This window comes from Nocardia brevicatena NBRC 12119, assembly GCF_000308495.1.
Classification (GTDB): domain Bacteria; phylum Actinomycetota; class Actinomycetes; order Mycobacteriales; family Mycobacteriaceae; genus Nocardia; species Nocardia brevicatena.
Genome location: NZ_BAFU01000044.1, coordinates 1 through 57671 on the forward strand (window position 1 = coordinate 1; position 57671 = coordinate 57671).

The window sequence follows — 57671 nt, forward strand, 5'->3', positions numbered from 1 at the left end:
CACAACCTGTTGCAGCGGCCCCGCGATGTGCCGGTGCGCACGGCGATCGGCGTCATGGCGATCACGTTCTACCTGGTGTTGACCCTGTCGTGTGTCAACGACATCATCGCGTTGAAGTTCCATATCTCGTTGAACGCGACGACCTGGATCGGTCGTATCGGTCTGCTGCTCGCGCCGCCCATCGCGTACTTCCTGGCCTACCGGTTCTGCATCGCCCTCCAGCGCAGTGACCGCACGGTACTCGAGCACGGGATCGAGACGGGTGTGATCAAGCGGCTGCCGCACGGTGAGTACATCGAGGTGCATCAGCCGCTGGGTCCGGTGGACGAGCACGGTCACCCGGTGCCGCTGGGTTATCAGGGCGCGACCGTGCCGAAGAAGATGAACAAGCTCGGCTCGGCCGGTCAGCCGGGTACCGGCAGCTTCCTGCGGGCGGACCCGCCGGAGGAGATCGAGGCCCACTTCGCCGCCGAACTCGAGGAAGAACACCGGCAGCTCGCGGTACTGAAGCGGGTCCAGGAGAAGACATCGTCCAACGGACACGGACACTGACGGGTTCGGACGGTCGACGATCAGGCCCCCGGGTTTCGACCCGGGGGCCTGATCTGTGTCATGCCCGGATAGTCGGTGGGTGAGTGCCGGGCCGGCAGAGTTGGCGGAGGGTGCCCAGGAGGTGTCGCCGCGCCGCTCATCCGCCGCCGAGACGGCGCGCCGCTTCGATCGCCTCGTATTTGGCGAGATTGTGGCGGGCGTCGGCGAGCGCGTCGTGCGCATCGGCGGGAACCGGGGGTAGTCCGGGCCGACCGTGTGCCTCCCAATGCTGACGCAGTTCGTTCGTATAGCGGGGGAGCGTGTTCGGCAGATCGATCATGGACCCCCACAGTTGGCACAGCGCCACATGATCGTAGGCCCCCACCCAGGCCCAGAGCTCCGGTTGCACGGTCGGGCGCGGCACCAGGAACTTGTACAGCTCGTCGCGGATCTGCTCCCGAGTGCGCCACAGCGGTGACGACGGATCCGGCAGTTTCGGCAGGACATGTCTGCGCACCCACGGCCCGGCCCGCTCGGGATCGAACTCGGAGGAGACCGCATAGTATTCGCGCCCGTCCTCACAGACCACACCGATCGAGATCAGGTCGATGACCCGGCCGTCCTCGATGAATTCGGAATCATAGAAATACTTCAAGTAGCAATCTCCTAGACAAGCGCACCGACGGCCCGAGGGTACGGGCTCAACCGAACCACTCGGTACGCCGGGCTGTGTTCAATGGCGTCGCCTCCGGCGGCGCGGTGTCACCAGGGGGCCCGGCCATCGGGGTGAGGAGTCCGAGGGGGTGTCGGCCAGGCCGGGAGGGGGCCGACCCACAGGGTGGGCGCTTGCGGAGGGGCGAGTGGATTGATCAGCCGGTTTTCTTGCTCCGTTTTCGTACGGTCGTAGCGGCGGAGCCATCGGCACGGCCGTATTCTGGACCCGTGAACTGGACCGTCGACGTACCCATCGATCGTTTGCCCGAACTGCCCCCGTTGCCTGTCGAGCTGCGCGAACGCCTCGATGAGGCGCTGGCCCGTCCTGCGCTGCAGCAGCCGTCCTGGGATAGCGACGAAGCGGCGAAAATGCGCACGGTCCTGGAGAGCGTGCCGCCCATCTGTGTACCGGCCGAAGTGGACGAGTTGCGCGAGCAGCTGGCCGAGGTCGCCCGCGGCGAGGCATTCCTGATGCAGGGCGGTGACTGCGCGGAGACCTTCGCCGACAACACCGAACCGCATATCCGCGGCAATATCCGCACCCTGCTGCAGATGGCGGTCGTGCTCACCTACGGCGCCAGTCTGCCGGTGGTGAAGGTCGCCCGGATCGCCGGCCAGTACGCGAAACCACGCTCTGCGGATACCGACGCGCTCGGCCTCAAGTCCTATCGCGGTGACATGATCAACTCCCTGGTGGCCGATGCGGGAATGCGCGCACACGACCCCTCCCGACTGGTGCGCGCCTACGCCAACGCCAGCGCCGCCATGAACTTGGTGCGGGCGTTGACCGATGCCGGAATGGCCGACCTGCACCGGGTGCACGACTGGAACCGGGATTTCGTCGCACAATCTCCCGCCGGTGCCCGATACGAGGCACTCGCCGCGGAGATCGACAAGGGCCTGCGTTTCATGCAGGCGTGCCGGGTCCACGACCCCAGCCTGCAGAGCGCGCGGATCTACGCCAGTCACGAAGCGCTGGTCCTCGACTACGAACGGGCACTGCTGCGCCTCGCGAAGGGCCCCATGGGGCAGCCGTTGCTCTACGACCTGTCGGCGCACTTCCTGTGGATCGGCGAACGGACCCGGCAGCTGGACGGCGCGCATATCGCCTTCGCCGAACTGCTGGCGAACCCGATCGGTCTGAAGATCGGGCCGGGCACCACCCCGGATCAGGCGGTGGAATACGTGGAGCGACTGGACCCCAACAACGAACCGGGCCGACTGACGCTGGTGTCGCGGATGGGACATGCCAAGGTGCGCGACGTGCTGCCCCCGATCGTGGAGAAGGTGCAGTCCACGGGTCACCAGGTGATCTGGCAGTGCGACCCGATGCACGGGAACACCCACGAATCGTCCACCGGCTACAAGACCCGGCACTTCGACCGGATCGTGGACGAGGTGCAGGGCTTCTTCGAGGTGCACCACGCGCTCGGTACACATCCGGGCGGGCTGCACATCGAGCTCACCGGCGAGGATGTGACGGAGTGTCTGGGTGGGGCGCAGGACATCTCCGATCTGGACCTGTCCGGGCGGTACGAGACGGCGTGTGACCCGCGACTGAATACACAACAGTCGTTGGAGTTGTCGTTCCTCGTTGCCGAGATGTTGCGGTAGGGGCTGTGTTTGCTGGCGCCGCCTGCGGCGGCGCGAATCGGGGCCCTCGTGGCCCTGGGTCTTCCCTCCCTCCGCGAATCCGTTGACGCGAATTCGCTTCGGTCGATCTCAGACCCGGGGCGGGCCCCGACCATGGGGTGATGTGCTTCCTGACGGTTGTGTCGGTTTGGTGTCCTCCGTGGCCGGGTTTGCTCTTCCTGCGTGGATCCGCCGGTGCGGATTCGCTTCGGTCGGGCCGGAGCCGAGACTGCCCCACCTGCAAGAGGCGGGGCAGTCGGGGAGGTGGTGACTCGCCGGGTCAGGGGATGGCGACGATTGTTACGGTGCCGCCCTTCTCCACGTTGGCGTTGGCGGCGGGGGTCTGGGAGACCACCACCGACGAATTCAGTGGGGCGAACTGGCGGACCTGGACCTGAAGGCCGAGGCCTTCCAGGGTGGCGCGGGCGTCGGCGACCGAGCGGCCCAGTACCTCGGGCATCGTGACGGCGTCGCTGACCAGGAGAGTGACGGCGGAGCCGGCGGCGACGGTGGTGCCGGTCGTCGGATCGGTGCCGACGACCCGGCCGACCTCGACCCGATTGTCGTACTGGGGCCGGGTACCGGACACGGTGAGGCCGAGGTCCCGGAGGGCGGCCGTGGCCTCTTCCGGGGTCTTGGCACGCAGGTTCGGCAGCTGCACCGGCTTGGAGCCGCTGCTGGTGAACACCTGTACGTGGGCGCCTGCGGGCAGTACGGTGCCGGGACCGGGCTCCAGTCGGGCCAGGGTGCCCTCCGGGGCGGTACTGGCGACTTCGCCCGCCTTCACCGGCTGTAGGCCCTGATCGCGCAGTAGTTGGTCGACCGTGTCGATATCGGTGCCGGGGGCGGCATCGGGAACCCTGGGTTTACCGCTGGAGATCAGGATCGCGACGGTGGAACCCTTGGTGATCTTGGCCCCCGCGCCCGGATCGCTGCCCACCACATTGCCGACCGGGATGGTATCGGATGCCTTCTGCCGGGTCGTGGTGTCGAACCCGGCCGCCTGTAGTTCGGCGGTGGCGTTGTCGACGTCCAGGCCCGCGATCGGCGGAACCGACGCGAACCTGCCCACGCCGAGCCACCAGCCGCCGATACCGACGAGCAGGGTGAGTACGGCGACGATCGCCACCCACAGCATGGCGGTGCGGCGGGATCGGGCGCGGTTATCGGCGTAGGCCGCCGTCGGATGGGACATGAACGAGTGCGGTGGTGCCGCCTGGTAGGTGGCCGCCGGTTGGTCCGACCGGTCCCGGGCCATGGTCACCACCCTGGTGGGCTGGGGCCCCGGCGCCGGCCCGGGCCGGGGGCCGGGATGCGGTGCGGGGCTCGGCGGTGCGGGTGGAGGCAGCTGGTGGGCGTCGGGGGAGACCACCGGAAAGCGCGCGCTGAGATGCTCGGCCGAGTCCTTGGGGGCGGGCACACGGTAGTCCGGCAGGTCCAAGGCGGCGGCGATGGCACGCAGCTCGGCGGCCATGGCGCCCGCGTCGGCGAAGCGGTGTCCCGGTTCGCGGGCGGTGGCGCGGGCGACCAGCCGGTCGAACTCCGACGGCACGCCGGGAATGGACGCGCTCGGGCTCGGCACGTCGTTCTCCACCCGCTGATAGGCCACCGACAGCGAGTTGTCGCCGGTGAACGGCACCTCGCCGGTGAGCAGTTCGTAGATCAGGATCCCGAACGCGTACACATCGCTGCGCGCGTCGGAGGTGCCGGAGGTGACCTGTTCGGGCGACAGATACGCGGCGGTGCCCAGGATGACGCTGGCGGAGGTGGTCTTGGCCGCCGCTACCGCCCGAACCAGACCGAAATCGGCGATCTTCACCTCGCCGCCGTCGGAGATGAGCACGTTCTCCGGTTTGACATCGCGGTGGACCAGGCCGGCCTTGTGCGCCACCCCGATGGCCTCCAGGACCGGTTCGGCGACCGCACGCACCGCATGCGGCGGCATCGGGCCGCGTTCGCGCAGCAACTCCCGCAGGGTGCCGCCCTGCACCAGTTCCATGATCAGGAACGGGTGCTCACCGTCCACGCCCTGGTCGTACACCTCCACCAGCGACGGATGCCTGAGTTTGGCAACGGCGCGGGCCTCGAACTCGAATCGGGTCAAAAACTGCGGGTCACCGGCGAATTTGGGGTCCATCACCTTGATCGCCACCGGACGATCCAGGCGGGTGTCCTCCCCCCGGAACACCATCGACATCCCACCCCGGGCGATCGGCGCGTCGATGCGATAGCGCCCTTCCAGCATCTCGCCGATCAAATGATGTCTTCCGGCTGTCACAAACCTCTCCACCCTCGGTACGTGCCAGGGCACGTCTGGGCCGCACCCTGCGGCTCCCCCGATCGTAATCGGAGGCTCGAGTCCGGGTGTCGCGCCACAGTCTCGCGGGCAGCGTCTACCGTTATCGCCGTGAGTGCCTTTCCTTGCAGTTCCGATGTCCTGCCCCCCTCGGTCACCCTGTTGACACTCCCCGAGGTCGCGGACCGGCTCGGAATCGTGGTCACCCGAGTCCATCAGATGCTGCGCGACAACCAGCTGCTCGCCATCCGTCGCGGCGGGGTGGTCGGCGTCCCGGAAGTCTTCTTCGACGAGACCGGTGCGGTGGTGAAACCGCTGCCCGGGCTGATCACCGTGATGCGCGACGCGAAATACACCGACGAGGAGATCCTCGAATGGATCTTCGCCGATGACGATTCGCTTCCCGGGAAACCGGTGGAGGCATTGCACGGTCCGCTGGCCCGGGAGGTGCTACGCCGCGCCGCCGCGGAACCCTTCTGACGCCGACGCCGGGCGCGCTGTCACCGGCCCGTGGTGACCGCGGTGAGAACCATCCGCAGCCGCCGACGGGTGGGGACGACGGCGCGCCCGGCGAAAACGGCGTAATCGCTCGACTCGATTTGGTCGAGGATCCCCGAATACAGGGCGCGGGCCGCGCGGATCGCCGGACGAGCCCGCGGCTCGAGCATGTCCACGCCCGGGTCGGCGGTGCGGTAGAGTGCGCGGTTCACCGCGATGAAATGTGCCAGCGCCCGTCGCACCCGGCGATCGGTACGGCCGGTGGCACGGCAGTGGGCGAGCAGGTCGGCATCCACGCCGAAGGCGGCCAGTTCTTCGCCCGGCAGGTAGATACGGTCGCGGTCCAGGTCCTCGCCGATATCGCGGAGGAAATTGGTGAGCTGGAAGGCGTCGCCCAGCGCGGCGGCCGCCGGTTCGGCCTCCGCGGCCGGGACGACGGTGCCGAGTACCGGCAGCAGCTGCAGTCCGATGGCGGCCGCCGAACCGCGCATGTATTCGTCGAGCTCGGCCAGGGTGGCGTAGCGGTTGCGGAACAGGGGTGAGCCGGGTACGTCCATGCGCATGGAATCGAGGAACACCCCGAAATGTCGCCGGTCGATACCGTATCGGCGGACGGTATCGACCAGTGCGGGCAGGACGGGGGTGAGCGGATCGTTCGGGCGGCTCGCGGCGTGGATGCCGTACTCGAAGGCGAGCTGTAGTCGCCGCTGCGTTTCGTCCAGTGCCGTCGGCGCGGGGAGGACGGGGGCGGGATCCCATGGGGCGCCCGGTGTCGCGGCCGAATGCCGCACCGGGTCGTCGACGATATCGTCGACGACCCGAGCGAAGGCATACAGGGCGTGTACGGCCGGGCGGCGTCCGGCCGGTAGCAGCCGGGTCGCCAGGTAGTAGGAGCGGCCGTGAGTGCCGGCGATTCGGCGGCAGTGGCGGTAGGAGCGTGCCGGTTCCGCCGGATGGTTTTCGCACCCGGTCCAGGCCTTCCCCCCGTCGACGGAGGGCCGGGTCATGCCCGGCCGGCGACGACGGGGGGTTCGATCACCGGCGGCGGTGTGTTACGCAGCCGGAGCGGGTCGACGGTACGCAGCGAGACCGCCGCCACCACGGACACGAAAGTGGCCGCGGCGACATGCCAGAAATTGTACAGCCCGATGGAACCGTCCGGGTTGAACACCAGCATCAGCCAGGTACACACGCCCACCAGCCACATGAGCGTCCCGGTGGACAACGCGAACCCGGCGGCCAGTGCCAGCGGCCACGAGTAGTACCAGGGCAGCGCCGCGGGCGACAGGATGACGATCGCGACGAAGGCGATGAGGATGCCGAACACGGCATCGCGCTCACCGTGTTTGAACCGCCACCAGGTCCAGGCCAGCAGACCCACCAGGGTGAGCATGCACAGTAGCCGGGTCACCTCGAGCGCCGGATCGAGGGTGAAGGGGGTGACCCAGGTCGTCATATGGGCCAGGACCGTCGGCAGCGACAGCCAGTTGATGATCTTCTTCGAGCCCGACAGCGCGGTCAGCCAGCCGATCCCTACCCCCGCGATGGCCGAGGCCGCCGCGAACACCACCGCGAAGACGGTGAGCCCCAGACCGGCGATCTTGGCGAACATCATCGCCGGATGCGGCAGCACCTCCCGGTCGCTGTTGTCGGTGCCGGTCCGCTGCGCGTTCTCTGCCCGCCGGTCGCGTTCGTGCAGCATCCAGATCCACACCAGGAAGGGCAGTGCGACACCCGCGGTCGCCTTGATCGCGACGCCGATCGCGACCACCACGATGCCCGCCACATGATGGCGTTCCAGCACCAGCGCGATACCGGCGCACATCAGGCCGACCATCAGCATCTCGTTGTGGACGCCGCCGATCAGATGGATCAGCACCAGCGGGTTGAGGACCGCCAGCCACAGCGCGACGGTCGGTTTGCCGCCGAGGTGTTTGGTGAGATACGGCACCGCCCACATCATCAGCACCAGACCGGGCAGCATCACCAGCCGCAGCGCTATGGTGCCCGCCACCACGCTGTCCCCGGTAACGGTGGTGATGGCCCGCCCGAGCAGGAGGAACACCGGGCCGTAGGGGGCGGTGGTGGTGGTCCAGACGGTGCTGACGTTGTCCAGCAGCACGCCCGGGTTGGCGACCGGCCCCACCTGATACGGGTCGAAGCCGTCCCGCAGCAGGGCGCCCTGCGCCAGATAGGAGTAGGCGTCGCGACTGAACATCGGCACCGCGACCAGCAGCGGGGCGATCCAGATCCCGACGATGGCGCGTAGTTCGTTCAACCGGACCCCGTCGCTGTCACTGTGACCGAGGGTGGCACGGCCCAGCCGGACCCAGGCGGTGATCATCATGAGCACGCCCGCCCAGACGCAGATCGTCGACAGCGCGTAGCCGTGTCCGAAGCGCAGCCAGGACAGGTGCATCGCTTCCAGGAGCGGATCGCGTTTGCGGACCCCGCCGGCGCCGAACCCGCCGAAGGCGATCATGATCGCGCCGAAGAACCCGAGCAGTGCCGCCTTGCCCTCCGGGCTGCGGAGAAAGACCGCGCAGAACCGCAGCCACGCCCACAGGCCCTGACCGGAGTCGGTTCCCCGGCCCGTATCCGCGGTGTTCCGCCCGGTCTCCGGGGCGCGGGCGGGCGTGGTACGCGCGGACGTGGTGGTGACTGTGGCGCTCATATCGGGGGGTGGCATCTGGTGTCGGTCCCCCCGGGATTCTGTCGGCGGTCGCAACCGCGGGCGAATAGGTCGGCGCTTAGTCTACGGCGTCGGCGCCGGAGGCCATCCGGATGGTGCGGCGCCGGCCGGTGCGATTTTTCCCCACAATGCGCTGGGCCGCGAGTTTTCCGGACAGCAGCACCGTGGGCACACCGACCCCCGGCGTGGTGCCACAGCCGGCGAGGATCACGTTCTCGCTGGTCCAGGGGAAGTTGTTCGTTCGGAAGGGGCCGGTCTGCCGGAATACGTGTGCCGCCGAGAACGGGGTGCCGGCGAGCATGCCACGGTGTTGCCATGTCCGGGGAGTATCCAGGCGGTCCACCGTGAACGCGGTGCCGATATCACGGTAGCCGCGACGTTCCAACCCCTCGAGCAGTTCCCGCAGGTAGGCCGGGCCGAGCCGGTCCCAGTCCAGCGGTGCCGAATCCAGGTTGGGGCACGGCACCAACAGGGAGAACGGTTCGTAACGGCCGTCGGGGCGGCCTATGTAGAGACCGGGGTCGCTCAGTGCGGGGCGGGTCAGCAGCAGTGACGGGTCGCTCATCGGCCGCCCACCGCGGCGGGGGGTGATCTCGGCGAAGGTGGTGTCCCAGGCGGCGCCGAATTCGATGCTGTGATGCGCCTGCACCGGCCAGGTCTCGGCGACCGACACCGGAACGGTGCCGTGCGCCACCACCGCCGACGGCGCCGCGCGCAGCCACCGCCGGCGTCGCAGCCCGAAACGGTCGAGCGACCCCAGATCCGCGGTGAGCACCACCGCTTCACAGGGCAGTTTCCGCCCGTCGGCCAGCAGAACGCTCCGCGCGCGGCCGCGCCCCCATCCCAGTGGCCGGGTCGACGGGCCGTAGTCGATGCCGGTGACCTCCGCCCCCAACTCCAGTCGCCCGCCCGCATCGGTGAATGCCTGCGCCATGGCCTCGGCGATCGCGCGCATACCGCCACGCGGGAAGTAGACGCCCAGGGCGGTGTCCATATACGGGATCGCGCCGTATACCGCGAGCGCCTCGGCAGGTGCCATTCCCGCGTAGAGCGCCTGAAAGGTGAACAGCCGGACCAGTCGCGGGTCGCGCAGGAACCGCCGCACCCGTGGGCCGAGCCTGCCGAAACCGCCGAGCCGGACGAGTTCACCCAGGGCGGCCCGCTTCTGCCGATGCCACACCATATCCAGTGGCGAATCGAAGTTGGTGTCCATGAATTCGCCGAATTCGGCGCGGTAGATCCGGCCCAGCCAGTCGCGCAGCCGCCGGTAGCGTTTGGCCTCGGCCGGTCCGCAGACGCGGGCCACCTCCGCGCTCATCAGGTCCACATCGGTGAAGACCCGGATATCGGATCCGTCGGCGAACCGCGCGTGGTACGCCGGGGCCAGTTGCCGGATCCGCAGCGGTGGCACGAGCGAGGCGCGGTCGGTGCCTACCGCTGCGAGAGCGTCGTCGATCAATCCGGGCAGTGTGAGCACCGTCGCCCCGGAATCGATCTCGTAGTCGGCGAACCGGTACCTGCCGACCCGCCCGCCGACATGGCCGTCACGCTCCACTACGGTCACCGTGCGCCCGGCCCCCGTCAGGTACAGCGCCGCCGTGAGCCCCGCCAGCCCGCCGCCGATCACCACGACATGATCGGCGGGTCCGCTCACGGTGCGCATAGAGAACTCCTGGTCCGGTCGGTGAATCGGGTCGAGGTCAACGGTGGATCGCCGGACCGGCCGGCCTGTGGGCGCCCGTAATGGCGCTTCGTCCATATCTCGTATACCAGGGCCCGGCACCGCGGCCGGTCCCGGGGCGGCGTCGGGCCGGTCCCGGCCTTGTCCACCGTCCACGGACACTGCTGCGCCGCAGGCCGGCGATCTCGATGAAGGTCCCCGTGACCGTCCACCGGTGCGGGAGGGACACCGTCGGCCGACCCGCGCGCCGGTAACCGTTCACGGCGACGGACCGGGGCAGGAGAGCATCGCTGGTGTGCGCCCCGGCGGGCCCATCGGCACGATCCTCAGACGCTGCGCCGGGTGGCCGCCAGTGCCATGACACGGAGCCGTTCCTTCGCATCCGGTGTAGTGGAGCTTTCCTCGATCGCGGCCAGGGCCCGCTCGGTGAGCTCGGTGATACGGGCCTCCACCGCGTCGACAGCGCCGAGCTCGGTGAACAGTGCGCGCAGCCGGTCGACCTGGTCGGCGCTCAGGTCGGTGCCGATTTCGGCGCGGATACGGGTGGCGGCGCTCGGATCGTCGCGTTCGGCCCGTTGCAGCGCCTCGGCCAGCAGAACGGTGCGTTTGCCCTCGCGCAGATCATCACCGGACGGTTTACCGGTGACGGCGGGATCGCCGAAGACGCCGAGTAGATCGTCGCGGAGTTGGAAAGCGATGCCGATATCGGTGCCGAAGGCACGGTAGGCGGCGATCAGTTCCGGGTCGGCGTCGGCGAGGGCGGCGCCCAGGTGCAGGGGGCGTTCCACGGTGTAGGCGGCGGTTTTGTACCGGTTGATGCGCAGCGCGGCCGATACGGAGTCGTCGCCGCCGGCCTCGCCGTGGATATCCAGCAGTTGTCCGCCCAGCACCTCGGTGCGCATCAGCGCCCACACCGGTGCGAACCGGGCGCGCGCGGCGCTGTTCAGTCCGGCCGCCTGCACCATATCGTCGGCCCAGGCCAGCGCGAGGTCGCCGAGCAGAATCGCCACCGATTCACCGAAACGGGCGGAGTCGCCGGCCCAGCCGCGGTCGCGGTGGCGTTGTTCGAACTCGACGTGCACGGTGGGGAAGCGGCGGCGGGTGCGCGAGGAATCGATGATGTCGTCGTGGATCAGTGCGCACGCCTGGATCAGCTCGAGGGCGGCGCAGGTGGTGAGTATGGCGTCGGCGTCGGCGCCTTGGGGGTCGCCGCCCGCGCCGAGCCAGCCCGTCCAGGCGAAGCCGGGGCGGGTGCGTTTACCGCCGCGCAGCACGAATGACTCCAGCGCCGCGACGGCGTCGACGAAGACGGGTCCGAGCGCGACCACGCTTTCCCGGCGGGTGGTGAAGAAGGCGGTCAGCGCCTGTTCCACGGCGGTGGTGAAGGCCTGCGTCCCTGGTGCGGCCGAGGTGAGGCCCGGCCTGGTCGGGGTACCTGGTCCGACGGACAGGGTGACCTCCCGGATCGTTGCGGTGGTGAGGAGCGGCGATATACCGCCGCCGATGACGCGGCCGTGGGTACCGGGAGCCGATACGGGCGGGCCGTGTTCCGAAGGATACGCGTCCGACGGGGGCGAGGGCGCGCAACGGGTGTACCGTCCGCCACGCGATATCACATTCGGCGACGTAAGCGGCCTGTCGCGGGCCGCGGCCCCTTAGACTGGGCGAGTGACTTTCGACAACGCGCGGGGACTCCCGACTCCAGGCCGGCCGTCTTCCACGTCACCGATCGTCTCCACGACGCCGTCGGTTGTGCAGAGTTTGCGCCAGTATTCCGGTACGGGAGTACCATTTTCGGTGGAATTCTCCCCACCCCGCGACGCCGAGGGTGAACAGCGGTTGTGGCGCGCGGTGCGCACCTTCGAACGGATGCACCCCGCCTTCGTCTCGATGACCTACGGGGCCGGCGGCACCACCCGCGACAACACCGTGCGGGTAACCGGGCGGCTCGCCGAGGACACCACCCTGCTGCCGGTGGCGCACCTGACCGCCGTCGGCCACAGTGTCGCCGAGCTGCGATCCATCGTCGGCGCGTACGCCGATTCCGGGATCCGCAATATTTTGGTGCTGCGCGGCGACCCGCCGGGTGATCCGCTGGCGGAATGGTGTAAACACCCCGACGGGGTCGAATACGCCGAGGAACTGGTGCGAATCGTCCGCGACCTGGGCGACTTCCACGTCGGTGTGGCGTCCTTCCCGCAGGGTCACCACCGTTCGCCGGACCTGGACACCGATACCGTGCATTTGGCGGCGAAACTCCGTGCGGGTGCGGAGTACTCGATCACGCAGATGTTCTTCGAGGTCGACGACTATCTGCGGCTGCGTGACCGACTCGCCGGCCACGACCCGGTCGAGGGTGCCAAACCGATCATTCCCGAACTGATGCCGATCACCTCGCTGCGCAATGTGGCCCGCGCCGAACAGCTGTGCGGGCGCCCCCTGCCGGAAGGAGTGATGCGGCGGTTGCACCGGGCGGCAGGCGACGGCCCGGAACCCGACAACGCCGCCGTCCGCGAGGTCGGTATCGAGATCGCCACCGAGATGGGCCGCCGACTCATCGAAGAGGGCGCCCCCTGTCTGCACTTCATCACCCTGAACTTCGCCAAGGCCACCAGCGAGGTGTTGGTCAACCTCGGATACGGAAAAGCGGTACCGATCAGCGCCTGAGCCCCGGCGGCCGGGCGGGACGCGGTGGCAGACCGCGACCCTTCCAGCTCAGCGTGCCACGGCGCCGGGCCCGATGCGATCGTGCCCACAGCAGCAGGTATACGGCGATGGACACCGGATGTGCCGATCCGGCCGCGATATCGGCACCGCGGGGTCGACCGCCGGTATCGATGGACACCGCCAGTAGCCGCCCCACGACGGCCGCCGCGTAGCCCAGCAGCCCGATCCGCCGGAGACGCCCGTGCCCGAATACGGCCGCCGCCGGCGGCAGCCAATACGCCACCGCGGCAACCACGGCCACCGCCGCCCCACCCGCCGGCGAGCCGCCGTAGGCGGACCACAGCCACCGCGTGTACCCCGCCTCGACCTCGGCCGCCCCGCGGTACATCCGGGTCGCGGCCTGCCCGCCCGCGGCCGCCAGCGCGGTGCGGTATCCGGCGCGGCGCAGGTCGCGGGCGATACCGAGATCCTCGGTGACACTGTCCGCCACCGTCGCGTGTCCCCCGATGGAGCGGTAGGCGGCGGTATCGATGACCAGGAATTGACCGCAGGCCACCGCCGTCGACGGCCGCAGCCCGCGATCGGTGCACGCCACCGGCAGGGTGGAGGCCCACGACCAGCACAACAGCGGTTGGACGAGCCGTTCGGCCGGCGACTCGGCCCGCTGTCGGGGCCACGCCGACAGCAGCGCCACGTTTCGTCTGCGCAGTTCCCCGACCGCCGCGGCCACGGCCGTCGGGGCGAGCCGCACATCGGCGTCCACGAAGACCAGGACGGAGGGTTCGGGTTGCGCGGCGGTGGCCCGGGCGGCGAGAGTCGCGCAGGCGGCGGACTTGCCCGTCCATCCGGTCGGCGGCGCGGCGGTGCCGCGAAGGAGGACACAGCGCGAGTCGTCGTCCATGGCGGCCGTCGCCGCCGCGAACGTCCCGTCCGTGGAGTCGTCGTCCAGGATCAGGACGCTCAGTCGGGGTAATCCGGTCTGGGCACGCAGGTCTCGGATCAGCCGGGGCAGGCGGTCGGCTTCGTCGCGGGCGGGGACACAGACCGTCACCGGTTCGACGACCGGGGCCGGGTCGCGTGGCAGCCGGGGCAGTGTCAGCCTGTTCCAGGCGGTGAGGGCACAGCCCAGCAAGGCGATACCGGTCCCGCAGGCGACCGGACGTGTCATGGCGGGTGCTCGGAATCCTCGGCCGCCCGCCGCGGGGGACATCGACCGCCTACTCGGGACTGCGGACCAGCTCCCACCAGCGGCGCAGCGAGACCCCCTGGGGCGCACCCGGTGCCGGCGGGTTGCGGTCGAGATAGGCCAGTGCGGCGATCAGCGCCGCGACGGCCAGGGTGACACCCCCGACGATGCCCGCCCACCCGGCGAACGAGCGGGTATTCGGATCGGCGTAGCCGACCTCGGCGCGAATGAGACTCACCTCGCCGGGCGGCAGTTTCCAGGAGACGATGGTGTCGCCCTCGCGGGTTCCGTTGGTCTTGGCGACGCGGGCCGGGAACGCCACGCTGAGCTGCACATCCGATCCGTGCGGCGGTACCGATTCCAGATCGACCCGCCCCTCCAGGGTGACCAGATCACCGCTGCGCCGGAATTCGAGCTGGAACATGCCCTGCGCCTGATCCGACATCTGGGCCAACTGCTGCACCTCGCCGAAGTTCAGGTCGTCGAAATACACTTCGCTGCCCACGTAGCCGTCCTGGTTGTACGGTTCGACCCGTACCTTGCCGGCCAGTGCCTCCGGCGCCTTCGGCTCCGGGCCCTTGTCCTCGCCGTTCTCCGGCACCACCGCGGCCACGATCCGCCCCGATACCCGGTCGTTGGACGACACACCCATCGATGTCTGGAGCCGCAGGCATCCGGCGAGTGCGGGCACCAACAGGACCGTCAGCAGAACCATCGCCGTCACCCGGGCCCGCAGACGCGCACGGCCGAAGCGAAGGCGGAGGTTTCGCGGATGCCGCGGGCGCGACGATCGGACCGGGGTGTTGGGCGTCGGGGGAACGGGGCTCGGCTGTTGCACGGATGACATCGTGCCAGGCCGCCCGCCGTGCCTGCCACGCGACGGGCGCAAGCACGCGGAGCGGAATTCCACTACCCCACCGCGGTACACACACGACCTGTTCGGACCCGTCGAACCAGGCCGGCCAGCAGTGGAATCCCGAGCACGGCCAGCCCGGCGGCGCCATAGGCCGCGGAATAGGGCAGGTCGAGGAAGACCGCGTGTGCCAGCGCGGAACCGAGCCAGGTCCACAGGAATACCGCCACCGGCACAGCGACCGATACGCCCCGGTCCGGTGCGGTGCGTTCCCACAGCGCGACGGCCGCGGCCATGATCGACGCCACCGCGAACCAGCCCAGATAGTTCGTGTACGGAACAGGGGCCGGTCCGGGCAGGCCCGCATCGGTCACGCACCAGTGCCAATGCCCGTCGGCGACCATCTGCGGGTCCAGGAACAGATCCCACCCCACCGCCCCGAGCGCGGTCGCGCCGATCCGAAGCGCCGTGCGATCGGTCAGCAGCCCCGCGACCACCCAGATCGGGTAGATCCCTCCCGTCCATGCCAGTGGAACCACCAGCGGCACCCCGGCAACCGCCGGTCCGAGCCGATCGAGGGCGTAGTCGTAGCAGCCGAACGGTATCCCGGTCGCGGTGCCGACCGCTTCCGCCGCCCACCCGAGACCTGACACGATCGCCAGAAACCCCACCGCGTACCGGGTCCCACGCGCCGCCGCCGCATGCGATAGCGCCGTACCGGCGGACAACAACACCACCACCACCGTCACCCGGTCGCGGGCCGGTCCGTTGGTGAGCGGATAGCAGATCTGCGCGAGAATCAGCAGCACTGCCGGCCAGAGGGACACCGGCCCGCGCAGACCCACGCCGACCACCCGCCCGGTCATCGGCGCAGCCACCGCCGGATACCCCGGTCGTCCCCGATCACCAGCCGGGCCGCGGTGCGGCCGCTCGCCCCGGATACCCCGCCGCCGGGATGGGTGGAGGCGCCGGTGAGGTACAGGCCCGGCGCGCCGGGTACCCGCTGACCGGACAGCTCCGGCAGCGGCCGCCACATCATCATCTGGTCCAGCGCCATCTCCACATGCATGACATTGCCGCCGCGCAGACCCATCTCCCGTTCCAGGTCGACCGGGGTCTGCACATATCGGCGCAGGACGGTATCGGCGAAACCGGGGGCGTGGCGGTCCACCTCGGCGATGATCCGGTCGGCCTCGGTGTCCGCGTGCGCGGCCCAGTCGCCGCCGTCGGCGAGCCGGTAGGGGTGCCATTGCGCCCACAGTGACAGCTGATGTTCGCCGGGGGCGGCGATACTCGGGTCCAGGGCGCTGAAGCTCATGGCCAGCACCACGGGGCGCGGCGGAAGCAGGCCGCCCAGCGCCGCGCCGTGTGCGAGCCGCAGCTGCCGTCGATCCGACACCAGCAACTGCAGGCCGGTCGCGGAGTCGGTCGTCGGGGCGCCCGGATAGGCGGGCAGCGCGCTCGTCGCGGCGCGGACGACCATGCCGATACCGGGGCCCACGCGGATACGCCGATACCAGCCGTCGAGGACGCTCGCGTCGAAACCGCCGGCGCGCAGCAGATCCAGGGTGGTGAGCACATGGGTTCCGGTGACCACCGCGCGGGCGTGCAACTCCCGCCCCGCGGCGGTGCGGACCCGCCAGCCGGCGTCGTCCCGGACGAGCGCGGTCACCTCCTCGCCGGCGGACACCTCGCCGCCGTCGGCGCGCAACCGGTTCACCAGTGCCTCGGTGAGCGCGCCGCTACCGCCCACCGCGCGTCCCGGCGGGATACCGTGCATGAGCGCGGCGAACCCGACCATCGGGGCGGTGCCCGGTTCCGACATCGGGGGCCCGGACTGTGCCCCGAACCAGGCCAGCGACGCCTTGAGCCGTTCGTCGTCGAAGAACGAGTCCAGCAGGGCGTCCCCCGACTGGAGGAACTCGCGCGCCAGTGCGCTGCCGCCGTCGCCGGTATCCAGTCCCCAGAACGAGCGCAGCAGATGGCCCGGCGTGGGACCCGCGCCGAACGCGCGCATGACCCGCGCGCCGCGCGGCCCCCAGACCCGCACGAACCGCCGGTAGGCGGTGGCGTCGCGTTCGGAACAGGCGGTGGCGATCGAAGCACAGGTGCGGTCGAGGTCGCGGTGGAAGACGATCGGGGCGGCACCCGTGCGCGGGCACGCGGGGGTGAAACCCCAGGGATCGCAGTCGAGGTAGCGCAGCCCGAACCGGGCCAGGTCCAGCTCCTCGATGATGCCTGTGTGCCGGATCATCAAGTGGGCCGACGAGCCGCGATCGACCCGATGCCCGGGCAGGCGCGGCACCGTCGACACCGCCCCGCCCAGTACCTCGTCGCGTTCGAGCACCCGCACCCGGTAACCCTCCCGCGCCAGATAGCAGGCCGCGACCAGCGCGTTGTGGCCCGACCCGACGACCAGAACACTCACGGCGGCGCTTACAGGGGCAGGGAGCGGCCGAGGATGGCGAAACGGCGGTTGTCGCCCGCGAAGACGAAATTCCGCAGCACATCGCCGAAGCCCCGGCGCCGGTACAGCCGCCAGGCCCGGTTGTCCTCCGCGGCCACCTCGGGGGTGGACAACAGCACCGAACGTTCGGGGCGGCCGGCCAGCAGCCGTTCCAACAGGACCGAGCCGATACCGCGGCCCTGGGTGGTGGGGTGGACGTGCAGTTCGGTGAGCTCGAAATAGTCGCCGAGCAGGTTGCGAATGGCCTGGTCCGGCCAGCCCGCGTGCCGCATCCCCGCCTGGACCTGCTGCTGCCACCACTGATGCGGTCCGCCGTGATAGCCGTAGCCGATCGCCACCAGTGGCGAGCGGCGCGGATCGATACCGCCGGTCTCGTCGGGGAGGAGTGCGGCCACCGCCTGCCAGCCGAGGCGGGTGGCGTGCTCGGTCCACATCGGTGCGCGGTGGTGTTCGGTGCCGCGCGGATAACCCATGGCCGCGACGTACACCGCGAGTGCGTCGTGCAGTCGCGCGCGCAGTTCCGCGACCGACAGGTCGACGACAACCGGTGCGGGGAGGTGATCGGTCTCGAGGGCGGTCATTGCTTCGGTGGCGGTTCTTTCGCGGTCGGCTCCGGCGCTGCCCGAACGCGGGCGCGCAAAATTGTCGGTGGTGCTCTCTATATTCAAGCTCGAGCCAAACGTTCGAATGCCTGTTCGTTCTCCGCGGTGCTCGACCAGCCTGCCATATCGGCCGGCCGCCGTGGTGGGCGGTGGGTAACCGATGGAAGGAGGGCTATGTCGGGTCGAAGCGTTCATCCGGGACAGCCCGGCCGGGCGGGGATGCTGCTGCGGCGCGCCGACGGACTGCTGATGCAGGCGGCGGGCGAGCGAGATCCTCGGGAACGATTCCGCACCGCCTACCTGGGCGCACTACGCGGCGCGGGGGCGGTACTGGCGCTCACCGGCGCCGATCGGGCGCCACGAGCACGCTCGCGCAATGCGTGGGTGATGCTACAGCGCGCCGCGCCCGAGTTCATCATGTGGGCCGACTACTTCAGCGGGCACTCCGATACCCGTGCGGCGCTGGAGGCCGGGATACCGCGGGAGGTCGACGACGATCAGGCGGACGAGTTCTGTTCCCGGGTCGCCGCCTTCCTGCACGATGTGGAGGATCTGGTTGCTCCGGCCGGTCGGCTGCGGGCCGCGGAAGATCACAGCGCAGCAAACGACCGGTGAGTTATCGGAGAGTAGGTGGTACGGCCCTGACCGAACTCGTATCATTGGTGTCAGATAGCCGCCAATGGGTTATCTGCCGTCAACCCGGAGACGGCAGCCACGTCCTAGTGCCGGGGGAGGTACCGTGCCACTCTCCGAGCACGAGCAGCGCATGCTCGAACAGATCGAGAGCGCTCTCTATGCTGAGGATCCGAAGTTCGCCTCGTCCGTCCGTGGCGGACGCCTCCGAACGACATCGAGTCGTCGTAGACTTCAGGCCGCGGCGTTGTTCGTCCTCGGCCTGTTCCTACTCGTCGCGGGTATCGCCGCTCCGGTGAAGCCCGGTGGTTTCCCGATCATCAGTCTGATCGGTTTCATTGTCATGTTCGGTGCCGGTGTGCTCGTGCTGCTCGGCAGCGGTTCCAAGCGGGCCTCGGGCAGCGGTGGCGGCAGCGCCTCCTCGACTTCCCCGGGTTCGCCCGGCGGGCGAGGTCGGCAGCGCCGCTCCGGCGGATTCTCCGAGCGCATGGAGGACCGCTTCCGCAGAAGGTTCGAGCAGGAGTAGCCGCGGAGCCTCGCGGCAGGCATCGGCAAACGGCGGTGCCGCACCGAGAACCGGTGCGGCACCGCCGTTTGCGTTGTATCCGCCTCCACCCTCCCGGTGTCGAACGCTGCGCGCACATTGTTTCCCACACCTCCCCACCCGCGGCCCACGCCGGGCCCCGCTGCCCGTCCGAGATGTCCCGAACAGCATGTTTGCTGGAAGTTTTCGGGCTCGGACGGAGTTGTGAGGCGATGACGCGCGGAGGGAGGCAGGGCGTGCCGAAACTTCTCCACCGCTGTGATAGCTGAGATGACCTGCGGAATCGGCGAATCGGGGAGGGAGATCACCCCGTGTTTCGATTGAAAGTGGGGGAAAGTGGGGTAATGTGGAGCGCGCACTACAGGAGAGGCCGTAAGGCACTCGGCCGGAGTATCCGGCCACACATCAGCCGAGGTGGTCCGGTAGGGAGGTATCGGGGTGTTTCTCGGTACCTACACACCGCGGCTGGACGACAAAGGGCGACTCACGTTGCCGGCGAAGTTTCGAGACGATCTGGCGGGAGGGTTGATGGTCACGAAGGGACAGGACCACAGCCTTGCCGTGTATCCCAAAGAAGAGTTCGCCGCGCTCGCCCGTCGAGCCGCCGCGGCCTCGCGGAGTAACCCGAAGGCACGTGCGTTCGTGCGGGCTCTCGCGGCCGGGACGGACGAACAGCGGCTGGACGCCCAGGGCCGGATCGTGTTGTCGGCGGAGCACCGTCGCTACGCGGGTCTCGACAAGGACTGTGTGGTGATCGGCTCGGTCGACTTCCTGGAGATATGGGATAAGCAGGCGTGGGAGTCCTACCTCGCCGAGCACGAGGAGGACTACGCACAAGCGAGAGACGAGGCGCTGGGCGGAATTTTCTAGTCCGCGCGAGTGCCACGCGGCCTCTGCCCGGACGCGGACCCTGACGTACTTCCCCGACGCCAGGTGCCGCTTCGGTCAGAGACCCCGCGGCATTCGTATCACCGTCGGATTCCTTCCGCCGCGCAGTCTGTGGACGTGAGTCAGCCAACAGTTGTTCAGCCGCGGATATCCGCGTACCCCGCGCCGGTACCGAGGCGCGAGCGTGTGCGGTACGCGAAGAAGCGAGGTAGATCCGGGAGGTCGAGGTGAACCGTGCAGACCACGGCTCTCGCCACATTCCCGTACTCCTCGCTCGCGCGGCCGAATTGCTCGACCCGGTGTTGGACGCGCCCGACGCGGTCTACCTCGACGCCACCCTCGGCCTCGGCGGACACGCCGAATATTTCCTGCGCACCCATCCGAACCTGCGGCTGATCGGGCTGGACCGCGATACCGCCGCGCTCGAACACGCCGCCGCCCGGCTGGCGGTGTACCGGGACCGAATCACCCTGGTGCACACCCGATACGACGGTATCGCCGCCGCACTGGCCGAGGCGGGACTGTCCGCCGTCGGCGCGGTCGACGGCATCCTGATGGATCTGGGGGTGTCGTCCATGCAGTTGGACGACACCGACCGCGGCTTCGCCTATTCGGTGGACGCGCCGCTGGATATGCGAATGGATCCCACCACCGGGCCCACCGCCGCCGATGTGCTCAACACCTACGACCGTGCCGAACTGACCCGGGTGTTGAAAACCTATGGAGAGGAACGATTCGCGAACCGGATCGCGGCCGAGATCGTGCGTCGGCGCGCACAACGGCCGTTCCGTACCAGTGCGGAACTGGTACGGCTGCTCTACGACACCATTCCGGCCGCGACCCGACGCACCGGCGGGCATCCGGCCAAACGGACCTTCCAGGCGTTGCGGGTGGAGGTCAACGGCGAACTCGATTCGCTGCGTGCCGCAATGCCCGCCGCATTGGACGCGTTGCGCCTCGGCGGCCGGATCGTCGTCATGTCGTATCAGTCGCTCGAGGACCGAGTGGTGAAACAGGAACTGACGCGACGTGCGGTATCCCGGACACCGATCGACCTGCCGGTCGAACTCCCCGGTATGGGGCCGGAATTCCGGGTACTGACCCGAGGTGCGGAACAGGCGACGGCAGCCGAGATCGAGGACAATCCGCGTGCGGCCCCCGTGCGGATGCGTGCGGCGGAACGGATCTCGGAACAGGAGGTGTGATGGAACTCGAGCGCGCAGCGGTCCGTCGCACCGTCGGCGTGCGGAAGTTCCCGTGCGGCACGGCAGTGCGCGGTTCGACGACCGGACCGACCGCGCGGAAGCGGGGGTTATCTGGATGAGCGTGCGGACACACAACAGCGAGGCCGATCGGCCGGCCCGCCGGGTTCCGGCGGCCGAACAGGTGAAAACCGGTGCCGCGCAACGCGCCTACACACGACGGAACCGCCGGGTCGAGGGTCGGTCCGCCGGTTCGGTGTTGGCGGCGCGGGACGGGTCGGCAACGGCCGGGAGGATACCGTTCGTCGTGGCGATCATGGTGATGATCGGCTGCGGTCTCGCGCTCACCCTGCTCTTGACCACGCGGGCCGCCGAGGCCAGCTACCAGCTCGGCGACGCCCGCGCGATCAACCGGAAGCTCGCCGACGAGCGCGCGGCCCTGCAGCGGGAGGTGGCCGCGGCCGACTCCCCACCCGAGCTGGCCACCCGGGCCCGCGAGCTCGGGATGATCCCGGCGCAGGATCCGGCGCGTCTCCTGGTCGGCCCGGACGGGATGGTCACCGTGATCGGTGAACCCGCACCGGCACAGGGCACCCCGGCGCCGCCACTCAACCCGCCGCCGCCCACACCCCGCCAAGGCCCGGCGCCAGGAGAACGGCTCGTGCCCGTCACCACCACCACGCCGCCGCTGCCCGCGCCGCCGGCCGAGGAGGGGAGCGTGGTCGCATCGCCGCCGCCCATGAGCGGTGAGACACCGGGGGACGGCACCCCGGCACCGGCGGACGGAGCGGCGGACCCGGCGCCCACGGAAGGCGCTCCGCCGCCGCCCGCGGTTCCCGCCGAGGCGGGTACGACGAATCCGCCCGCGGAGGGTATCGACCCCGCGCCGGCGGACGGTGTCGCACCCACCCCCGCGCCGGCCGCGGCTCCCGCCGAGGTGTCCGTTCCGGCCACCTCGGAGAACGCGCCGGGACAATCACCCGACCCGCGGATGCCCCGCGAGGAGGCGCGATGAACCAGGGCAGGTCCGGCACCGGCCGGGGACGGGGACCCGCCCGCCGGTCCGCGTCGCGGGCGACGGCGCCGGGCAGGGCAGCGCCGCGGAAATCGACGTCCGGGAAAGCGGTTCCACCCAAGCCGGTGCGCCGGCCGCGTACCGCGGTGCCGGCGGCGGACCGGTCCTTTCGGCTGCGGATGGGCGCCGGTCGGATCGTCATGTTGGTGGCGCTCACGATCGTCGCCCTGCAACTGCTGTGGGTCCAGACGGTTTCCGCGCCCGAACTGTCGGCGCAGGCGGCGAGCCAACGCACTGTTCATCAGCCAGAACCGGCGACCCGGGGCACCATCACCGACCGTCACGGCACAGCGCTGGCCTTCACCCTCATCGCGAAAGCGCTGAATTTCCAACCGGTCCGGGTGCGCAAACAGCTCGCCGAGGCGCGAGCGAAGGACGATACGGCTCCCGAGCCGGAGGAACGGCTGCGCGATATCGCCGCCACCATCCACGAAAAGCTCGGTTCGCGCGCCCCGTCGGAAGCAGAGCTTTCGGAGAAGCTGCACAGCGACGAGCCCTTCGTCTACCTGGTCCGCAATGTCGACGCGCGGATCGCAAGCGAGATCACCGAGGAATTCCCCGAGGTCGGTGCGGAACGACAGGATCTGCGGGAGTATCCGGGCGGATCATTGGCCGCCAATGTCGTCGGCGCCACCGGTTGGGACGGGCACGGACAGATCGGGCTGGAATCGGCGCTGGACGCGGTACTCGCCGGAACCGACGGATCGCATACCTACGACCGTGGCTCCGACGGTGCGGTCATCCCGGGCAGTCGGCGTGACCACCAGCCCGCCGTCGACGGGCAGGCCGTCGAACTGACATTGGATTCATATCTGCAGTACTACGTCCAGCAGCAGGTGCAGCAGGCCAAGGACAAATCCGGTGCCCGTTCCGCCTCGGCGGTGGTCCTGGACGCCAAAACCGGCCAGGTGCTGGCCATGGCGAACGACGGTACGTTCAATCCGGCGCTGGGACCGCAGCACTGGAAGCCCTCCGGCCTGGACAATCCGTCGGTGACCCAGCCGTTCGAGCCCGGTTCGGTGAACAAGATCGTCACCGCCGCCGCCGCGCTCGAATACGGGCTGACCACCCCTGACGAGGTGCACCAGGTGCCCGGCAGTATCCAGATGGCCGGGGTGACGGTCGGCGACGCGTGGGATCACGGCGTCATGCATTACACCACCACCGGCATCTTCGGTAAATCGTCCAATGTCGGCACCCTCATGCTGGCACAGCGGGTGGGTGAGGATCGGTTCGCCGATATGCTCACCCGGTTCGGGCTCGGCAGCCGCACCGGTGTCGGACTGCCCGGAGAGAGCGCGGGTCTGCTGCCCGCCCGCGACCAGTGGTCCGGCGGCACCTTCGCCAACCTGCCGATCGGACAGGGCCTTTCGATGACAACGCTGCAGATGACCGGTATGTACCAGGCCATCGCCAACGACGGCGTGCGGATTCCGCCACGGATCATCCGCGCCACGACCACCCCGGACGGTGCCCGCACCGAGGAACCCACCCCGGACGGGGTGCGGGTGGTGAGCCCGGAAACCGCGCGTACTCTGCGCACCATGTTCCAGGCGGTGGTACAGGACGATCCGAGGGGAGTGCAGCTGGGCACCGGCGCACCCGCGGCGGTGCCCGGCTACCGCATCGCGGGCAAAACCGGTACCGCACAGCAGGTGGACCCGAACTGTCAGTGTTATTCGACGTCCTCGTACTGGATCACGTTCGCGGGGATGGCACCCGCCGACAACCCCCGCTACGTCATCGGTCTGATGTTGGACGCCCCGGTCCGCAGCTCCGACGGCAGCGGCGGACAGTCCGTGGCGCCGCTGTTCCACAACATCGCTTCCTGGGTGTTGCAGCGCGACCGCATCCCGCCGTCGACCGAGCCCGAGCGGCAGTTCGTGCTGCAGGCATCGTGAATCGGTGAACCGCGTTCGGCCCCGAGACCCGGCGTCGGTAACCTGACTCGTCGTCCGTGTACGCGCTCCACAACCAACGCAGAGAGGATCCCTGTGCCCGCGCAGTCCAGCCAGCATGCGCTCCGGCCGGCCCGGCCTCCGTCGACGCCGCTGTCCGACCTGCTGGAACTGATCGCCGCGCAGCCGCGGCAGGACGTCCCCGCCGATCTCGTGGTCACCGGTATCGAACAGCGCTCCGACGCGGTGCTGCCCGGTGACCTGTTCGTCGCACTGCCGGGTTCCCGCGCGCACGGTGCCCGCTTCGCCCGGGCCGCGGTGCAGCGCGGCGCGGTGGCGGTGCTCACCGACGCCGAAGGCGCCGAGCTGGCCGGTGAGTTGGCCGTGCCGGTGCTGGTGCGACAACAGCCGCGAGCGGTGCTCGGGGAGCTGTCGGCGGTCGTCTACGGCAATCCGTCGCAGCGGCTGCGCATCATCGGGATCACCGGCACCTCCGGAAAGACCACCACTTCCTATCTGGTGGAAGCCGGGCTGGCCGCCGCCGGCCTGTCCACCGCGCTGATCGGCACCATCGAAACCCGTATCGGTGGTCGGCGGGTGCCGAGCGCCCTGACCACCCCCGAGGCGCCGCAACTGCACGCCATGTTCGCGCTGATGGTGGAACAGGGCGTTGATGCGGTGGTCATGGAGGTGTCCAGTCACGCACTGGCGCTGGGCCGGGTCGACGGGGTGCGGTTCGCCGTGGGGGCGTTCACCAATCTGTCGCAGGACCATCTGGACTTCCACGCCGATTTCGAGGACTATTTCGCGGCCAAGCGCCGGCTGTTCGAACCCGGTTCGCCGGTCGCCGCGCGCACTGCCGTGGTCTGTGTCGACGACGCGTGGGGACGTCGCCTCGCCGATGGGTTGGCCGCGCCGATCCGGGTCACCACCACCACCATCGACGCCGACTGGTCGCTTGCCACCCACGCCCGGTCACACGACGGGGAGCAGGAGTTCACCGCGTCCGGCCCCGGTGGCGAGACCGTGGTCCGGTTGCGTCTGCCCGGCGATTACAACGTGGCCAACGGACTGCTCGCCGTGGCGGTCTGCGCGGCCGCGGGGGTCGAACCGTGGGTCGCGGCGCCCGCGCTGGCGACGGTGGACGTGCCCGGGCGGATGCAGCGCGTGGAGCGCGGCCAGCCGTTCCTCGCGCTGGTCGACTACGCGCACAAACCCGCCGCGCTGGAATCGGTGATCGCCACGCTGCGCGGGCACCTGGCCGCGACGGGCGCGGGCGGGCGGCTGGCGGTGGTGGTCGGCGCGGGCGGTGACCGGGACACCGGGAAACGTAGCCTGATGGGTGCGGCGGCGGCGCGCGGCGCCGATCTGCTGATCGTCACCGACGACAACCCCCGGGGCGAGGACCCGGCCGCTATTCGCGCCGCGCTGTGCGCGGGCGCGTCGAATATTCCCGAGACCCAGCGCGGCGAGGTACGCGATATCGGCGACCGGGCCGCTGCTATCGAGGCAGCGGTCCGGTGGGCGCGACCTGGAGACGTGGTGTTGGTCGCCGGCAAGGGACACGAAGTAGGGCAGGAGATCCAGGGCGTGAAATATCCGTTCGACGACCGCGAAGTGCTCGCGGCGGCGATCGAGGCGTTACAACAGGACGGTCCGCAGAATACGAATGCGGAGGACTTGACGGTTCCATGATCGACATGACACTGCGGGACATTGCCGATGTCGTGGGCGGCGAGCTGCACGACGTCGACGACCCGGAGGTGCCGGTGACCGGGACGGTCGAATTCGATTCGCGACGCATCGGTCCCGGCGGGTTGTTCCTCGCCCTGCCGGGCGAGCGCGCCGACGGCCACGACTACGCGGCCGCGGCGATCGAAGCGGGCGCGGTGGCGGTGCTGGCCGCCCGCCCGGTGGGGGTGCCCGCCATCATGGTTCCCCCCGCGCCCGGCGCGGTGCCGCCGGGTTCGCTTGCGCTGGCCCATGATTCCGACGGTTCCGGCGCCGCGGTGCTCACCGCGCTGGCCGCGCTGGCCGAAGCCAGTGTGCGGCGCCTGGTCGCCGCGGGGGGTCTGACCGTCGTCGGAGTCACCGGTTCCTCCGGCAAGACCTCGACCAAGGACCTGTTGGCGGCGGCGCTGGCCCCGCTGGGGCCGGTGGTCGCACCCCCGGGCTCCTTCAACAACGAACTGGGCCATCCGTGGACCGTATTGCGCGCCGATGCCCAGACCCGGTTCCTGGTGCTGGAGCTGTCCGCGCGCGGCCCCGGCCATATCGCCGCCCTGGCCCGGGTGGCGCCGCCGAGTATCGGGGTGGTGCTCAATGTCGGCACCGCGCACCTGGGTGAATTCGGCAGTCGGGAGGCAATCGCGCAGGCCAAGGGCGAACTCGTCGAGGCGCTGCCGGCCACCGGTCTCGCGGTCCTCAACGCCGACGATCCGCGGGTAGCGGCCATGCGGAGCCGCACCGCGGCCCGAGTGGTGACCGTCGGGCAGGGCGCCGGCGCGGATATCCGGGCCACCGATATCACCCTCGACGAGCAGGCGCGGGCCGTTTTCGTCCTGCACACCCCGGCCGGCAGCACCGAGATCCGGCTGGCCGTGCACGGTGAGCATCAGGTCGGCAATGCCTTGTCCGCGGCCGCGGTGGCGCTGGAATGCGGCGCCGATCTCGACACCGTTGCCGCCGCCCTCTCCGGCGCGAAGGCCGCGTCGGCGCGGCGGATGGATGTGCGGACCACCACGCGCGGGGTAACGGTCATCAACGACTCCTACAACGCCAACCCCGATTCCATGCGGGCCGCGCTCAAGGCGCTGGTCACCATGGCCCGCGCGGGCGAGCCCCCGCGGCGCAGCTGGGCGGTCCTCGGCGAAATGGCCGAACTCGGCGAGGAATCGGTGGTCGAACACGATCGCATCGGTCGGCTCGCGGTCCGCCTGGATGTCGACCGGCTGGTCGTGGTCGGCACGGGGCGGCCGTCGCGGGGCATGCACCAAGGTGCGGTCATGGAAGGTTCCTGGGGTGAGGAATCGGTACTCGTCCCCGATATCGATGCGGCGATCGCGCTGCTCGACACCGAAGTCGAGGCGGGCGATGTGGTTTTGGTCAAGGCTTCGCAGTCGGTGGGACTGTGGGCCGTGGCAGAGTACCTGCTGGCCGAGGACGGCCGGCAGCAGGCCGGTGACCCTCACCAGGTCTCGGGCCGGGGTAGTACGGAGGCAGTGCGATGAGGCAGATCTTGTTCGCGGCGGCGATCGCACTGACGGTGTCGATCATGTTGACCCCGTTGCTCATCCGGATATTCGCCCGGCAGGGCTTCGGACAGGAGATCCGGGTCGACGGCCCGGCCAGCCATCAGTCCAAACGCGGCACCCCGACCATGGGCGGTGTCGCCATCCTCGTCGGTATGTGGGCCGGGTACCTCGGTTCGCATCTGATCGGTATCGGCTACGACGCCGAGGGCCCGACCGCGTCGGCGCTGCTGGTGCTCGGACTGGCCACCGCCCTGGGCGGTGTCGGGTTCATCGACGACTTCATCAAGATCCGCAAGGGCCGCAATCTGGGTCTCACCGCCGCCGGCAAGTACATCGGTCAGATCTCCGCGGCGGTGGCCTTCGGTGTCCTGGCCCTGCAGTTCTCCAACGGCGGGCTCACCCCGGCCAGCCGCCAACTGTCCTACGTGCGCGATATCAACACGGTCTCCATGAGCGTGGTCGTGTTCCTCGCGTTCGTCTGCCTGGTGGTGGTCGCCTGGTCGAACGCGGTGAACCTCACCGACGGACTGGACGGGTTGGCCGCCGGATCCATGAGCCTGGTGCTGGGCGGGTACGTGATCATCACGTTCTGGCAGTACTACCACGCGTGCGAGACCAAACCGGAGACCGGCTGCTACAACGTGCGCGACCCGCTGGATCTGGCGCTGGTCTGTGCCGCGGGCACGGCGGCCTGTATCGGCTTCCTGTGGTGGAACGCCGCGCCCGCCAAGATCTTCATGGGCGATACCGGTTCGCTGGCGCTGGGCGGTCTGCTCGCGGGTATTTCCATCACCACCCGCACCGAGCTGCTGATGATCGTGATCGGCGCGCTGTTCGTGGCCGAGGCAGCCTCGGTGGTACTGCAGGTAGCGGTGTTCCGCACCACGCGCAACCGGTTGTTCAAGATGGCGCCGTTCCATCACCATTTCGAGCTCAGCAAATGGGCGGAGACGACGGTGATCATCCGGTTCTGGCTGTTGGCCGCCATGGCATCGGCGGTTGGCCTGGGCCTGTTCTACAGCGAATATCTCTCGGCGGTCGGGTGAGCTGACGATGGTGGAACATTCTCCGCGGGCCCTGCGCTCCCCGGGACCCATGCTGGAATTCCTGCGGGGCCGTGATGTGCTGGTCGCCGGGTGGGGGATTTCGGGACGATCGCTGGTCGAACCCCTACGCGATATCGGCGCCCGTCCGGTGGTCACCGACAAGGGTGCCGCGGCGTTGGCCGAGGCCGCCGAACTGGGGCTGGAAGTGGCCTCGAGTGCGCAGTTGGAAAGCGGCGACTGGTCGCGCTTCGCGCTGGTGATCACCAGTCCGGGCTGGCGTCCGGATTCGCCGGTGCTGGCGTCGGCGGTCGCCGAGGGCATCCCCGTCTGGGGGGATGTGGAGTTCGCCTGGTGGGTGGATCAGGCCCGTATCTACGGCCCGGCCCGCAAATGGCTGGTGGTGACCGGTACCAACGGTAAGACCACCACCACCTCGATGGTGTACTCGATCCTGCGTGCGGCGGGTATCCCCAGTGTCGCGTGCGGCAATATCGGGCTGCCCATCCTGGACGCGCTGCGCCGCACCCCCGGGCCGCAGGTGCTGGCGGTGGAGCTGTCATCGTTCCAACTGCACTGGGCGCCGTCGGTACGACCGGAGGCCGGGGTGGTGCTCAATGTGGCCGAAGACCATCTGGACTGGCACGGCGGCCTGGACGCCTATGCGGCCGCGAAGGCGCGGGCGCTGCTCGGCCGGGTCGGTGTCGTGGGACTGGACGATCCCGTTGCCGCCGCGCTGGCCCGCCGCTCCAAGGCCCGCCGCACCGTCGGGTTTCGGGTCGGGGTGCCCGCCGACGGGGAACTGGGTGTGGTGGACGGCAAACTGCTCGACCGCGCCTTCACCAAGGCCGCGATCCTGGCCGAGACCAAGGAGATCAGTCCGCCCGGACCGGCCGGTGTCGCCGACGCGCTGGCGGCCGCGGCGCTGACCCGCGCCATCGACGTGGCGCCGCAGTTCGTGCGGGAGGGCCTGGTCGAGCACAAGGTGGGCCCGCATCGCGCGGCCCTGGTGCGGGAACTGGGCGGGGTCGAGTTCATCGATGACTCCAAGGCCACCAACCCGCACGCGGCCCGATCGTCGATCCTGGCCCACCAGCAGGTGGTCTGGCTGGCCGGCGGTCAGCTCAAGGGCGCGAGCGTGGACGACCTGGTCGAAGAGGTGGCCGACCGGTTGGTGGCCGCCGTGCTCATCGGCGTCGACGCGCCGGTGATCGCGGACACGCTGGCGCGACACGCGCCGGAGGTCCCCGTAGTCCAGTTGGACGCGGGGGACGATGCGTTCATGGGGCAGGCACTGTTGGAACGGGCGGCCGGTGAAACCGGCGACGCCGAGCCGAATATCGCCGAGATCGTGATGGCGCGTGCCGTCCGGGAGGCGGCGGCGTTCGCCGGTCCCGGCGACACCGTGCTGCTGGCGCCCGCCGCGGCGTCGCTGGACATGTTCGACGACTACACCCATCGGGGCCGCAGCTTCGTCACCGCGGTGGAAGCCCTGGAGGACGGGGATCTCGGGCGGCGGCTATGAGCTCGTCCGGTGCCCGGCACCCGCAGGTGGGCCGCTTCGGGGCCTGGCTGGCGCGGCCGTTGGCGTCGTTCCACCTGGTGGTCACCATCGCCACCCTGCTGACCGTGCTGGGGCTGGTGATGGTGCTGTCGGCCTCCAGCGTGGAGTCCTATGCCGACGGGGGCTCGGCCTATTCGCTGTTCATCCAGCAGGCGCTGTATGCGGCGATCGGGGCGGTGCTGTTCTATATCGCGCTGCGGATTCCGGTGCGCCGGCTGCGGCAGCTGTCCTTCCCGCTGTTCGCGGTCTCGGTACTGCTGCTGGTACTGGTGTTGCTTCCCGGGATCGGCAGCAAGGTCAACGGCGCGCGACGCTGGCTCGATCTGGGGTTGTTCTCGGTGCAACCGTCGGAGGTCGTCAAGGTGACCTTCGTGGTGTGGGGCTCGCATCTGCTGGCCTCGCGGCGTGCCGAACACGCCAATCTCAAGGATATGATGGTGCCGCTGGTGCCGGCCGGTTTGCTGGTCTGCCTGCTCATCGTGCTCCAGCCCAACTTGTCGACCACCATCGCGCTGGGTATCGTGCTCGCCGCGCTGCTGTGGTTCGGTGGGGTGCCTGTGCGGCTGTTCGTCACCATGGCCGTGTCCGGTCTCGTCGCCGTCGGCCTGCTCGCCCTGTCGGCCGGTTACCGGTCCGACCGGATGCGCGCGTTCTTCAACCCCGGTGACGATCCGCAGGGCATCAACTATCAGGCCCGGCAGGCCATGTACTCGCTCGCCGACGGCGGTATCTGGGGCCGCGGGCTGGGGCAGAGCCGGGCCAAATGGAGCTATCTGCCCAACTCGCACAACGATTTCATCTTCGCCATTATCGGCGAAGAGCTCGGGTTCCTCGGCTGCGCGCTGGTTCTCGGCCTGTTCGCGCTGTTCGTCTACACCGGGCTCCGGATCGCAGCCCGGTCGGTCGATCCGTTCCTGCGGCTGCTCACCGCGACGGCCACGACCTGGATCGCCGGACAGGCCCTGATCAATATCGGTTATGTGGTGGGGCTGCTGCCGGTGACCGGCCTGCAGCTGCCGCTGGTCTCGGCGGGCGGCTCATCGCTGGCGATCACCCTGCTGATGTTCGGCATCATCGCCAATGCCGCCCGACACGAACCGGAGGCCGTCGCCGCTCTGCACGCCGGTCGGGACGGGCGGGTCAGCCGACTGCTGCGGCTGCCGCAGCCGGAGGTGTACTCCCCGGGACGGGCCTATTCCGCCCCCGCCCGGCCCCGAAACGGCGACGGGGGCCGTGCGCGGCCCGAGACGAGCAGTCGCGGGACCCGGTCGCTACGCACCACCCGGGCCTGGGAACCCAGCTACCCGGTGACACACGCACGAGAACGAGGAAGATCCAGGTGAGCGTAAACCGGTCCGTGAACGAGAACTCGGCCACGGGTGCGGAAGGTTCGGGGTTGTCGGTGGTCGTCGCCGGCGGTGGCACCGCCGGCCATATCGAGCCCGCGCTGGCCGTGGCCGACGCGCTGCGTCGCATGGACCCCTCGATCCGGGTGACCGCCCTGGGCACCGCCCGCGGGCTGGAAACCCGGCTGGTTCCCGCCCGCGGTTATCCGCTGGAACTGATCCCGCCGGTCCCGCTGCCCCGGAAACCGACCATGGACCTGCTGCGACTGCCCGGCCGGGTCCGGGCCTCGGTGGGCCGCACCCGGGAGATCATCGACGCCGTACGGGCCGATGTGATCGTCGGCTTCGGCGGCTATGTCGCGCTGCCCGCCTATCTGGCGGCGGGCAGGGGCCTGTCCCGGCGGCGGCGCGTGGTTCCGGTGGTGGTGCACGAGGCCAATGCCAAGGCCGGTATCGCCAACAAGGTGGGTGCGCGCCGGGCGGTCCGGGTATTGGCGGCCGTACCCGGTTCCGGGCTGGCCGCGGACGTCGTGGGGATTCCGGTGCGTTCGGCCATCACCTCGCTCGACCGGGCCGCGCTGCGCGCCGAGGCACGCGCACATTTCGGGCTGCCCGCCGAGGGGCCGGTGCTGCTGGTGTTCGGCGGATCGCAGGGGGCGCGCTCGCTCAACGAGGCCGTGTCCGGGGCGGCACCGCAGTTGGCGGCGGCCGGGATTTCCGTGCTGCACGCGCACGGCCCCAAGAACACCCTCGACGTGTCCGGCGCCGACTCGCCCGACGTGCCGTATGTGGCGGTGCCCTACCTGTCCCGGATGGATCTGGCCTACGCTGCCGCCGACGCGGTGGTCTGCCGGTCGGGGGCGATGACGGTCGCCGAGGTGTCGGCGGTCGGGCTGCCCGCGGTGTACGTACCGCTCCCACACGGAAACGGTGAACAGGAACTCAATGCCCGACCCGTGGTGGCCCAAGGGGGTGGCAGAATTGTGCCGGATTCGGAAATGTCCCCGAAATACGTGATCGATGAGGTGATACCGCTGCTCATGGACCCGGCACGAGTACAGGAGATGGGGCGCGCCGCGGCGCACGCCGGCCATCGGGACGCCGCCGATACGGTGGCGCGGATCGTGCTGGAGGTGGCGGGCCGATGACGGAGGAGCATCCGGCTTCCGCGGCCGTTGACCGCTCGGCGTTGCCGCCGGAGCTGGAGCGCGTGCACATGGTCGGTATCGGCGGGGCGGGAATGTCCGGGATCGCGCGGATCCTGCTGTCCCGCGGCGGCGCGGTCTCCGGGTCCGACGCCAAGGAGAGCCGGGGGGTGCTGGCCCTGCGCGCCCGCGGCGCCCAGGTGCGGATCGGCCACGACGCCGGTGCGCTGGATCTGCTGCCCGGTGGCCCGACCGCGGTGGTCACCACCTACGCGGCCATCCCCAAGACGAATCCCGAGCTGGTGGAGGCCCATCGACGCGAGATCCCGGTGCTGCTGCGGCCCGCCGTGCTGGCCGCGCTGATGAGCGGCCACCGCACCCTGCTGGTGTCGGGCACCCACGGCAAAACGTCCACCACGTCGATGCTGATCGTCTCGCTGCAGCACTGCGGGCTGGACCCGTCGTTCGCGGTGGGCGGTGAACTCAACGAGGCGGGCACCAACGCTCATCACGGCAACGGCCATATCTTCGTCGCCGAGGCCGACGAGAGCGACGGGTCGCTGCTGCAGTACGACCCGGATGTCGCAGTGGTCACCAATATCGAATCCGACCATCTGGACTTCTTCGGTTCCGCCGAGGCCTACGTCCAGGTCTTCGACGATTTCGCGGACCGGCTCGGGCCCGGCGGCCTGCTGGTGGTGTGCCTGGACGATCCGGGCGCCGCGGCGCTGGCCCGGCGGGTCGGCGACCGGCTGGCGGCCCGGGGCGTCCAGGTGCTCGGCTACGGCTCCGGTGATCTGACCGACGCCCCGGTACCGGTCGGGGTGCGGCTGCACAGCTGGGAGCCGCGTGATGTCGGCGGCCTGGCGCAGTTCCAGTTGACCGGCGAGCCCGCGCCGCGCACGCTGCGGCTGTCGGTGCCCGGCCGGCATATGGCCCTCAATGCGCTGGCCGCCCTGCTGGCCGCGCGGGCGGCCGGCGCGGATGTGGACGAGATCCTCCAGGGACTGGAGGGTTTCGGCGGGGTGCACCGGCGGTTCCAGTTCGTCGGCCGGGAGAACGGCGTGCGGGTCTTCGACGACTACGCCCACCACCCGACGGAGGTGCGTGCGGTGCTCGGCGCCGCTGCCGAACTGGTCCGGCAGGAGGCCGCCGACGGTGCCCGCTCCCGGCAGGGTCGGGTGATCGTGGTCTTCCAGCCGCATCTGTACAGTCGCACCGCGACTTTCGCCGCGGAGTTCGGGGCCGCGCTGGACCTCGCCGACGAGGTGGTGGTGCTCGATGTCTACGGTGCACGGGAGAAACCGCTGCCCGGTGTGAACGGCGCTTTGGTCGCCCAGTCGGTCGGCAAACCCGTGCACTACCAACCGGATATGTCGCGGGTCGGCCGGCAGGTCGCGGGCCTGGCCCGTCCGGGCGATGTGGTGATCACCATGGGCGCGGGCGATGTGACGATGCTCGGTTCGCAGATCCTCGACGGACTACGCGCACGTCCGCAGTACGGGCGGTGATCGGGGGTGCGATTCGGGGCCGAACTCTCCGACGTGGGCGACTGGCGTCGGGTTCGGCGGTGGGCGGTGCCGATCGCGGGTGTGCTGGTGGCCCTGGGCGCCGTCGCCTGGTTCTCACCGGCGCTGGCGGTGCGCGAGGTGCGCGTCGAGGGGGTGACCGTGGTGTCCGAGGAGCAGGTCCGCGAACTGCTCGCGATTCCCGACGGGCTGTCGATCCTGCGGATCGATACCGCGGCCATGGCCACGCGGGTTTCGGAGATCCCGAAGGTGCGGTCGGTGCGGGTGCGGCGGTCGCTGCCCGCCACGGTGCGGGTGACGGTGCAGGAGCGAGTTCCGGTGCTGTACTACGGCGGTCCCCAGGACGCCCATCTGCTGGACGCCGATGGGGTCGAGTACGCGATCGAGTCGGCGCCGATCGGGGTGCCGCGGTTGCGGACCGAGCGTCCCGGTGGCGGCGATCCGCTCACCCGGGCCGCTGTCGAGGTGGTGGCCGCGCTGCCACCGGCGCTGGAGATCCAGGTCGACGAGGTCGTTTCCCGGTCGTTATCGGATATTTCGCTGACCCTGCGCGACGGTCGCACGGTACTGTGGGGGAGCAGCGCGGACGCCGAACGCAAATCGGCGGTGGTAATGCCGCTGTTGACGCGCGAGGGGACCGTGTTCGATGTCTCGAGTCCCAGTCTGGTCACGGTAAGATGAATACTACCCACCATGCCCGCTTCGACGGTGCATGCGCGTGGCGTATGTCGGTTGTCGAACGGGTAGGCGGTATCGGTGCGGGAGGGGTACCACGATGTGTGCCTTCGCCGGAGGGCTACCGTTCGCGTTATGACGTTCGGTGCGCTCGTACGAGGGAGTTCAACCAAGATTCTGGTTCTCACCTCGGCGCGCCTGCGAGCGGATCGCGGCGGTGGCGAATAGCGTTCCGCACCAGTCGGATACTTGACATAACGCCAACCCTATGGTTGAGGCTTAGGGTTTGCCCGAAACGCGGATCGCTGGGACCCGGTGCCCACTTGACGCGGCCCGGTACCGGGCATCCGAAAACGACAGGCTTTGGATCGAAGGAAGGCGAGCGCCCATGACGCCCCCGCACAACTACCTTGCAGTGATCAAGGTCGTCGGTATCGGCGGCGGCGGCGTGAACGCCGTCAACCGAATGATCGAACAGGGACTCAAGGGAGTCGAGTTCATCGCCGTCAATACCGATGCCCAGGCGCTGCTGATGAGCGACGCCGACGTCAAACTCGACGTCGGGCGTGAACTCACCCGGGGACTGGGCGCGGGTGCCGACCCGGAGGTCGGGCGCAAGGCGGCCGAGGATCACAAGGACGAGATCGAAGAGGTGCTCAAGGGCGCCGATATGGTCTTCGTGACCGCGGGCGAGGGCGGCGGCACCGGTACCGGCGGTGCGCCCGTCGTGGCGAGTATCGCGCGCAAACTGGGCGCATTGACGATAGGTGTGGTGACCCGGCCGTTCTCCTTCGAGGGCAAGCGCCGCGGCAACCAGGCCGAGGTGGGTATCAACCTGCTGCGCGAATCCTGCGACACCCTGATCGTCATCCCGAACGACCGGCTGCTGCAGCTCGGCGATGCCGCGGTGAGCCTCATGGATGCCTTCCGCTCCGCCGACGAGGTTCTGCTCAACGGTGTTCAGGGCATTACCGACCTGATCACCACGCCGGGCCTGATCAATGTCGACTTCGCCGACGTCAAGAGCGTGATGTCCGGTGCGGGCAGCGCTCTGATGGGTATCGGTTCGGCGCGCGGTGAGGGCCGTTCGGTGAAGGCCGCGGAGGCAGCGATCAATTCGCCGCTGCTGGAAGCGTCCATGGACGGTGCGCACGGGGTGCTGTTGTCGATCGCGGGCGGCTCGGACCTGGGACTGTTCGAGATCAACGAGGCGGCGTCGCTGGTGCAGGAGGCCGCGCATATCGAGGCCAACATCATCTTCGGTACCGTTATCGACGATTCGCTCGGTGATGAGGTGCGCGTCACGGTGATCGCCGCCGGTTTCGACGGCGGCGGGCCGGCCCGGCGTACCTTCGACGCCGCCGCGCGCGGCGCGATCGGCTCCGGGCGGGCCGGGGAACTCGGGGCGGGCCGACAGGCCGAAATGGGGCACTCGCGCGCCCCCGAATTGGGGGCCGGGCGCGGCGCCGAAACACCGCCCGCCCGCGGCGAGGAGCTGTCGTCCGCCCGTTCGGCCGATATCGCCTCGGGTGTCGCCCGGGGACCCGCGCCCAACTACCGGGAGCCCGAACGGATGCGCCCGCCGGTCGATCCGACGGTCGCGCACAACAGCCGGGCGCATATCCAGCCGTCCGACCCCAATGACGACGATGATGACGACGATGTCGACGTTCCGTCGTTCATGCGCCGCTGACCGTTCGCGGCCGGAGCCCGAGTTCACCGCGAATCACCGCTGAGGGTGGGCGTTCTCCCACCCCGCGTCGAGATCGGCGTCGGCCGTGCGGAAAGCGCTGCGGGCGAATTCCGGTTCGCCTGCGCTTGTTACGTGTCTCTCATCGCCTCGCTCCGATCGTGCCGAAGTCCGAGGACCGAGCGCACTCGACTCTGCCCACCGACCGGAGCCCCGCCTGCGCCGCGGTCGTGCGCGAGATCGAGGATGGGTTGCCTCCCGGCTGCACCTACTAGGCTCGTGTCATGACAATCGCACCCGTGCTTACCGTTCGGCGGGTCGTGACCACCCGCGCCGGAGGCTGCTCCGCACCGCCCTTCGATTCGTTCAACCTCGGCGACCACGTCGGTGACGACCCGGAGGCGGTGCGGCGCAACCGCGCCCGGCTCGCCGACACCATCGGCCTGCCCGGTGATCACCTGATCTGGATGGAGCAGGTCCACGGCCGCACGGTGGAAATCGTCGACGGTCCCCGCACCGAACCGGTCCCCGCCACCGACGCGCTGGTCACCACGGTGCCCGGGTCGGCATTGGTGGTGCTCACCGCCGACTGTGTGCCGATACTGCTCTCCGACGACACGGCCGGCGTCGTCGCCGCCGTGCATGCGGGGCGGGTGGGTGCCCGGATCGGTATCGTGCCGCGGGTCCTGGACGCCATGGTCTCCGTGGGCGCCCGACCGGAGCGCATCGGTGCCCTGCTCGGCCCGGCGGCGAGCGGACGTCACTACGAGGTGCCGGCCGAGATGCGCGCCGATGTCGAACGGCATCTGCCCGGCAGCGCCACCACCACCGTGCGCGGCACTCCCGGCCTGGATATCCGTGCCGGAATTCGCCGGCAGCTCGTCGACGCCGGCATCGGCGCGATCGCCGAGGACCCCCGGTGCACCATCTCCGATCCGACCCTGTTCAGCCATCGCCGCGGTGCGCCGACCGGACGGTTCGCGAGTGTGATCTGGATGCAGCTCTCATGAATTGGCCCGTCACCACCCCCGACACCGACGCACGGGTCGCCGAGCTCGACGCCAACCTCCGCGCGCTGCTCGCCCGGATCGATGCGGCCTGTGCCGCGACCGGTCGTGATCCGGCCACGGTGCGGCTGCTGCCGGTGACCAAGTACTTCCCCGCATCGGATATCGAGCTGCTGCACCGGCTCGGCCTGCGGGAGTTCGGGGAGTCCAAGGCGCAGGAGGCGGGGGCGAAGGCCGAGGTGCTGAGTGATTTGCGGGATATCCGCTGGCATCTGATCGGACGTGTGCAACGCAATAAGGCCCGCCAGGTCGTGCGGTGGGCCGATACCGTGCACTCGGTGGACAGCGAACGTCTGGCAACCGCTCTGGATCGGGCCGTCACGGTCGCGCTGGAAGCGGAGGAGCGTGACGCTCCGCTGCGGGTGCTGATCCAGGCCGGCCTCGACTCCGATCCGGAGCGCGGGGGTGCGCCGCCCGCGCAACTGCCCGCGCTGGCAGAGCATATCGCCAGGTCGTCGGCGTTGCGGTTGGTCGGTCTGATGGCGATTCCGCCGCTGGGCGCGAATCCCGACGAGGCCTTCGCGCGGCTGGCGGAGCTGCATGCGCGGCTGCGCGCCGATCACCCCGATGCCACCGAATTGTCCGCCGGAATGTCGGGCGATCTCGACTCGGCTATCGCGCACGGTTCCACCTGTGTGCGTGTCGGTACCGCTTTGATGGGTACCCGCCCGATAACCTCGGGCTAGCAAACAAACCTCATCAGTCACATTCGACACATATGCTGGACCGACGAGGGCTGAGCAAGACTTCAACTCCCGGCCGCCACCGGGGCGAAGGAAGGTCTACGTATGAGCACGCTGCACAGGTTCAAGGCGTACTTCGGCATGGTTCCGCTCGAGGACTACGAGGACGACTATGTCGACGACCGCACCCCGCGCGGGGTGGACGAACGCAGCGTGCGACGGTCCCGTGACTACCCCGAGCGGCAGGATTACGCCGATCGTTCCGAATACGGCGACCGGTATGGTGACTCCCGCTACGATGTGCCCGACTACCGTGAACGTGAGTCGGTGTACAAGCCGGCCTACCAGTCCGGCTACCCGCCACGGCGGGACGAATACCCGGGTGACGCCTACGACGACTACGAGGGTCCGCGTCGGCCCACCCGGATCGATGCGGCCGCCTCCACTCGCTTCCGCTCCGGTGCCGGTATGCGCGGGGCCACGCGGGGGGCGCTCGCGGTCGATCCCGAAGCAGAGGAGCGGCGTCTGGAGGAGCGGGTGCGTCCCGATCCCGTCGTCGCCCGCCGTCCCGCGATCTTCGAGGACGGAGGTCCCTTGTCCAAGATCACAACGCTGCGCCCCCGTGACTACAGTGAGGCCGCGATCATCGGCGAACGGTTCCGCGAGGGCAACCCGGTGATCATGGATCTGGTGGATCTCAGCAATGCCGACGCCAAGCGGTTGGTCGACTTCGCTGCCGGCCTGGCCTTCGCATTGCGTGGTTCATTCGACAAAGTGGCCACCAAGGTGTTCCTGCTCTCACCGGCCGATGTGGACGTCTCGGCCGAGGAGCGCCGCAGGATCGCGGAAACCGGCTTCTACAACCAGAAATAGATTCGGGTCCCGGGGAGTGTTCCGGACTCGAACCACTCGGGTCGGCGCGGGCATTTTGCACCGCGCCGATTTTCGGGCAGAGTTGAAGTCGTGGCCTTGTTCGCGGTGCTGTACTTCGTACTGTTCATCTTCTGGCTGTTGCTGATCAGTCGGGTGATCGTGGAGTTCATCCGGAGCTTCGCGCGCGATTGGCGACCCAGTGGGATCGTGGTCGTCGTCCTCGAGGTGATCTTCACGATCACGGACCCTCCGGTGAAACTGCTGCGGCGGTTGATTCCACCGGTGTCGTTGGGCGGAATTCGGCTCGATCTGTCGATAATGATCCTGCTCTTCATCGTCTTCATCCTGATGTCGATCGTCAGCAGGCTCGGATCGCCGGTAGCCCCGGTGTGACAGAATGGGCCGTGTAGACATTGCCAGAAGTGTTAGGCCTCCTAAGACGCGCGAAGGGATCCTTCCATGCCGCTGACCCCAGCCGATGTGCACAACGTCGCGTTCAGCAAACCGCCGATCGGGAAACGCGGCTACAACGAAGATGAGGTCGACGCCTTCCTGGATCTCGTGGAACAGGAACTTTCCCGGCTGATCGAGGAGAACGCCGACCTGCGCCAGCGCGTTGCCGAGCTGGACGCCGAACTGGCCGACGCCAAGGCCAACCGCGGTCCGGCGACGGGGCCGAGCCTGCCGATTCAGCAGGCCCCTCCCGAACCGATCAAACCACCGGCACCGATACCGGCGCCCCCCTCGCAGCCGATGCCCGCGATCCCCGGCATCCCGGGTGCCGGGCACGACACCACCGCCGATGCCAATCTGCAGGCGGCCAAGGTGCTGAGCCTGGCACAGGAGATGGCCGACCGGCTCACCACCGACGCCAAGGCCGAGGCCGAGAACCTACTGGCGAACGCACGGGCCAACTCCGAGCGGCTGGTCAGCGAGGCGCGTACCCGCTCCGAGGCGATGGTCGCCGATGCCCGGGAGAAGTCCGAGGCGATGCTGTCGGACGCGCAGACCCGGTCGGACAGCCAGCTGCGGCAGGCCAAGGAAAAGGCCGATGCCCTGCAGGCCGACGCCGAGCGCAAGCACACCGAGATCATGTCGACCATCAGCCAGCAGCGCACGGTGCTGGAAAGCCGGATCGAGCAGCTGAAGACCTTCGAACGCGAGTATCGAGTGCGCCTGAAGTCCTATCTCGAATCACAGCTCGAGGAGCTGGAGAACCGTGGGCCGGCGGTGCCGGTGGAAGGCGGCGAGGCCTTCGATACCGGTGCCAACAGTCTCGCGCCCGCGTCGTTCGCGAAGGGTGGCAAGTAGCCCGATACCACCAGGTGCGAACAGGCCACCTGGTATCCACTGGGGGTCATCATGCTTGTCTTGACGCTGGTCCTCGCCGCGATCGGCTTCGTACTGCTGGTCGCCTCACTGATCACCGGTTCGGTGATCTGGGCGTGGGGATGCATTGTGGTCTGTGTGATCGGTGCGGTGTTGTTGCTGGTCAGCGCATTGTCGATCAGTGGCCCCGACGACGGTATGCCGCCGCAGCGGCAGGTCAAACGCTGATATACGGACACTGACACGCCACGTTGCGCGCCAGTGTCGGCGCCCGGGTGTGATACCGGTAAGCGCCGAATACAGGTTTGACCGTTGTGGCTAGAATCAAACATGGAAATCGGCATCGATCCGGCCATCACCGGGGAGCCTTCGGAAGAACGGTGACGCGCCACGGCGATCATTGGGTGTGATCGCGGCGCGCAACTCAGTAGAACCGAACGGGTGAGCCCGTCACAGCTCGTAACGAGAGGTTCGTCGCCCGTGCGCGGGCGAGGGACAAGCGGGGTGGTACCGCGGTTCCGGCGCACCGGGCGTCGGTGATCGTCCCCGTGCCGCATTCAACCGCGCTCGCAGCGCTCGGCACGAGGAGACCTATCCGCGATGGCGGACGAGACTTCCAGAAGCAACGCATACCCCCGCGTCGATCTCGATGGCGGTTCCGGTGCGTCCTTCCCTGAGCTGGAACGGGCCGTACTCGACGCCTGGGTGGCCGACGACACCTTCCGCGCCAGTATCGAGAACCGGTCCGGTGCGGGTGATGCGGTGGACGGGGGCACCCCGTCCGGGGCGGAGGGGGAGTTCGTGTTCTACGACGGGCCCCCGTTTGCCAACGGTCTGCCGCATTATGGCCATTTGCTCACCGGATACGTCAAGGATGTCATCCCACGCTTTCAGACGATGCGCGGTAAGCGTGTCGATCGACGTTTCGGTTGGGACTGTCACGGGCTCCCCGCCGAAATCGAAGCCGAAAAACAGCTGGGTATCACGGACAAATCACAGATCGATTCGATGGGGCTCGCGGAATTCAATGCCGCGTGCAAAACATCGGTGCTTCGCTACACCGGCGAATGGCGCGAATATGTCACCCGCCAGGCCCGCTGGGTGGACTTCGACAACGACTACAAGACGCTCGATCTCGACTTCATGGAGTCGGTCATGTGGGCGTTCAGGTCGCTCTACGACAAGGGGCTGATCTATCAGGGCTTCCGGGTACTGCCCTACAGCTGGTACGAGCAGACGCCGCTGTCGAACCAGGAGACCCGGCTCGACGACGCCTACAAGATGCGCCAGGACCCGGCGGTCACCGTGGATATGCCGCTGCGGGTGCGCGCCGACCACCCACTCCACGATCTGGACGGTGCCAACGCCCTGATCTGGACCACCACTCCGTGGACGCTGCCGTCCAACCTGGCCGTCGCGGTTCATCCCGAGGTGCGGTACGCACACGTGCGCGGGGCCGACGGCAAGCGGTATGTGCTGGCCGCCGAGCGGGCGGGTCATTATGCCCGCGAACTCGGCGAGCAGCCGGAGGTGCTCGGTGAGTTCGACGGCGCCGCGCTGGTGGACCTGAGCTACACCCCGCCGTTCGACTTCTTCCTCGGACATCCGAACGCGCACCGGGTGTTGGCCGCCGACTATGTCACCACCGAATCCGGTACCGGCATTGTGCATATGGCGCCGGCCTTCGGTGAGGAGGACATGGACGTCTGCCAGGCCAACGGGATCGAGTTGGTGCAGCCGCTCGATCCGGGCGGCCGGTTCACCTCCGTGGTGCCCCCCTACGAGGGGCTGATGGTCTTCGACGCCAATCCGGTGATCATCAAAGACCTCAAGGCCGCGGGCAAACTGTTGCGGCACGAGACCATCGAACACTCCTATCCGCACAGCTGGCGGTCCGGACAGCCGCTCATCTACATGGCGGTGCCGTCCTGGTTCGTCGCGGTCACCGAGTTCCGTGAGCGGATGGTGGAACTGAACAAGCAGATCAACTGGGTGCCCGAACACATCCGCGACGGCCAGTTCGGCAAATGGCTGGAAGGTGCGCGGGACTGGAACATCAGCCGCAACCGATACTGGGGCAGCCCGATCCCCGTGTGGGTGTCCGACGACCCGGCCTATCCGCGGATCGATGTCTACGGCTCACTGGACGAGCTGGAACGCGATTTCGGAGTCCGACCCACCGATCTGCACCGGCCCATGATCGACGAACTCACCCGGCCCAACCCGGACGATCCCACCGGGCGCTCGACCATGCGCCGAGTGCCGGAGGTACTGGACTGCTGGTTCGAATCCGGGTCCATGCCGTTCGCCCAGGTGCACTACCCGTTCGAGAACAAGGACTGGTTCGATTCGCACTTCCCGGGCGATTTCATCGTCGAGTACAACGGGCAGACCCGCGGCTGGTTCTACACCCTGCACGTGTTGGCCACCGCCCTGTTCGACAGCCCGGCGTTCGAGAACGTGGTCGCGCACGGCATCGTGCTCGGCGACGACGGGCTGAAGATGAGCAAGTCCAAGCGCAACTACCCGGATGTGTTCGAGGTCTTCGACCGGGACGGCTCCGACGCCATGCGCTGGTTCCTGATGAGCTCGCCCATCCTGCGGGGCGGCAACCTCATCGTCACTGAGCGCGGTATCCGCGAAGGGATGAGCCATGCGCTGCGCCCGCTGTGGAACACTTGGACCTTCCTGCAGCTCTACGCCTCGAAACCGGGGCAGTGGCGCACGGACTCGCCGCATGTGCTCGACCGCTACATCCTGGCCAAGTTGGCGCAGACGCGGGATGTCATCACCGCGGCGCTCCAGACCTACGATATCGCCGGCGCCTGTGAGGAACTGCGTGCCTTCGCCGACGCGCTGACCAATTGGTACGTGCGCCGCTCGCGGACACGGTTCTGGGCCGAGGATCGGGACGCCGTCGATACCCTGCACACCGTGCTGGAGGTGGCCGCTCGGCTGGCCGCGCCGCTGCTGCCGCTGGTCACGGAGGTCATCTGGCGCGGGTTGACCGGAGAGCGCTCGGTTCATCTGGCGGACTGGCCCGGCGAGAACGATCTGCCCCACGATGCCGAGCTGGTCGAGGCCATGGACGAGGTCCGTACCGTGTGCTCGACGGTGCTGAGCCTGCGCAAGGCACAGCAGCTGCGGGTGCGGCTGCCGTTGGCGGAGGTCACCATCGCCGCACCGGACGCCGAACGGCTGCGTCCCTACACCGACATCATCGCCGACGAGGTGAATGTCAAGCAGGTCGATCTGACCCCCGATGTGGCCGCCCACGGCCGGTTCGAGCTGGTGGTGAACGCCCGCGCGGCCGGCCCGCGCCTCGGCAAGGATGTGCAGCGGGTGATCAAGGCCGTCAAGGCGGGCGAATGGTCCGCCCACGCCGACGGAGTGGTGAGCGCGGCCGGGATCGAACTGCTGCCCGAGGAATACACCCGGCGGTTGGTGGCGGCCGAACCCGAGTCCACCGCGGCGCTGCCCGGCAACACCGGCCTGGTGGTGCTGAACTCGGTGGTCACCGAGGATCTGGAGGCCGAGGGCTGGGCGCGCGATGTGATCCGCGATCTGCAGGAGACGCGCAAGTCGATCGGCCTGGACGTCTCGGACCGGATCCGGGTGGTGCTGTCCGTTCCCGAGGATCGGCGCGCCTGGGCCGAAACACACCGTGAGCTGATCGCCGGGGAGGTCTTGGCCGTCGAGCTGGAATTCGGTGACGCGGGAGAGGGTTCGGCGCAGATCACCGGCGGTGCGCGCGCCCGGATCACCCGGGCGGGCTGAGCTGTGGCCGACCGTCCGGCCACGGCGTGGGCTGTGGCCGGGCTGTCGTGCGGCGGTGTCAACTAGGGTGAGGTCCCATGGTTTCGGATGATCCCCGTGAATGGTGGAAGTCGGCGCCGGAGGGGAAGGGGAGGGAGTCCTCGTCGGGACAATGGCAGCAGGCCCAGGGCGCACCCCCGACGGTGCATTGGGGCGAGAACGCGGGGCGGGTGTCGCAGCCGGGCATAACGGGTCCGGGGCAGCCCGATCCATACGGCCCGGCGCCCACCGGTCCGTACGAAGCGCCGCCGCTGGGATCGACCGGGGGGTGGGGCGGACCGCCCACCCGGAACAACCACGGCCCCCTGATCGCGGTTCTGGTGGTCGTGGTGGTGTTGGCCCTGGCCGGTGTCGTGGGGTTGGTGGTGCTGCGCGGTTCGGATTCGGGGAAGAACACCGCGACCGCCGATACGACGACCGCCACGACCTCGACGAGCCGGTCCGCCACTCGTACCACCTCGGCGGCGCCGACGAGTGCCCTGGCCGAGGGCGAGCCGCAGTTGCGCACCGTGCCGCCGGTGGCGGTACTCGGTCCCACCTGGCTCGAGAGCGACAAGACCTACACCATGGCGTTCAAGGGGTGGCCCTTCGCCTTTCGGACCGCGGGCAGCTGGGGATGTATGAAGGGATCGATCGAGGAGATACCCGACGCGCAGGCCTGGAGGTGTATCGACGAATCCGATTCGAACGCCGACCAGCGCGTCGACATCATCCTGCGGAAGTGCCCCACCACCTGTGATCCGGACACACAGCGCAGGTACAACGCGGACTGGCTGAAGGAGAAGGCCGGCCAGGCCACCCGGTTCGACGACCGCACCTTCTATATCGAGGAGCAGTCCAACGAACGTGGACGTTACAGCGTGGATCTCAGCCGCTATTTCGCCGACCCGGCCGGGGGTGCGTTGGTCTGGCAGGTCGGTGTGTACGCGGAATCGCCGCCGCAGACCAAGGATGTCGCCCTGAAGGCGCTCAACGATATCGCCACCCAGACGCAGTGAACCGAGTTCACGAGTGAAGTGCGGGGCGTTCAAACGTCGCCTCGCATTTTTGTGACGTAGATGATATCCCGGCGGATTATCGAAATCTCGGGGTTCGCCCGGATCACGCGGGACAATCATTCCCGCCGCCGCCCCTGCCGAACGTGCCGGTGGCGCGACAGGCGCCGACGGCGGTGATCGTTGCGGTCTGTTCTACCTGTAATGCGCTGTGCCGAGGGCTGGTACGCCTCGACACGCGTCGCTGTGGTCTGCGGTCCCTCTCGTCGACGAGTGGGTGCCGCCTCTCTGCGGGGCCCGTCGTACGGCGGCCCGCCTCCAGACGACAGAAGGGTGGGCATGTGATCGGAATCCGGCTACGCCGAGGTGCTCTCGGAATCGCCATCGCCGCCTGCGCCGCAGGCGTTCTCGCACCGACCGTGGGAGCCGATACCGGCAGCGGGACCGGGTCGGGCTCCAGTGGTTCGGGCAGCGCCGGGAGCTCCGGCAGCTCCGGCAGCTCCAGTGGGTCGGCCGCGCTGCCGATTTCGAGCCCCAACGGGCTGGGCGCGCTCACCGCGGCCCTGACCCAGCTCGGCAAGCCGTATGAATGGGGCGGGATGGGCCCATACGCGTGGGACTGTTCGGGTTTGGTGCAGTGGGCATTCCGGCAGGTCGGTGTGCGTCTGCCGAGAACCACCTGGGAACAGGCCGAGGTGGGTGCCGCGGTGCCGCTGCACGCGCTGTCCCCCGGGGATGTGGTCATCCTGAACTCGGACGCCTCACACGTCGGGATCTACGCCGGATACGGGCAGGTGTTCAACGCCTACGGCCGTGGAGTGCCGGTAGGTTTCACCCCGCTGAACCAGTTCGTCATCAAGACCATCCGCCGCTTCTGAGCGGGCCGCGGCGACCCGGCCGTCAGTCGACGAGCTGGCGCAGCAGCGGCCCGTAGTCCGGATGCGCCAGCGCGGAGGCGAACTGTGCCACCAGGTAATCGGCCGGGTTGCCGGTGTCGTACCAGCGGCCCTGGATGACCTGGCCGTATACGGCATGGTCGGCGGCGTAGGCGTTGATGGCGTCGGTCAGATACACCTCGCCGGTGTGGTGGGTGTACCAGCGCTCGGTCTGCGCCCGCAGTTCCTCGATTATGCCGGGCGTGACCACATAGCCGCCGATGGCCGCATAGGCCGAGGGCGCGTCCTCCGGCTTCGGCTTCTCCATGATGCCGGAGATGCGCAACAGTCCGTCGTCGAGGTCCTCGCGCACCTTCGGGACGCCGTAGCGCTGGGATTCCTTGGGGTCCATCGGCATCAGCGCCAGCACGGGGCAGCCGGTGGCCTCGTAGGCGCGGATGAGCTGCTGGGCGCGGGGGGTCTCGGCGACGAACACATCGTCGGGCCACAACACCAGCATCGGCTCGTCACCGAGGGCGCGGGCGGCGTTCAGTACCGGCGTGCCGTTGCCGTAGGGACCGTGCTGGTCCAGGTAGGTGATATGCCCGAGCCGGGACAGTTCACCGACCTCTTCCACCGCGTCCGCGTAGGCGGTCTTCCCGTCCGCGCGCAACTGGGCGACCAGCGTCGGATTGGGGCGGAAATGGTCCTGGATCAGCGATTTTCCACCGCTGACGACAATAGTGATATCAGTGATCCCGGACGCCACCAGTTCACGTACGGTGTGCTCGATCACCGGCTTGTCGCCGACCGGCAGCATTTCCTTCGGGATCGCCTTGGTCAGTGGCAGCAGGCGAGAGCCGATACCGGCGGCTGGGATAACGGCCTTGCGGATCATCATCCTCCGATCATCACATATCGCCCGACTCGGGAAGTCCGGCCCGGGTCGGGCGCGGCGGTTGACACTCCGTTCTCGCGCCGGTGGATGCGCGGATCGGATCCGGCCGGGTCACGGTGCCCTGTTTCGAGAACCGGACATCGAACTCCGGGTCATCGACCGGAGTCGGATCCGGTGTCGGCGGGTCGGTGCGCGCGGCGGGCACGGTCGGGTTCCGTATCGCCGACGGCGGACACGGAGCCGGTCGGACATGTCGGAGGGCGGGCGTAGATTGGCGCCGATCGCCGTGGTGGGCCCTTCGGAGGAGGTAGGTGTGGGACGCGACTCTCGCCGGCCCGGCCGCGGGGCCGCTCGTGCCGTTGTTCCCGGGCGCCGGGGAAGTGTCCGGGAAGCAGCGCGGAGCCCGTCGTGACGAGTGCGCGTCCCCCGGCGTCGGCGGGGGACGCGGCTCGTGTCGGGAGCTCGGACGGCGAGACGTCCCGGCGATGGGTGCTGCACATCGATATGGACGCATTCTTCGCCTCCTGTGAGCAGTTGACCCGCCCGACGCTGCGGGGCCGGCCGGTGCTGGTCGGTGGGACGGGGGCTCGGGGCGTGGTCGCGGGGGCCAGCTACGAGGCACGGGTGTTCGGGGCGCGGTCGGCCATGCCGATGCATCAGGCGCGGCGACTGGTCGGCGTGGCGGCGGTGGTGGTGCCGCCGCGGGGCGCGCTGTACTCCACGCTCAGCGGGCGGGTCTTCGATACGCTGCGCGCCCGGATACCGGTCCTGGAGACGCTGTCGTTCGACGAGGCGTTCGGCGAGCCCGCGGAATTGGCGGGAGCGAGCGTGGCCGAGGTGCGGCGGTTCTGCGCCGGACTGCGCGCCGCCGTGCGGGAACGCACCGGACTGGTGGCCTCGGTGGGTGTGGGCAGCGGAAAACAACTCGCCAAGATCGCCTCCGGCCTGGCCAAACCCGACGGGGTCCGGGTGATCGCGCCGAGCGAACAGCGGGAACTGTTGGCCGCGCTGCCGGTGCGCAAACTCTGGGGCATCGGACCGGTGGCCGAGAGCCGGCTGCGCTCGCTCGGGATCGAGACGGTGGGCGCGTTCGCGGCGCTGCCCGAGATGGAGGCGGTGTCCATCCTGGGCGGCAGTATCGGTGCCACCCTGCACCGACTGGCCCGCGGGATCGATGACCGGCCGGTCGCCGAACGCGCCGAGGCCAAGCAGATCAGCGCCGAAACCACCTACGAACACGACATCGTCTCCATGCAGCGGCTGCGCCCGGCGATCGCGGAGATGGCCGCCGCCGCGCACCGTCGGCTCGTCCGCGATGGGCGGGCCGCCCGGACGGTGGTGCTCAAGCTGAAACGCTCCGATATGAGCATCGTGACCCGCTCCACTACCCTGCCGTACGCCACCGAGGACCTCGCGGCACTCACCGCCGCCGCCCAGCGGTCCGCCGTCGACCCGCTCGAACTGGGCCCCATCCGGTTGGTCGGCGTCGGATACGCCGGACTGTCGACGGTGCGACAGGAATCGCTGTTCCCGATTTTCGAGGAGGAGCGCACCGAGATCACGGAAAGCATCGGCAGCGGGGGAACCGACGGCGAATACGGGACGGTCGCGGACGATCCCGGCGGGCAGGCCCCCGCCCGATCGCCGGGACCGACCGCCGGGCCCGGCTGGCGGGCGGGGATGGATGTCCGGCACGAGGAGTTCGGACATGGGTGGGTGCAGGGTGCAGGGTACGGGGTGGTGACCGTCCGGTTCGAGACCCGCTCGACAGGTCCCGGTCCGGCGCGTACGTTCGCTGCCGATGACACCAAGCTGGCCCCGGCGGATCCGCTCGACAGCCTGTGTTGACGGTTCGGCGGGTAGTTTGGTGATCCGTGCAGCGTCGCCGGTTCCGGTGGGGCTGCCATCAGTGCACGACACCGAACCCCGAACGCAAAGGACGAGCAGTTGAAGCTTCGCAAAACCGGACGTATCGCGATCGCCGGCCTGGCCGCCGTGGCCGCGCTGACCTTGAGCGCGTGTGGTAGCGATGACTCGAACTCGGACACCAAGGCCGACAAGTCCACCACGCAGCAGGAAACCACCGGGGCCGCCATGGCCGACCTGCCGCCGGTCCCCACGGCCGCGGATCTGAATACTCAGCTGCAGCGCGCGCTCGATCCGAACGTGCCCAACGAAGAGAAGTTGGGGATGGTGCAGGGCGCCGAGGCCGACCCGAACCTGCCGGCCACCCTGGCGCAGGCCTACCAGAACTCCGGCGCCACCATCGAGGTCACCGAGGTGAGCTCCTTCGGTGACACCCTCAACGCCAAGGCCAAGTTCAAGCTGGGCGATCAGGAGAACATGGTCGACGTGCCGTTCGTCGCCGAGAACGGCGAATGGAAGGTCGAGAAGACCTGGGCCTGCAATATGCTCGCCACCGCGCAGCTGCAGTCGCCCGCGTGCCCGGCGGCCTGACCGGTCCACGGAGGAAACCGGCCGGCACCCCGCGGGGGCGCCGGCCGGTTTCCGTCTCCGGAGGACGTGCCCGTCCGAATCGGCGGCCCGATGGGGCGGCGACGCGTGGGGGACTCGCCTAGGCTTGCCGTTATGTCGATAACCGTGCAGGCCGCGGGCGCGCTGGGGCTGAGCGCCGCCGAGGTCGAGCAGCGTCGTCGGGACGGACTCACCAACGATATTCCCGACCGGGCGAGCCGCTCGGTCCGCGATATCGTCCGGGCCAATGTGTTCACTCGGATCAACGCCATCCTGGGTGTGCTGTTCATTCTGGTGATGGCCACCGGCTCGGTGATAGATGGGATGTTCGGGCTGCTCATTGTGGCCAACAGTGCGGTCGGCATCATCCAGGAGGTTCGTGCCAAACGGACCTTGGACACATTGGCCATCGTCGGCCAGGCCAAGCCGACGGTGCGCCGGGACGGGCGCTCGGAGGAGATCGCGCCCAAGGACGTGGTGCTCGACGATCTCATCGAACTCGGGCCCGGCGACCAGATCGTGGTGGACGGCGTCGTCGTCGAAACCGAACTGCTCGAGGTCGACGAGTCGCTGCTCACCGGGGAAGCCGACCCGATGCACAAAGAGGCCGGCACCCAGGTGCTGTCGGGCAGCTATGTGGTCGCCGGATCCGGCGCCTACCGCGCCACCAAGGTAGGGCATGACGCCTATGCCGTGAAACTGGCGGAGGAGGCCAGCAAGTTCACCCTGGTGGACTCCGAACTGCGCAGCGGCATCAATACGATTCTGAAGGTCATCACCTATCTGCTGGTCCCCGCCGGCGCGCTGATCATCTACAACCAGCTGTTCTCCAGCGGCCAGTCGTGGCGTCCCGCGGTCACCGGGATGGTGGCGGCGCTGGTGCCGATGGTGCCGGAGGGACTGGTGCTCATGACGTCGATCGCGTTCGCGGTAGGTGTGATCCGACTCGGCCGGCGGCAGTGCCTGGTGCAAGAGCTGCCCGCCATCGAGGGGCTCGCGCGGGTGGATGTGGTGTGCGCGGACAAAACCGGCACGCTCACCGAGAACGGTATGCGGTTGGCGCAGATCCGTATGCTCGACGGGCACGAGGAATCGGTGGCACGGCAGGCGCTCGCGGCCATGGTGAGCGACGATCCGCGCCCGAACGCCAGCGTGCAGGCCATCGCCGAGGCCCTGCCCGACGGCCCCGGCTGGACCCATACCGCGGTCGCGCCGTTCTCCTCGGCGAAGAAGTGGAGCGGATGCTCCTACGGGGAGCACGGCGACTGGCTGCTCGGCGCTCCCGATGTGCTGCTACCCGCGGGATCGGCCGCCGCCCGCGCCGCCGAGGAACTCGGTTCCGCGGGTCTGCGGGTCCTGTTGCTGGCCCGTGGTGACCGCAGAGTCGACGCCGCCGACGCGCCCGGTGCGGTGACCCCGGTCGCCCTGGTCGTCCTGGAACAGAAGGTGCGGCCCGATGCCCGCGGCACCCTGGACTATTTCGCGAGCCAGGACGTCTCCATCAAGGTGATCTCCGGCGACAACGCCGTCTCGGTCGGCGCGGTGGCGTCCTCACTGGGTCTGCCCGACGGCGACCGTCCGGTAGATGCCCGCGAACTCCCCGAGGACCGGGCCGAACTGGCGAACATATTGGAGAGTCGTACCACTTTCGGCCGGGTGCGTCCCGACCAGAAACGCGCCATGGTCGGCGCCCTGCAGTCCCGCGACCACACCGTGGCCATGACCGGTGACGGCGTGAACGATGTCCTGGCCCTCAAGGACGCCGATATCGGCGTCGCCATGGGTGCGGGCAGCCCGGCCACCCGCGCGGTGGCGCAGATCGTGCTGCTGGACAACAAGTTCGCCACCCTGCCGTATGTGGTGGGTGAGGGGCGTCGGGTGATCGGCAATATCGAGCGGGTCTCGAATCTGTTTCTCACCAAGACCGTGTACTCGGTGCTGCTGGCGTTCCTGGTGGGCGTGGCCGGGGTGGGGTCGCAGATCTTCGACTACGAACCCATCGGCTATCCGTTCCTGCCGCGGCATGTCACCATCGCGGCCTGGTTCACCATCGGTATCCCGGCGTTCATCCTGTCGCTGGCGCCCAACAACGAACGGGCCCGCACCGGGTTCGTGGGCCGGGTCATGCGGTTGGCGATCCCGTCCGGGATGGTGATCGGCACCGCCACCTTCGTGGCGTACCTGATCGCCTACGCCGGCCCCGAGGCGACCGAACAGCAGAAGGTGCAGGCCGGGACGACCGCCCTGATCACCCTGATCATGATCGCGGTGTGGGTGCTGGCGATCGTGGCCCGCCCCTACACCTGGTGGAAGATCCTACTGCTGGCCGCCTCGGTGGCGGCGTACCTGTTCCTGTTCACGGTCCCGTTCACCCGCGACTTCTTCGCCCTGGACCCGTCGAATATCGCCCTCACCACCGCCGCCCTGCTCTGCGGTGCAGTGGGCATAGTCCTCGTCGAAGCGGCCTGGTGGATAAGCGCGACCCTCCGCGGCGAGGAACACAAACTGATCCCTGCCGCCCCCGGACAGTCCACCTGAACCTCCGCCGGCACCTCACCACAATGGTCGAGACCCGCCAGGGCCGCAACCCCGCGCCGCCGAAGGCGGCGCAATCGAACACCGCAATTTCAATTGCCTTGTGAGGAGCGTGTATTCGCCTCTGGAGTACCTTCGGTGCCATGGAGGTTCTGCTGCATCAGATCGACGCGTTCACCGACGCACCGTTCTCGGGTAACCCGGCGGCGGTCATGCCGCTGCCCGCCTGGCTGCCCGATGCGCTGTTACAGCATCTGGCCGAGGAGAACAACCTTGCCGAGACCGCCTTCTACACCACCGAGCTGCCGCCCGAGGCCGGTGCGCCGCCGGGGGAGTGGCCGGCGTTCCACCTGCGCTGGTTCACCCCGGTGACGGAGGTCGAGATGTGTGGTCATGCCACTCTCGCCGCGGCCGCGCAGATCCTCACCGATATCCATCCCGGTCACGACCGGGTGAGTTTCCACACCCGCAGCGGGTGGTTACGGGTGGACCGTACCGATGACGACGAATACGTGCTCGATCTGCCCGTGGTGCCGTCCACCGCGGTGGAGCCGGACCCGAAGCTGGTCGCCGCCCTGGGGGTGCGACCGGTGCGCGCTTATACCGGGCAGGACGTGGTGATCGTGCTCGCCGAGGAACAACAGGTGCGGCAGCTGCGTCCGGAGCCGGCCTCGTTTCCGCCGGTTCCGCGCGGAGTGGTTGTCACCGCGCCGGGCGTCGATGTCGATTTCGTCTCCCGGTTCTTCGCGCCCGGGGTGGGTGTGCCCGAGGATCCGGTCACCGGTTCGGCGCATGCCCAGTTGGCTCCGCTGTGGAGCGCCGAACTCGGCCGCACCGAACTCACCGCCCGTCAACTGTCCCGCCGCGGGGGTGCGTTGCGTGTCGAGCTGGCAGGGGACCGGGTGCTGCTCGCCGGGCGGTGCCGGCGCTATCTCGACGGTGTGGTGACGCTGGACGACTGAGCGGCGTCGGCGCGGCGATCAGCGTTCCGGAACCGGGCCGTCGTCGGGCATGGGACCGACGATATCGGTCTCGGTGGGAAACAGCGGCACGACCGCGAACCGGCCCGCCACGGCATCGGCGGGCAGGGCCTGCACCGCCCGGATCCCGGGATCGTCGGCCAGTTCCCGCAGCCGGTTCAGCGGTGCGCGGACGATCAGGCCGACGGCGCAGGCGCGGTTTTCACGCAGCCGGGTGATCGATACGTCGAGTACCCGGGTTGTGCGTTCGTCCCGGTCCGCGCCGCGCTGCCGGCGGTCGAGCAGTTCCGAGGCCGCGTCCTCGCCGGAACGCAGCAGCGCCCGCTCGTTCGCGGGAACCTGCACGGCCACCAGGGGAGTCGCCACGCGGTCGATCGGCACGTGGTAGACCACCTGTCCGACGCGTAGCCCGCGGGTGGCGTCCGGCAGCGCCGTCGTCGGGCGGTGTTCGGCGAACGAGACCAGCGCCCAGTGTTCGGTGTCGTCGGCGCCTTGGAGCGAATCCCGGGCCCGGGCGAGGTAGTCGACGACCGGCTCGCCCTGGTCGGGACCGAGCCGGTCGGTGAACACGCCTTCCGAGCGGGGCGGGTTCAGCACGCCGAGCAATACGATCAGCACGGGCAGCGCGCCGGCGGTGATTCCCATACCGATGCGGCGCAGGCGGACCCGGCGGTCAGGCATCGCGCAGAACGCCCAGAGCGCGGGTCAGGTCGGCCGGGTACTCGCTGGTGATCTCGATATACCGGCCGTCGGCCGGATGCTGGAACCCCAGCGATCGTGCGTGCAGCCATTGCCGTTGTAGGCCGAGACGTTCGGCCAGCCGCGGGTCGGCACCGTAGGTGAGATCACCGCAGCAGGGGTGGCGGATGGCGGAGAAATGGACCCGGATCTGATGGGTGCGACCGGTTTCCAGGTGGATATCGAGCAGGCTGGCCGCCGGGAACGCCTCGATCGTGTCGTAGTGGGTGACACTGGGGCGTCCGTCGGCGGTCACCGCGAACTTCCATTCGGTGCCGCGGGCCCGGCCGATGGGGGCGTCGATGGTACCGCTGCTCGGGTCCGGATGTCCCTGCACCAGCGCGTGGTAGCGCTTGTCCACGGTGCGCTGTTTGAAGGCTCGTTTGAGCACGGTGTAGGCGTGTTCGGACTGGGCGACCACCATCACGCCGGAGGTGCCGACGTCCAGCCGGTGCACGATGCCCTGCCGTTCGTGCGCCCCCGAAGTGGAGATCCGGTAGCCGGCCGCGGCGAGACCTCCCACCACTGTCGGGCCGCTCCAGCCGATACCGGTATGCGCGGCGACACCCACCGGTTTGTCCACCGCGACGATATCGTCGTCGGCGTAGAGGATTTTCATCCCTTCCACCGGTTCGGCCTCGATGGTGAGTTCGCGGCGCGGTTCGGGGAACACCACTTCCAACCAGGCACCCGCGGTGAGCCGGTCCGATTTGCCCGCGGCGACGCCGTCGAGCTGGACCGACCCCTCCTCGGCCAAGGTGGCCACCGCGGTGCGCGACAGCCCGAGCAGGCGGGAAAGGCCCGCGTCCACCCGCATTCCGTCCAGCCCGTCGGGTACGGGCATGGTTCTGGTCTCTCTCACGCGGCACTCTCCTTGCCGGTGTTGGACGCGGTCGGACCCTCGGAATCGTTGTCGGTCCGGTCGTTGTCGGTCTTGCCGGTTCTGTCGCCATCGGCGGGACGGTCCGGGCCGGCTCCGGTCTCGGTGGCGTCGTCGCGACCGTGGCGGGTGCCGTCGGGCTCGAAGCCGAAGACGGTCAGCACCACGAGCAGTATCGCTCCGCAGACGATCGCCGAATCGGCCACGTTGAACACCGGCCACCAGCCCACCGAGACGAAATCCACCACATGTCCCTGTAGCGGTCCCGGTGAGCGGAACAGGCGGTCCACCAGATTCCCCAGCGCACCGCCGAGGACCATGCCCAGACCGATGGCCCACCACAGTGAGCGCAGGGTACGCCCGATACGCAGCACCCCGATCACCACGGCCGAGGCCACCAGGGTGAGCAGCCAGGTCATGCCGGTGGCCATGGAGAAGGCGGCGCCCGGATTGCGCACCAGCCGCAACTGCACGACATCGCCGATGATCGAGACCGGCTCGCCCGGGGTGAGCTGCTGCACGGCGAGGGCCTTGGTGAGCAGGTCCAGTGCGAACAGCACCGTCGCGGTCAGGAGTAGCCGCCGTAGCAGCCGCGGCGGCTCGCGCAGAGCCCGCACCGACCGGTTCTCGGTCCGGTCGGGCTGCTCGGAGGGGTTGTGCTCGGGCGGCGGCCGGTCGTCACTCACGTCGCTCATCTTCCCTCGAGGCCGCGCGCGGGCGATTCCGTGGTCGCCGATCGGGCCCGCTGCGCCGGGCACGGATGTCCCAGCCGTTACTCAGGAAGCGGTCGTACCCTGTTGCTCGTGACGGTGTTGTCTTCCCTACCCACCCCCCGGATCGCCCGTTCCGGGGTGCTGCTCATGGTGCTCGCGCTCGGACTTTCGGCATTCGGTGTCGGCTGCAGTGAACAAGGGGAGTCGCGGGCGGATGTCGACGGCACCGACCCGCTCGGTATCGGCAACGAGGTGACAGTGCCCATTGCGGCCGCGGTTGCCACCGTGGTGGACCCCGGGGCCGAACCCCGGACGCTGCTGCGGCCCGGATGTCCCGAGGGCACCGCCCAACAGGTGACGTTGCGTACCGATCACAGCATCCGACAGCAGATCGACGATCAGCCGGTGCGGGATTTCTCCACGCCCGCGCTGACCATTCCGATGACCGCCCGCGCCGGGGCGGGCGGAGTCGAACTCACCCTGGGGTCGGTCACCACGCCCGATCCGGTCCTGGCGGAGGCGCTGATCGACGTCGACGGTTCGCACGCCGGTTTCCAGCTGAGCGAACTCGGCGCCATCACCGCGCTGCGGCTGGCGCCCGCGCCGGACACCTCCAATACGGCCCGCGCGGCCCTGGAGCAGGCCTTCTACCAGACGGTGTACCGGTCGATCATGTTCCCGGACTCTCCGGTGGGTGTCGGCGCCGTGTGGACGGTGCGGCAGGAGGTGGGCGGCGGTGTCGCGCTCGACCAGGTGACCACGGCGACTCTGATCGAGCGGGCGGGTGACCGGCTCACCATCCAGTTGGATGTCACCCAGACCCCGAAATCGGATATCTGGGATCTGCCGGCCTCGGCGGGCACCTTGGACATCGATGACTATGTCATGCAGGGCACCGGCAATATCACCGTCGACCTCGGCCTGCCGATGCCGGTCGCCGGGGCGATCACACTGGGCGGGCATCAGTTCTATCGGGACCCGCGCACCGAAACCAGGTTGCGCCAGGTCGTCGAAACCGGGGTGAGCTGGGGCGAATAACGGACGGCGACGGGATGAGGATCCCGGACACGCCGCATCGTTACCGTCGATCGACGGACATCCACGGGTGGCGGGCATAGGCTCGGCCTGTCCGACAATCGATGTGAGACCTGGAGGTCTGCGATGTCCGATGTCTCCCCTGTCCCCGAGGGCTATCCGTCCATATCCCCCGGACTTGCGGTCGACGGCGCCGCCGAGGCGGTCGAGTTCTACAAGAACGTTTTCGGTGCCACCGAGCGGATGCGCATGCCGGGCCCGGACGGCACCTTGATGCATTGTGAGCTGGTGGTCGGCAATTCCGTGTTGATGCTCGGGGACCCGGCCCCGGATATCGGTTTCCGCGATCCGAAGTCGGTGGGCGGTACACCGGTCAACCTGTATGTCTATGTGCCCGACGCCGATACCGCCTTCGAGGCGGCCATCGCCGCCGGAGCCACTCAGATCACCGCCCCGGAGACCCAGTTCTACGGTGACCGCACCGGTTCGTTCATCGATCCGTGGGGGCATCAGTGGACTGTCGCCACCCATGTCGAGGACATCGAGCCGGAGGAGATGCAGCGGCGGATGGACCAGATGTCGGGCGCTTCCTGAGCTCCGGCGACCGAAGAACCGGACCCGATCCCCCTCACAGACCGGGTCCGGTCTCCAGCCGCATTATCGCCTTCGTCACCCGCTTCCGGTTCCGCGCCCGCCGGGTCTTCGAACGTTCGGAGTTCGCCGCTCGCCCGGCCGGGGCCGGTCATCGTCCCGCGTTCCTCGCGGCAACCGCCATTGCCGCGAGGAACCTTCTCCAGGGACGATGACCGACCCGGGTCGGCGAGAGCCGACGCCGATTCCGCCGGACCTACCGGTGCACGGTGGTGGATTCGGTGCGGTCCCGGCGGGTCAGGGCCGGTACTCGCTCACCGTGAACTCGACGGTGCCGGGTTCGGGGATATGTGCCGCGCCGACGGTGACGGTCGCGGAGAAGCGACCGACCCCGGGACTGAACAGCGCCGACCGCCCGTCGTTCATCCAGTAGCCGGGCCCGGTCGGGGTCCGGGTGACCGTACCGGTCTGCCCGGTGTCCAGGTTGCGCCAGGTCAGGGTGACCGGCAGAGTGCAGTCGCCGGCCCCGAACATGATCGACGAGACCGTGAATGCCGCGTGTTCGGGGTAGGCGTCGCCGGTGACCGAGGGCTCCACCTGGGCGACGCAGATGCCGTAGGCGAGCGAGTACACGGTGCCGAACGAACCGCCGGAGACGGCCGCGGCCGGGGCCGCGGTGGCGGTGAGGGTCGCAGTGGTCAGGGCCGCGACAGCGAGTACGGACGTCGTTGATGCGGCTGACGCGAGCTTCTGTGATGCCATCGGACTCCTCGCGGGTCGATCGTAGGATGTCTGCGACGCGTGCGGGGCCGACCCTACCAGTGCGACACCGTCATTCGAATCGGTTCGGCGGGACTCGGCGATCTTGCCGGCGCGAGTCCCG

General features: G+C 69.0%; 49 protein-coding genes and 1 pseudogene. 34 read left to right on the forward strand and 16 right to left on the reverse strand.

The annotated features are described in order from the left end of the window. A pseudogene (locus ON20_RS08630) lies at positions 1 to 552 on the forward strand (cytochrome bc1 complex cytochrome b subunit); the annotation flags it as partial. Between the two features lie 136 nt (positions 553 to 688). Here ON20_RS08630 and ON20_RS08635 read toward each other — a convergent pair. Then, entirely contained in the window at positions 689 to 1186 is a 498-nt protein-coding gene (locus ON20_RS08635; protein WP_040834490.1) for a polyadenylate-specific 3'-exoribonuclease AS, read from the reverse strand. 287 nt (positions 1187 to 1473) lie between these two features. Between ON20_RS08635 and ON20_RS08640 the strand changes: the two genes are divergently transcribed. Then, complete coding sequence (locus tag ON20_RS08640) at positions 1474 to 2859, forward strand: class II 3-deoxy-7-phosphoheptulonate synthase (protein WP_040834492.1); 1386 nt, start codon at positions 1474 to 1476, stop codon at positions 2857 to 2859. Between the two features lie 298 nt (positions 2860 to 3157). Here ON20_RS08640 and pknB read toward each other — a convergent pair whose 3' ends face one another. Continuing rightward, positions 3158 to 5155 carry a Stk1 family PASTA domain-containing Ser/Thr kinase gene (gene pknB / locus ON20_RS08645; protein WP_438803392.1) on the reverse strand — a complete coding sequence of 666 codons (1998 nt, stop codon included), beginning with the start codon at positions 5153 to 5155 and terminating at the stop codon, positions 3158 to 3160. A gap of 129 nt (positions 5156 to 5284) precedes the next feature. Here pknB and ON20_RS08650 point away from each other — a divergent pair, with 129 nt between their 5' ends. After that, complete coding sequence (locus tag ON20_RS08650) at positions 5285 to 5653, forward strand: Rv2175c family DNA-binding protein (RefSeq protein WP_040834494.1); 369 nt, start codon at positions 5285 to 5287, stop codon at positions 5651 to 5653. Between the two features lie 20 nt (positions 5654 to 5673). On the opposite strand, the gene ON20_RS08655 is transcribed toward ON20_RS08650, so the two are convergent. The 4 genes from ON20_RS08655 to ON20_RS08670 form a co-directional block, all read right to left on the reverse strand. Continuing rightward, complete coding sequence (locus tag ON20_RS08655; RefSeq protein WP_051161967.1) at positions 5674 to 6678, reverse strand: phytoene/squalene synthase family protein; 1005 nt, start codon at positions 6676 to 6678, stop codon at positions 5674 to 5676. Next, positions 6675 to 8345, reverse strand: a complete 1671-nt coding sequence (locus ON20_RS08660) for an alpha-(1->6)-mannopyranosyltransferase A (RefSeq protein ID WP_040834497.1) — start codon at positions 8343 to 8345, stop codon at positions 6675 to 6677. Before ON20_RS08660 ends, ON20_RS08655 begins: the two co-directional genes overlap by 4 nt. Before the next feature lie 76 nt (positions 8346 to 8421). Next, positions 8422 to 10026, reverse strand: coding sequence for a phytoene desaturase family protein (crtI, locus tag ON20_RS08665; protein ID WP_040834498.1), 1605 nt, complete (start codon positions 10024 to 10026; stop codon positions 8422 to 8424). Between the two features lie 344 nt (positions 10027 to 10370). Further along, positions 10371 to 11537 carry a polyprenyl synthetase family protein gene (locus tag ON20_RS08670; RefSeq protein ID WP_438803397.1) on the reverse strand — a complete coding sequence of 389 codons (1167 nt, stop codon included), beginning with the start codon at positions 11535 to 11537 and terminating at the stop codon, positions 10371 to 10373. 175 nt (positions 11538 to 11712) lie between these two features. On the opposite strand from ON20_RS08670, the gene ON20_RS08675 reads away from it, so the two are divergent. Then, on the forward strand, positions 11713 to 12711 hold the full coding sequence (locus ON20_RS08675; protein ID WP_083864757.1) for a methylenetetrahydrofolate reductase: 999 nt from the start codon (positions 11713 to 11715) through the stop codon (positions 12709 to 12711). On the opposite strand, the gene ON20_RS08680 is transcribed toward ON20_RS08675, so the two are convergent. From ON20_RS08680 to ON20_RS08700, 5 genes are all read right to left on the reverse strand, one after another. Beyond that, a complete protein-coding gene (locus tag ON20_RS08680; RefSeq protein ID WP_040834501.1) occupies positions 12701 to 13879 on the reverse strand; it encodes a glycosyltransferase family 2 protein in 1179 nt (392 codons plus the stop codon). The genes ON20_RS08675 and ON20_RS08680 overlap by 11 nt on opposite strands. Before the next feature lie 49 nt (positions 13880 to 13928). After that, positions 13929 to 14612, reverse strand: coding sequence for an LppM family (lipo)protein (locus tag ON20_RS08685; RefSeq protein WP_051162027.1), 684 nt, complete (start codon positions 14610 to 14612; stop codon positions 13929 to 13931). A 194-nt stretch (positions 14613 to 14806) separates the two neighbouring features. Continuing rightward, positions 14807 to 15616: a carotenoid biosynthesis protein gene (locus ON20_RS08690; protein ID WP_083864758.1), complete on the reverse strand. Its 810-nt coding sequence runs from the start codon at positions 15614 to 15616 to the stop codon at positions 14807 to 14809. Continuing rightward, positions 15613 to 17178, reverse strand: coding sequence for a phytoene desaturase family protein (locus ON20_RS37870; RefSeq protein ID WP_040834503.1), 1566 nt, complete (start codon positions 17176 to 17178; stop codon positions 15613 to 15615). The genes ON20_RS08690 and ON20_RS37870 overlap by 4 nt, the downstream gene beginning before the upstream one ends. 8 nt (positions 17179 to 17186) lie before the next feature. Then, positions 17187 to 17798 (reverse strand): GNAT family N-acetyltransferase, encoded by a 612-nt coding sequence (locus ON20_RS08700; RefSeq protein ID WP_040834688.1) that lies wholly within the window; start codon positions 17796 to 17798, stop codon positions 17187 to 17189. 195 nt (positions 17799 to 17993) lie between these two features. Here ON20_RS08700 and ON20_RS08705 point away from each other — a divergent pair, with 195 nt between their 5' ends. The 24 genes from ON20_RS08705 (at position 17994) to ON20_RS08820 (ending at position 45946) form a co-directional block, all read left to right on the forward strand. Continuing rightward, complete coding sequence (locus ON20_RS08705; protein ID WP_245547120.1) at positions 17994 to 18434, forward strand: SAV_6107 family HEPN domain-containing protein; 441 nt, start codon at positions 17994 to 17996, stop codon at positions 18432 to 18434. 124 nt (positions 18435 to 18558) lie between these two features. Beyond that, positions 18559 to 18978, forward strand: a complete 420-nt coding sequence (locus ON20_RS08710) for an SCO2097 family morphological protein (RefSeq protein ID WP_040834506.1) — start codon at positions 18559 to 18561, stop codon at positions 18976 to 18978. A 456-nt stretch (positions 18979 to 19434) separates the two neighbouring features. Further along, a complete protein-coding gene (gene mraZ, locus ON20_RS08715; protein WP_040834507.1) occupies positions 19435 to 19866 on the forward strand; it encodes a division/cell wall cluster transcriptional repressor MraZ in 432 nt (143 codons plus the stop codon). A gap of 245 nt (positions 19867 to 20111) precedes the next feature. Next, on the forward strand, positions 20112 to 21089 hold the full coding sequence (rsmH, locus tag ON20_RS08720; RefSeq protein WP_040834508.1) for a 16S rRNA (cytosine(1402)-N(4))-methyltransferase RsmH: 978 nt from the start codon (positions 20112 to 20114) through the stop codon (positions 21087 to 21089). Positions 21090 to 21204: 115 nt separating this feature from the next. After that, positions 21205 to 22101, forward strand: coding sequence for a cell division protein FtsL (gene ftsL / locus ON20_RS35630; protein ID WP_245547121.1), 897 nt, complete (start codon positions 21205 to 21207; stop codon positions 22099 to 22101). A gap of 179 nt (positions 22102 to 22280) precedes the next feature. Further along, the gene (locus ON20_RS08730) at positions 22281 to 24062 is read left to right on the forward strand and encodes a peptidoglycan D,D-transpeptidase FtsI family protein (RefSeq protein WP_157228769.1); all 1782 of its coding nucleotides are present in this window, start codon (positions 22281 to 22283) and stop codon (positions 24060 to 24062) included. Positions 24063 to 24155: 93 nt separating this feature from the next. Continuing rightward, on the forward strand, positions 24156 to 25754 hold the full coding sequence (locus ON20_RS08735; RefSeq protein ID WP_083864761.1) for a UDP-N-acetylmuramoyl-L-alanyl-D-glutamate--2,6-diaminopimelate ligase: 1599 nt from the start codon (positions 24156 to 24158) through the stop codon (positions 25752 to 25754). Continuing rightward, positions 25751 to 27289: a UDP-N-acetylmuramoyl-tripeptide--D-alanyl-D-alanine ligase gene (locus tag ON20_RS08740; protein WP_040834509.1), complete on the forward strand. Its 1539-nt coding sequence runs from the start codon at positions 25751 to 25753 to the stop codon at positions 27287 to 27289. Before ON20_RS08735 ends, ON20_RS08740 begins: the two co-directional genes overlap by 4 nt. Next, the gene (mraY, locus tag ON20_RS08745) at positions 27286 to 28359 is read left to right on the forward strand and encodes a phospho-N-acetylmuramoyl-pentapeptide-transferase (RefSeq protein WP_040834510.1); all 1074 of its coding nucleotides are present in this window, start codon (positions 27286 to 27288) and stop codon (positions 28357 to 28359) included. The genes ON20_RS08740 and mraY overlap by 4 nt, the downstream gene beginning before the upstream one ends. Before the next feature lie 49 nt (positions 28360 to 28408). Further along, positions 28409 to 29881: a UDP-N-acetylmuramoyl-L-alanine--D-glutamate ligase gene (murD, locus tag ON20_RS08750; RefSeq protein ID WP_040834693.1), complete on the forward strand. Its 1473-nt coding sequence runs from the start codon at positions 28409 to 28411 to the stop codon at positions 29879 to 29881. Beyond that, the gene (ftsW, locus tag ON20_RS08755; RefSeq protein WP_040834511.1) at positions 29878 to 31263 is read left to right on the forward strand and encodes a putative lipid II flippase FtsW; all 1386 of its coding nucleotides are present in this window, start codon (positions 29878 to 29880) and stop codon (positions 31261 to 31263) included. Before murD ends, ftsW begins: the two co-directional genes overlap by 4 nt. After that, entirely contained in the window at positions 31260 to 32414 is a 1155-nt protein-coding gene (gene murG / locus ON20_RS08760; RefSeq protein WP_174361871.1) for an undecaprenyldiphospho-muramoylpentapeptide beta-N-acetylglucosaminyltransferase, read from the forward strand. The genes ftsW and murG overlap by 4 nt, the downstream gene beginning before the upstream one ends. Beyond that, positions 32411 to 33922, forward strand: a complete 1512-nt coding sequence (gene murC, locus ON20_RS08765) for a UDP-N-acetylmuramate--L-alanine ligase (protein WP_051161970.1) — start codon at positions 32411 to 32413, stop codon at positions 33920 to 33922. The genes murG and murC overlap by 4 nt, the downstream gene beginning before the upstream one ends. A 6-nt stretch (positions 33923 to 33928) precedes the next feature. Further along, positions 33929 to 34621 carry a cell division protein FtsQ/DivIB gene (locus tag ON20_RS08770; protein ID WP_083864762.1) on the forward strand — a complete coding sequence of 231 codons (693 nt, stop codon included), beginning with the start codon at positions 33929 to 33931 and terminating at the stop codon, positions 34619 to 34621. A 382-nt stretch (positions 34622 to 35003) separates the two neighbouring features. Beyond that, positions 35004 to 36308, forward strand: coding sequence for a cell division protein FtsZ (gene ftsZ, locus ON20_RS08775; protein WP_040834513.1), 1305 nt, complete (start codon positions 35004 to 35006; stop codon positions 36306 to 36308). 281 nt (positions 36309 to 36589) lie between these two features. Further along, positions 36590 to 37315 carry a peptidoglycan editing factor PgeF gene (gene pgeF / locus ON20_RS08780; RefSeq protein WP_040834514.1) on the forward strand — a complete coding sequence of 242 codons (726 nt, stop codon included), beginning with the start codon at positions 36590 to 36592 and terminating at the stop codon, positions 37313 to 37315. Beyond that, positions 37312 to 38058 (forward strand): YggS family pyridoxal phosphate-dependent enzyme, encoded by a 747-nt coding sequence (locus ON20_RS08785; RefSeq protein WP_040834515.1) that lies wholly within the window; start codon positions 37312 to 37314, stop codon positions 38056 to 38058. Before pgeF ends, ON20_RS08785 begins: the two co-directional genes overlap by 4 nt. Positions 38059 to 38160: 102 nt before the next feature. Further along, positions 38161 to 38928, forward strand: a complete 768-nt coding sequence (locus tag ON20_RS08790; RefSeq protein ID WP_040834516.1) for a cell division protein SepF — start codon at positions 38161 to 38163, stop codon at positions 38926 to 38928. 90 nt (positions 38929 to 39018) lie between these two features. Then, the gene (locus ON20_RS08795) at positions 39019 to 39321 is read left to right on the forward strand and encodes a YggT family protein (protein ID WP_040834517.1); all 303 of its coding nucleotides are present in this window, start codon (positions 39019 to 39021) and stop codon (positions 39319 to 39321) included. Between the two features lie 66 nt (positions 39322 to 39387). After that, a complete protein-coding gene (gene wag31, locus ON20_RS08800; protein WP_040834518.1) occupies positions 39388 to 40239 on the forward strand; it encodes a DivIVA-like cell division protein Wag31 in 852 nt (283 codons plus the stop codon). Positions 40240 to 40290: 51 nt separating this feature from the next. Then, positions 40291 to 40485 (forward strand): hypothetical protein, encoded by a 195-nt coding sequence (locus ON20_RS08805; protein WP_040834519.1) that lies wholly within the window; start codon positions 40291 to 40293, stop codon positions 40483 to 40485. Between the two features lie 372 nt (positions 40486 to 40857). Then, positions 40858 to 44034, forward strand: a complete 3177-nt coding sequence (ileS, locus tag ON20_RS08810) for an isoleucine--tRNA ligase (RefSeq protein WP_040834520.1) — start codon at positions 40858 to 40860, stop codon at positions 44032 to 44034. A 77-nt stretch (positions 44035 to 44111) separates the two neighbouring features. Then, positions 44112 to 45071, forward strand: a complete 960-nt coding sequence (locus tag ON20_RS08815; RefSeq protein WP_157228760.1) for a hypothetical protein — start codon at positions 44112 to 44114, stop codon at positions 45069 to 45071. 338 nt (positions 45072 to 45409) lie between these two features. Then, on the forward strand, positions 45410 to 45946 hold the full coding sequence (locus ON20_RS08820) for an NlpC/P60 family protein (protein ID WP_040834524.1): 537 nt from the start codon (positions 45410 to 45412) through the stop codon (positions 45944 to 45946). 22 nt (positions 45947 to 45968) lie between these two features. On the opposite strand, the gene ON20_RS08825 is transcribed toward ON20_RS08820, so the two are convergent. Continuing rightward, positions 45969 to 46844, reverse strand: a complete 876-nt coding sequence (locus tag ON20_RS08825) for a UTP--glucose-1-phosphate uridylyltransferase (protein WP_040834526.1) — start codon at positions 46842 to 46844, stop codon at positions 45969 to 45971. Positions 46845 to 47345: 501 nt separating this feature from the next. On the opposite strand from ON20_RS08825, the gene ON20_RS08835 reads away from it, so the two are divergent. The 4 genes from ON20_RS08835 (at position 47346) to ON20_RS08850 (ending at position 52813) form a co-directional block, all read left to right on the forward strand. Next, positions 47346 to 48689, forward strand: a complete 1344-nt coding sequence (locus ON20_RS08835; RefSeq protein ID WP_245547142.1) for a DNA polymerase IV — start codon at positions 47346 to 47348, stop codon at positions 48687 to 48689. Between the two features lie 99 nt (positions 48690 to 48788). Then, positions 48789 to 49298, forward strand: coding sequence for a WKL family lipoprotein (locus ON20_RS08840; RefSeq protein ID WP_040834531.1), 510 nt, complete (start codon positions 48789 to 48791; stop codon positions 49296 to 49298). 132 nt (positions 49299 to 49430) lie between these two features. Beyond that, positions 49431 to 51854 carry an HAD-IC family P-type ATPase gene (locus tag ON20_RS08845; RefSeq protein ID WP_174361872.1) on the forward strand — a complete coding sequence of 808 codons (2424 nt, stop codon included), beginning with the start codon at positions 49431 to 49433 and terminating at the stop codon, positions 51852 to 51854. A 140-nt stretch (positions 51855 to 51994) separates the two neighbouring features. Continuing rightward, the gene (locus ON20_RS08850; RefSeq protein ID WP_040834533.1) at positions 51995 to 52813 is read left to right on the forward strand and encodes a PhzF family phenazine biosynthesis protein; all 819 of its coding nucleotides are present in this window, start codon (positions 51995 to 51997) and stop codon (positions 52811 to 52813) included. An 18-nt stretch (positions 52814 to 52831) separates the two neighbouring features. Here the strand turns inward: ON20_RS08850 and ON20_RS08855 are convergent, their stop codons facing one another. Genes ON20_RS08855 through lspA form a run of 3 tightly spaced genes read right to left on the reverse strand, consistent with a single transcriptional unit; the run spans position 52832 to position 55144 of the window. Further along, positions 52832 to 53512 (reverse strand): hypothetical protein, encoded by a 681-nt coding sequence (locus ON20_RS08855; RefSeq protein ID WP_051161972.1) that lies wholly within the window; start codon positions 53510 to 53512, stop codon positions 52832 to 52834. Next, complete coding sequence (locus ON20_RS08860) at positions 53505 to 54431, reverse strand: RluA family pseudouridine synthase (RefSeq protein WP_040834534.1); 927 nt, start codon at positions 54429 to 54431, stop codon at positions 53505 to 53507. Before ON20_RS08860 ends, ON20_RS08855 begins: the two co-directional genes overlap by 8 nt. Continuing rightward, a complete protein-coding gene (gene lspA / locus ON20_RS08865) occupies positions 54428 to 55144 on the reverse strand; it encodes a signal peptidase II (RefSeq protein WP_083864764.1) in 717 nt (238 codons plus the stop codon). The genes ON20_RS08860 and lspA overlap by 4 nt, the downstream gene beginning before the upstream one ends. Positions 55145 to 55309: 165 nt before the next feature. Between lspA and ON20_RS08870 the strand changes: the two genes are divergently transcribed. Both ON20_RS08870 and ON20_RS08875 read left to right on the forward strand, forming a co-directional pair. After that, positions 55310 to 56200, forward strand: coding sequence for a hypothetical protein (locus ON20_RS08870; RefSeq protein ID WP_438803398.1), 891 nt, complete (start codon positions 55310 to 55312; stop codon positions 56198 to 56200). A 123-nt stretch (positions 56201 to 56323) separates the two neighbouring features. Continuing rightward, entirely contained in the window at positions 56324 to 56791 is a 468-nt protein-coding gene (locus ON20_RS08875) for a VOC family protein (RefSeq protein ID WP_040834535.1), read from the forward strand. A gap of 294 nt (positions 56792 to 57085) precedes the next feature. Here ON20_RS08875 and ON20_RS08880 read toward each other — a convergent pair whose 3' ends face one another. Then, on the reverse strand, positions 57086 to 57550 hold the full coding sequence (locus ON20_RS08880) for a hypothetical protein (protein ID WP_040834703.1): 465 nt from the start codon (positions 57548 to 57550) through the stop codon (positions 57086 to 57088). Positions 57551 to 57671 lie beyond the last annotated feature (121 nt).

Bases quoted from the DNA above. Each gene is read 5' to 3' on its own strand.
- ON20_RS08655 (WP_051161967.1), bottom strand. From the start codon at position 6,678: ATGACCCGGCCCTCCGTCGACGGGGGGAAGGCCTGGACCGGGTGCGAA.
- ON20_RS08660 (WP_040834497.1), bottom strand. From the start codon at position 8,345: ATGAGCGCCACAGTCACCACCACGTCCGCGCGTACCACGCCCGCCCGC.
- crtI (WP_040834498.1), bottom strand. From the start codon at position 10,026: ATGCGCACCGTGAGCGGACCCGCCGATCATGTCGTGGTGATCGGCGGC.
- ON20_RS08680 (WP_040834501.1), bottom strand. From the start codon at position 13,879: ATGACACGTCCGGTCGCCTGCGGGACCGGTATCGCCTTGCTGGGCTGT.
- ON20_RS08685 (WP_051162027.1), bottom strand. From the start codon at position 14,612: ATGGTTCTGCTGACGGTCCTGTTGGTGCCCGCACTCGCCGGATGCCTG.
- ON20_RS08690 (WP_083864758.1), bottom strand. From the start codon at position 15,616: ATGACCGGGCGGGTGGTCGGCGTGGGTCTGCGCGGGCCGGTGTCCCTC.
- ON20_RS08700 (WP_040834688.1), bottom strand. From the start codon at position 17,798: ATGACCGCCCTCGAGACCGATCACCTCCCCGCACCGGTTGTCGTCGAC.
- ON20_RS08705 (WP_245547120.1), top strand. From the start codon at position 17,994: ATGTCGGGTCGAAGCGTTCATCCGGGACAGCCCGGCCGGGCGGGGATG.
- ftsL (WP_245547121.1), top strand. From the start codon at position 21,205: ATGAGCGTGCGGACACACAACAGCGAGGCCGATCGGCCGGCCCGCCGG.
- ON20_RS08730 (WP_157228769.1), top strand. From the start codon at position 22,281: ATGGGCGCCGGTCGGATCGTCATGTTGGTGGCGCTCACGATCGTCGCC.
- ON20_RS08740 (WP_040834509.1), top strand. From the start codon at position 25,751: ATGATCGACATGACACTGCGGGACATTGCCGATGTCGTGGGCGGCGAG.
- mraY (WP_040834510.1), top strand. From the start codon at position 27,286: ATGAGGCAGATCTTGTTCGCGGCGGCGATCGCACTGACGGTGTCGATC.
- murD (WP_040834693.1), top strand. From the start codon at position 28,409: ATGCTGGAATTCCTGCGGGGCCGTGATGTGCTGGTCGCCGGGTGGGGG.
- ftsW (WP_040834511.1), top strand. From the start codon at position 29,878: ATGAGCTCGTCCGGTGCCCGGCACCCGCAGGTGGGCCGCTTCGGGGCC.
- murC (WP_051161970.1), top strand. From the start codon at position 32,411: ATGACGGAGGAGCATCCGGCTTCCGCGGCCGTTGACCGCTCGGCGTTG.
- ftsZ (WP_040834513.1), top strand. From the start codon at position 35,004: ATGACGCCCCCGCACAACTACCTTGCAGTGATCAAGGTCGTCGGTATC.
- pgeF (WP_040834514.1), top strand. From the start codon at position 36,590: ATGACAATCGCACCCGTGCTTACCGTTCGGCGGGTCGTGACCACCCGC.
- ON20_RS08785 (WP_040834515.1), top strand. From the start codon at position 37,312: ATGAATTGGCCCGTCACCACCCCCGACACCGACGCACGGGTCGCCGAG.
- ON20_RS08790 (WP_040834516.1), top strand. From the start codon at position 38,161: ATGAGCACGCTGCACAGGTTCAAGGCGTACTTCGGCATGGTTCCGCTC.
- wag31 (WP_040834518.1), top strand. From the start codon at position 39,388: ATGCCGCTGACCCCAGCCGATGTGCACAACGTCGCGTTCAGCAAACCG.
- ON20_RS08805 (WP_040834519.1), top strand. From the start codon at position 40,291: ATGCTTGTCTTGACGCTGGTCCTCGCCGCGATCGGCTTCGTACTGCTG.
- ileS (WP_040834520.1), top strand. From the start codon at position 40,858: ATGGCGGACGAGACTTCCAGAAGCAACGCATACCCCCGCGTCGATCTC.
- ON20_RS08815 (WP_157228760.1), top strand. From the start codon at position 44,112: ATGGTTTCGGATGATCCCCGTGAATGGTGGAAGTCGGCGCCGGAGGGG.
- ON20_RS08825 (WP_040834526.1), bottom strand. From the start codon at position 46,844: ATGATGATCCGCAAGGCCGTTATCCCAGCCGCCGGTATCGGCTCTCGC.
- ON20_RS08835 (WP_245547142.1), top strand. From the start codon at position 47,346: ATGGACGCATTCTTCGCCTCCTGTGAGCAGTTGACCCGCCCGACGCTG.
- ON20_RS08845 (WP_174361872.1), top strand. From the start codon at position 49,431: ATGTCGATAACCGTGCAGGCCGCGGGCGCGCTGGGGCTGAGCGCCGCC.
- ON20_RS08850 (WP_040834533.1), top strand. From the start codon at position 51,995: ATGGAGGTTCTGCTGCATCAGATCGACGCGTTCACCGACGCACCGTTC.
- ON20_RS08855 (WP_051161972.1), bottom strand. From the start codon at position 53,512: ATGCCTGACCGCCGGGTCCGCCTGCGCCGCATCGGTATGGGAATCACC.
- lspA (WP_083864764.1), bottom strand. From the start codon at position 55,144: ATGAGCGACGTGAGTGACGACCGGCCGCCGCCCGAGCACAACCCCTCC.
- ON20_RS08870 (WP_438803398.1), top strand. From the start codon at position 55,310: ATGGTGCTCGCGCTCGGACTTTCGGCATTCGGTGTCGGCTGCAGTGAA.
- ON20_RS08875 (WP_040834535.1), top strand. From the start codon at position 56,324: ATGTCCGATGTCTCCCCTGTCCCCGAGGGCTATCCGTCCATATCCCCC.
- ON20_RS08880 (WP_040834703.1), bottom strand. From the start codon at position 57,550: ATGGCATCACAGAAGCTCGCGTCAGCCGCATCAACGACGTCCGTACTC.